The sequence below is a fragment of the Methanobrevibacter sp. genome (assembly GCF_017431965.1).
Classification (GTDB): Archaea; Methanobacteriota; Methanobacteria; order Methanobacteriales; family Methanobacteriaceae; genus Methanocatella.
Genome location: NZ_JAFRKB010000003.1, coordinates 1 through 57,671 on the forward strand (window position 1 = coordinate 1; position 57,671 = coordinate 57,671).

The 57,671-nt window shown below is 31.6% G+C and carries 57 protein-coding genes (1 of these 57 running past the window's edge); 21 read left to right on the forward strand and 36 right to left on the reverse strand.

The window, feature by feature from the left end:
* Nucleotides 1–240: 240 nt before the first annotated feature.
* Both IJI93_RS00180 and IJI93_RS00185 read left to right on the forward strand, forming a co-directional pair.
* Nucleotides 241–1,263 carry an NOG1 family protein gene (locus IJI93_RS00180; RefSeq protein WP_292818135.1) on the forward strand — a complete coding sequence of 341 codons (1,023 nt, stop codon included), beginning with the start codon at nucleotides 241–243 and terminating at the stop codon, nucleotides 1,261–1,263.
* 343 nt (nucleotides 1,264–1,606) lie between these two features.
* Nucleotides 1,607–2,830, forward strand: a complete 1,224-nt coding sequence (locus IJI93_RS00185) for a nucleotide sugar dehydrogenase (RefSeq protein ID WP_292818139.1) — start codon at nucleotides 1,607–1,609, stop codon at nucleotides 2,828–2,830.
* Between the two features lie 99 nt (nucleotides 2,831–2,929).
* Here IJI93_RS00185 and IJI93_RS00190 read toward each other — a convergent pair whose 3' ends face one another.
* Nucleotides 2,930–3,415, reverse strand: coding sequence for a hypothetical protein (locus IJI93_RS00190; protein ID WP_292818143.1), 486 nt, complete (start codon nucleotides 3,413–3,415; stop codon nucleotides 2,930–2,932).
* 452 nt (nucleotides 3,416–3,867) lie between these two features.
* Nucleotides 3,868–5,247, reverse strand: coding sequence for an MFS transporter (locus IJI93_RS00195; protein WP_292818145.1), 1,380 nt, complete (start codon nucleotides 5,245–5,247; stop codon nucleotides 3,868–3,870).
* Between the two features lie 516 nt (nucleotides 5,248–5,763).
* Between IJI93_RS00195 and IJI93_RS00200 the strand changes: the two genes are divergently transcribed.
* On the forward strand, nucleotides 5,764–6,783 hold the full coding sequence (locus IJI93_RS00200) for a hypothetical protein (protein ID WP_292818148.1): 1,020 nt from the start codon (nucleotides 5,764–5,766) through the stop codon (nucleotides 6,781–6,783).
* 91 nt (nucleotides 6,784–6,874) lie between these two features.
* Here IJI93_RS00200 and IJI93_RS00205 read toward each other — a convergent pair whose 3' ends face one another.
* The 4 genes from IJI93_RS00205 to IJI93_RS00220 all read right to left on the reverse strand — a co-directional run bounded on the left by IJI93_RS00205 (nucleotide 6,875) and on the right by IJI93_RS00220 (nucleotide 8,629).
* Nucleotides 6,875–7,309 (reverse strand): PIN domain-containing protein, encoded by a 435-nt coding sequence (locus IJI93_RS00205; protein ID WP_292818150.1) that lies wholly within the window; start codon nucleotides 7,307–7,309, stop codon nucleotides 6,875–6,877.
* Complete coding sequence (locus IJI93_RS00210) at nucleotides 7,287–7,520, reverse strand: hypothetical protein (RefSeq protein ID WP_292818152.1); 234 nt, start codon at nucleotides 7,518–7,520, stop codon at nucleotides 7,287–7,289. The genes IJI93_RS00205 and IJI93_RS00210 overlap by 23 nt, the downstream gene beginning before the upstream one ends.
* 163 nt (nucleotides 7,521–7,683) lie before the next feature.
* On the reverse strand, nucleotides 7,684–8,124 hold the full coding sequence (locus IJI93_RS00215) for a hypothetical protein (protein WP_292818155.1): 441 nt from the start codon (nucleotides 8,122–8,124) through the stop codon (nucleotides 7,684–7,686).
* Nucleotides 8,117–8,629, reverse strand: a complete 513-nt coding sequence (locus IJI93_RS00220; protein ID WP_292818158.1) for a Panacea domain-containing protein — start codon at nucleotides 8,627–8,629, stop codon at nucleotides 8,117–8,119. Before IJI93_RS00220 ends, IJI93_RS00215 begins: the two co-directional genes overlap by 8 nt.
* 586 nt (nucleotides 8,630–9,215) lie before the next feature.
* On the opposite strand from IJI93_RS00220, the gene IJI93_RS00225 reads away from it, so the two are divergent.
* Nucleotides 9,216–9,809 carry an Hsp20/alpha crystallin family protein gene (locus IJI93_RS00225; protein ID WP_292818161.1) on the forward strand — a complete coding sequence of 198 codons (594 nt, stop codon included), beginning with the start codon at nucleotides 9,216–9,218 and terminating at the stop codon, nucleotides 9,807–9,809.
* A gap of 43 nt (nucleotides 9,810–9,852) precedes the next feature.
* On the opposite strand, the gene IJI93_RS00230 is transcribed toward IJI93_RS00225, so the two are convergent.
* Nucleotides 9,853–10,863, reverse strand: a complete 1,011-nt coding sequence (locus IJI93_RS00230) for an SIS domain-containing protein (RefSeq protein WP_292818164.1) — start codon at nucleotides 10,861–10,863, stop codon at nucleotides 9,853–9,855.
* A gap of 84 nt (nucleotides 10,864–10,947) precedes the next feature.
* Between IJI93_RS00230 and IJI93_RS00235 the strand changes: the two genes are divergently transcribed.
* Complete coding sequence (locus IJI93_RS00235) at nucleotides 10,948–11,583, forward strand: DUF447 domain-containing protein (RefSeq protein WP_292818167.1); 636 nt, start codon at nucleotides 10,948–10,950, stop codon at nucleotides 11,581–11,583.
* On the opposite strand, the gene ade is transcribed toward IJI93_RS00235, so the two are convergent.
* The 7 genes from ade to IJI93_RS00270 all read right to left on the reverse strand — a co-directional run bounded on the left by ade (nucleotide 11,580) and on the right by IJI93_RS00270 (nucleotide 17,783).
* Nucleotides 11,580–13,295: an adenine deaminase gene (ade, locus tag IJI93_RS00240; RefSeq protein WP_292818170.1), complete on the reverse strand. Its 1,716-nt coding sequence runs from the start codon at nucleotides 13,293–13,295 to the stop codon at nucleotides 11,580–11,582. The two genes, IJI93_RS00235 and ade, sit on opposite strands and share 4 nt — an antisense overlap.
* Before the next feature lie 2 nt (nucleotides 13,296–13,297).
* Nucleotides 13,298–14,518, reverse strand: a complete 1,221-nt coding sequence (locus IJI93_RS00245; protein WP_292818173.1) for a TIGR00300 family protein — start codon at nucleotides 14,516–14,518, stop codon at nucleotides 13,298–13,300.
* 215 nt (nucleotides 14,519–14,733) lie between these two features.
* Nucleotides 14,734–15,558: a zinc ribbon domain-containing protein gene (locus IJI93_RS00250; protein ID WP_292818176.1), complete on the reverse strand. Its 825-nt coding sequence runs from the start codon at nucleotides 15,556–15,558 to the stop codon at nucleotides 14,734–14,736.
* Between the two features lie 12 nt (nucleotides 15,559–15,570).
* On the reverse strand, nucleotides 15,571–16,500 hold the full coding sequence (locus tag IJI93_RS00255; protein WP_292818179.1) for a zinc-ribbon domain-containing protein: 930 nt from the start codon (nucleotides 16,498–16,500) through the stop codon (nucleotides 15,571–15,573).
* A gap of 9 nt (nucleotides 16,501–16,509) precedes the next feature.
* Nucleotides 16,510–17,055 carry a hypothetical protein gene (locus tag IJI93_RS00260; RefSeq protein WP_292818182.1) on the reverse strand — a complete coding sequence of 182 codons (546 nt, stop codon included), beginning with the start codon at nucleotides 17,053–17,055 and terminating at the stop codon, nucleotides 16,510–16,512.
* A 12-nt stretch (nucleotides 17,056–17,067) separates the two neighbouring features.
* Complete coding sequence (locus IJI93_RS00265) at nucleotides 17,068–17,280, reverse strand: hypothetical protein (RefSeq protein WP_292818185.1); 213 nt, start codon at nucleotides 17,278–17,280, stop codon at nucleotides 17,068–17,070.
* An 8-nt stretch (nucleotides 17,281–17,288) separates the two neighbouring features.
* Complete coding sequence (locus IJI93_RS00270; protein WP_292818187.1) at nucleotides 17,289–17,783, reverse strand: hypothetical protein; 495 nt, start codon at nucleotides 17,781–17,783, stop codon at nucleotides 17,289–17,291.
* A 115-nt stretch (nucleotides 17,784–17,898) separates the two neighbouring features.
* Between IJI93_RS00270 and IJI93_RS00275 the strand changes: the two genes are divergently transcribed.
* On the forward strand, nucleotides 17,899–18,177 hold the full coding sequence (locus tag IJI93_RS00275; RefSeq protein WP_292818190.1) for a winged helix DNA-binding protein: 279 nt from the start codon (nucleotides 17,899–17,901) through the stop codon (nucleotides 18,175–18,177).
* Nucleotides 18,178–18,216: 39 nt separating this feature from the next.
* Here the strand turns inward: IJI93_RS00275 and IJI93_RS00280 are convergent, their stop codons facing one another.
* From IJI93_RS00280 to IJI93_RS00300, 5 genes are all read right to left on the reverse strand, one after another.
* Nucleotides 18,217–19,554 carry an NCS2 family permease gene (locus tag IJI93_RS00280; RefSeq protein WP_292818193.1) on the reverse strand — a complete coding sequence of 446 codons (1,338 nt, stop codon included), beginning with the start codon at nucleotides 19,552–19,554 and terminating at the stop codon, nucleotides 18,217–18,219.
* Nucleotides 19,555–19,677: 123 nt separating this feature from the next.
* Nucleotides 19,678–20,499, reverse strand: a complete 822-nt coding sequence (locus tag IJI93_RS00285) for a 4Fe-4S binding protein (protein ID WP_292818196.1) — start codon at nucleotides 20,497–20,499, stop codon at nucleotides 19,678–19,680.
* 14 nt (nucleotides 20,500–20,513) lie between these two features.
* The gene (speB, locus tag IJI93_RS00290; RefSeq protein WP_292818199.1) at nucleotides 20,514–21,380 is read right to left on the reverse strand and encodes an agmatinase; all 867 of its coding nucleotides are present in this window, start codon (nucleotides 21,378–21,380) and stop codon (nucleotides 20,514–20,516) included.
* Between the two features lie 31 nt (nucleotides 21,381–21,411).
* The gene (locus IJI93_RS00295) at nucleotides 21,412–21,810 is read right to left on the reverse strand and encodes a translation initiation factor IF-5A (RefSeq protein WP_292818201.1); all 399 of its coding nucleotides are present in this window, start codon (nucleotides 21,808–21,810) and stop codon (nucleotides 21,412–21,414) included.
* 126 nt (nucleotides 21,811–21,936) lie between these two features.
* The gene (locus tag IJI93_RS00300) at nucleotides 21,937–22,290 is read right to left on the reverse strand and encodes a hypothetical protein (RefSeq protein ID WP_292818204.1); all 354 of its coding nucleotides are present in this window, start codon (nucleotides 22,288–22,290) and stop codon (nucleotides 21,937–21,939) included.
* 84 nt (nucleotides 22,291–22,374) lie between these two features.
* Between IJI93_RS00300 and IJI93_RS00305 the strand changes: the two genes are divergently transcribed.
* From IJI93_RS00305 to IJI93_RS00350, 10 genes are all read left to right on the forward strand, one after another.
* Nucleotides 22,375–22,836 (forward strand): pyruvoyl-dependent arginine decarboxylase, encoded by a 462-nt coding sequence (locus IJI93_RS00305; RefSeq protein ID WP_292818295.1) that lies wholly within the window; start codon nucleotides 22,375–22,377, stop codon nucleotides 22,834–22,836.
* A 1-nt stretch (nucleotide 22,837) separates the two neighbouring features.
* Nucleotides 22,838–24,682 (forward strand): bifunctional NADP phosphatase/NAD kinase, encoded by a 1,845-nt coding sequence (locus IJI93_RS00310; protein WP_292818207.1) that lies wholly within the window; start codon nucleotides 22,838–22,840, stop codon nucleotides 24,680–24,682.
* A 1-nt stretch (nucleotide 24,683) separates the two neighbouring features.
* On the forward strand, nucleotides 24,684–26,102 hold the full coding sequence (gene cfbE, locus IJI93_RS00315) for a coenzyme F430 synthase (protein ID WP_292818210.1): 1,419 nt from the start codon (nucleotides 24,684–24,686) through the stop codon (nucleotides 26,100–26,102).
* A gap of 124 nt (nucleotides 26,103–26,226) precedes the next feature.
* Complete coding sequence (gene hemC / locus IJI93_RS00320; RefSeq protein ID WP_292818213.1) at nucleotides 26,227–27,096, forward strand: hydroxymethylbilane synthase; 870 nt, start codon at nucleotides 26,227–26,229, stop codon at nucleotides 27,094–27,096.
* A 14-nt stretch (nucleotides 27,097–27,110) separates the two neighbouring features.
* Complete coding sequence (locus tag IJI93_RS00325) at nucleotides 27,111–28,067, forward strand: Gfo/Idh/MocA family protein (RefSeq protein ID WP_292818215.1); 957 nt, start codon at nucleotides 27,111–27,113, stop codon at nucleotides 28,065–28,067.
* 9 nt (nucleotides 28,068–28,076) lie between these two features.
* On the forward strand, nucleotides 28,077–28,688 hold the full coding sequence (locus IJI93_RS00330; protein ID WP_292818217.1) for an orotate phosphoribosyltransferase-like protein: 612 nt from the start codon (nucleotides 28,077–28,079) through the stop codon (nucleotides 28,686–28,688).
* A 223-nt stretch (nucleotides 28,689–28,911) separates the two neighbouring features.
* Nucleotides 28,912–29,220, forward strand: a complete 309-nt coding sequence (locus tag IJI93_RS00335; protein ID WP_292818220.1) for a nucleotidyltransferase family protein — start codon at nucleotides 28,912–28,914, stop codon at nucleotides 29,218–29,220.
* On the forward strand, nucleotides 29,192–29,530 hold the full coding sequence (locus IJI93_RS00340) for a DUF86 domain-containing protein (protein ID WP_292818223.1): 339 nt from the start codon (nucleotides 29,192–29,194) through the stop codon (nucleotides 29,528–29,530). The genes IJI93_RS00335 and IJI93_RS00340 overlap by 29 nt, the downstream gene beginning before the upstream one ends.
* A gap of 123 nt (nucleotides 29,531–29,653) precedes the next feature.
* Entirely contained in the window at nucleotides 29,654–30,028 is a 375-nt protein-coding gene (locus tag IJI93_RS00345; protein WP_292818226.1) for a hypothetical protein, read from the forward strand.
* Nucleotide 30,029: 1 nt separating this feature from the next.
* Nucleotides 30,030–30,974: an ARPP-1 family domain-containing protein gene (locus tag IJI93_RS00350; RefSeq protein WP_292818229.1), complete on the forward strand. Its 945-nt coding sequence runs from the start codon at nucleotides 30,030–30,032 to the stop codon at nucleotides 30,972–30,974.
* Here the strand turns inward: IJI93_RS00350 and IJI93_RS00355 are convergent.
* The 9 genes from IJI93_RS00355 to mtrA form a co-directional block, all read right to left on the reverse strand.
* The gene (locus IJI93_RS00355) at nucleotides 30,969–32,630 is read right to left on the reverse strand and encodes an N-6 DNA methylase (protein WP_292818232.1); all 1,662 of its coding nucleotides are present in this window, start codon (nucleotides 32,628–32,630) and stop codon (nucleotides 30,969–30,971) included. The genes IJI93_RS00350 and IJI93_RS00355 overlap by 6 nt on opposite strands.
* On the reverse strand, nucleotides 32,627–33,187 hold the full coding sequence (locus IJI93_RS00360; RefSeq protein WP_292818235.1) for a restriction endonuclease subunit S: 561 nt from the start codon (nucleotides 33,185–33,187) through the stop codon (nucleotides 32,627–32,629). The genes IJI93_RS00355 and IJI93_RS00360 overlap by 4 nt, the downstream gene beginning before the upstream one ends.
* Before the next feature lie 44 nt (nucleotides 33,188–33,231).
* Nucleotides 33,232–33,480, reverse strand: a complete 249-nt coding sequence (locus IJI93_RS00365) for a hypothetical protein (RefSeq protein WP_292818238.1) — start codon at nucleotides 33,478–33,480, stop codon at nucleotides 33,232–33,234.
* A 159-nt stretch (nucleotides 33,481–33,639) separates the two neighbouring features.
* A complete protein-coding gene (locus IJI93_RS00370) occupies nucleotides 33,640–34,002 on the reverse strand; it encodes a hypothetical protein (RefSeq protein WP_292818241.1) in 363 nt (120 codons plus the stop codon).
* Between the two features lie 551 nt (nucleotides 34,003–34,553).
* Nucleotides 34,554–35,462 carry an ROK family protein gene (locus IJI93_RS00375; protein ID WP_292818243.1) on the reverse strand — a complete coding sequence of 303 codons (909 nt, stop codon included), beginning with the start codon at nucleotides 35,460–35,462 and terminating at the stop codon, nucleotides 34,554–34,556.
* Between the two features lie 183 nt (nucleotides 35,463–35,645).
* Nucleotides 35,646–36,488 (reverse strand): UTP--glucose-1-phosphate uridylyltransferase GalU, encoded by an 843-nt coding sequence (gene galU / locus IJI93_RS00380; RefSeq protein ID WP_292818246.1) that lies wholly within the window; start codon nucleotides 36,486–36,488, stop codon nucleotides 35,646–35,648.
* A gap of 118 nt (nucleotides 36,489–36,606) precedes the next feature.
* The gene (locus IJI93_RS00385) at nucleotides 36,607–36,795 is read right to left on the reverse strand and encodes a hypothetical protein (RefSeq protein ID WP_292818249.1); all 189 of its coding nucleotides are present in this window, start codon (nucleotides 36,793–36,795) and stop codon (nucleotides 36,607–36,609) included.
* A gap of 371 nt (nucleotides 36,796–37,166) precedes the next feature.
* Nucleotides 37,167–38,156 carry a glycosyltransferase family 2 protein gene (locus IJI93_RS00390; protein WP_292818252.1) on the reverse strand — a complete coding sequence of 330 codons (990 nt, stop codon included), beginning with the start codon at nucleotides 38,154–38,156 and terminating at the stop codon, nucleotides 37,167–37,169.
* 285 nt (nucleotides 38,157–38,441) lie between these two features.
* Nucleotides 38,442–38,996 carry a tetrahydromethanopterin S-methyltransferase subunit A gene (gene mtrA / locus IJI93_RS00395; protein ID WP_292818254.1) on the reverse strand — a complete coding sequence of 185 codons (555 nt, stop codon included), beginning with the start codon at nucleotides 38,994–38,996 and terminating at the stop codon, nucleotides 38,442–38,444.
* Nucleotides 38,997–39,460: 464 nt separating this feature from the next.
* Here mtrA and IJI93_RS00400 point away from each other — a divergent pair, with 464 nt between their 5' ends.
* The 4 genes from IJI93_RS00400 to IJI93_RS00415 all read left to right on the forward strand — a co-directional run bounded on the left by IJI93_RS00400 (nucleotide 39,461) and on the right by IJI93_RS00415 (nucleotide 44,824).
* Nucleotides 39,461–41,422: a glycosyltransferase gene (locus IJI93_RS00400; protein WP_292818256.1), complete on the forward strand. Its 1,962-nt coding sequence runs from the start codon at nucleotides 39,461–39,463 to the stop codon at nucleotides 41,420–41,422.
* Between the two features lie 93 nt (nucleotides 41,423–41,515).
* Nucleotides 41,516–43,243 (forward strand): glycosyltransferase family 2 protein, encoded by a 1,728-nt coding sequence (locus IJI93_RS00405; RefSeq protein WP_292818258.1) that lies wholly within the window; start codon nucleotides 41,516–41,518, stop codon nucleotides 43,241–43,243.
* Between the two features lie 266 nt (nucleotides 43,244–43,509).
* Nucleotides 43,510–44,082, forward strand: a complete 573-nt coding sequence (locus IJI93_RS00410) for a hypothetical protein (RefSeq protein WP_292818260.1) — start codon at nucleotides 43,510–43,512, stop codon at nucleotides 44,080–44,082.
* A 265-nt stretch (nucleotides 44,083–44,347) separates the two neighbouring features.
* Nucleotides 44,348–44,824 (forward strand): phosphatase PAP2 family protein, encoded by a 477-nt coding sequence (locus IJI93_RS00415; protein ID WP_292818262.1) that lies wholly within the window; start codon nucleotides 44,348–44,350, stop codon nucleotides 44,822–44,824.
* Here the strand turns inward: IJI93_RS00415 and IJI93_RS00420 are convergent.
* From IJI93_RS00420 to IJI93_RS00455, 8 genes are all read right to left on the reverse strand, one after another.
* A complete protein-coding gene (locus tag IJI93_RS00420; protein WP_292818265.1) occupies nucleotides 44,813–45,103 on the reverse strand; it encodes a hypothetical protein in 291 nt (96 codons plus the stop codon). The two genes, IJI93_RS00415 and IJI93_RS00420, sit on opposite strands and share 12 nt — an antisense overlap.
* Nucleotides 45,104–45,350: 247 nt before the next feature.
* Nucleotides 45,351–48,038, reverse strand: coding sequence for a CDP-glycerol glycerophosphotransferase family protein (locus tag IJI93_RS00425; RefSeq protein ID WP_292818268.1), 2,688 nt, complete (start codon nucleotides 48,036–48,038; stop codon nucleotides 45,351–45,353).
* A 68-nt stretch (nucleotides 48,039–48,106) separates the two neighbouring features.
* Nucleotides 48,107–48,922 carry an acetyltransferase gene (locus tag IJI93_RS00430; protein WP_292818271.1) on the reverse strand — a complete coding sequence of 272 codons (816 nt, stop codon included), beginning with the start codon at nucleotides 48,920–48,922 and terminating at the stop codon, nucleotides 48,107–48,109.
* Nucleotides 48,923–48,930: 8 nt separating this feature from the next.
* Nucleotides 48,931–49,551: a methyltransferase domain-containing protein gene (locus IJI93_RS00435; protein ID WP_292818274.1), complete on the reverse strand. Its 621-nt coding sequence runs from the start codon at nucleotides 49,549–49,551 to the stop codon at nucleotides 48,931–48,933.
* A 222-nt stretch (nucleotides 49,552–49,773) separates the two neighbouring features.
* Nucleotides 49,774–50,055, reverse strand: coding sequence for a hypothetical protein (locus tag IJI93_RS00440; protein WP_292818277.1), 282 nt, complete (start codon nucleotides 50,053–50,055; stop codon nucleotides 49,774–49,776).
* Nucleotides 50,056–50,074: 19 nt separating this feature from the next.
* Nucleotides 50,075–52,372 (reverse strand): glycosyltransferase family A protein, encoded by a 2,298-nt coding sequence (locus IJI93_RS00445; RefSeq protein ID WP_292818280.1) that lies wholly within the window; start codon nucleotides 52,370–52,372, stop codon nucleotides 50,075–50,077.
* A gap of 153 nt (nucleotides 52,373–52,525) precedes the next feature.
* Complete coding sequence (locus IJI93_RS00450; RefSeq protein WP_292818283.1) at nucleotides 52,526–54,067, reverse strand: DUF6270 domain-containing protein; 1,542 nt, start codon at nucleotides 54,065–54,067, stop codon at nucleotides 52,526–52,528.
* Nucleotides 54,068–54,111: 44 nt separating this feature from the next.
* Nucleotides 54,112–56,664, reverse strand: a complete 2,553-nt coding sequence (locus tag IJI93_RS00455) for a glycosyltransferase (RefSeq protein WP_292818286.1) — start codon at nucleotides 56,662–56,664, stop codon at nucleotides 54,112–54,114.
* A 481-nt stretch (nucleotides 56,665–57,145) separates the two neighbouring features.
* Here IJI93_RS00455 and IJI93_RS00460 point away from each other — a divergent pair, with 481 nt between their 5' ends.
* Nucleotides 57,146–57,671: the 5' portion of an ABC transporter permease gene (locus IJI93_RS00460; protein WP_292818289.1), read on the forward strand. 245 nt of this gene lie beyond the right edge of the window; only the first 526 of its 771 coding nucleotides appear in the window; it begins with the start codon at nucleotides 57,146–57,148; its stop codon lies off the right edge, out of view.

Sequence of the window (57,671 nt, forward strand, 5' to 3'; positions counted from 1 at the left end):
TCTAGAAAAGTAGTGTAGAGAGAAAAGTGATACAACTATCTCATAAGTATTCATATAACAATCTAGTTTTAATATAATCAGTAATTCCCATAGTAAACATTTCATATTTTTTATTATATAAAATAAAAACTAACTGAAATACCCCAACATTATCCACAAATTTAATTAACCCGCCAAATCTAAACTATAGTATAGAAAGATTGAGAAAAAAATAATTAATTGATATTTAACGTGATTACAATGATGATACCAACAATACCTACTCCCGAAGAATTATTGGACAAGGGATTCAGCAGAGGTAAAAAACAGGCCGATTTGATCAGGTCTCAAAAAATTCCTAAGCATTTAAAAGGAAAAAGAATAGAGGAAAGAAGAGTCATTACTTCCTGTCAGGTAATTAAAGATAAATTAAAATCAATTATCGACGCAGTTCCTGAAATTGAAGAGCTCCATCCATTCTATCAAGATTATATCGACATCACTGTTGGTGTGGATGACATGAAACAATCATTAGGCGCACTGAACTGGGCATATGGAATAATTACTCAGCTTGAAAAGGAGTACGGTGCCAAAATTAGGAAAAACCCTTCTGAAAGGGCAACTGAAATACAAAAACAAGCTTACGGAAGGATATCTTCAGTCGTATATAAGATTAAAAAGGATTTGGATTTCCTGGACTTTGCAAAACAAAACCTGAGGAATATGCCAACAATTGATTTTGATGCAACCACAATAGTCATTGCCGGTTTTCCGAATGTGGGAAAATCCACACTTTTAAGACAAATTACCGGCGCTGACCCTCAAGTTGCAAATTACCCATTTACAACAAAAGGTATTCAGATAGGCCACACAGAAATACACTGGAGAAGCATCCAAATTATCGATACTCCAGGATTGCTCGACAGACCCGTTTTGGAGATGAACGATATTGAAATGAATGCTATCGTTGCACTTGAACATTTGGCTGATGCAATCCTGTTTATCTTTGATGCATCCGAAACCTGCGGATTCCATCTGGAAAACCAATATAACCTATTAAAGCAGATTGAAAAAATATTTGCAGATATTCCTGTCTATTACTTATTTAATAAAATGGACTTAATTGAAGATAGGGAATATCTTAATGAGTATATTGATGATGAAGACAAATCCATATTCATTTCAGCTATTGATGGTGAAGGCGTTGATGAAATAAATAAGGTTATCCGCTCCATTAAAAAGATAGACCGAACACCTGAAGAAGACGATGATGAGTATTATTAAATACATTAAATTATATTTGGAGAAAATCTATCTAATTAAAAACAATTACCCCTAAAGTTTTTTAAAGAAGAGATATAAACTATTAATAGCTATTTTAATGAAAATTAAGTAGTATTTGATGTGAAAATTTTCAGCTGAAATATTTTAAACTTCAAGAAATGAATATAAATAGTAAAAAAAAGAGTTGAATTTTCCGGAAAAGAAACTGTGCATATCTCAAAGAAGACACTGACAATGTTTAATGAGTCTCATGAAATATAAATGAGATATCCAACCGGAAATCTTATGATACATTTTTAAAAAGGCATAATCTATTACAAAAAAGATATAGGAGAAAATTTAAATGAAAATTACAGTCGCTGGTGTAGGATATGTAGGGCTTTCACTTGCTGTCCTGCTAGCTCAAAAGCATGATGTTACAGCCATTACAACAACAGAATCAAAAGCAGAAATGTTAAATCAATTTATCAGTCCTATCCAAGATGACGAGATAGAACGATTTTTTAAAGAGACACGTGAAGGACAAAGGAAACTGAATCTTCACACAACAACAGATAAGGAAGCAGCTTATAAGAATGCTGAGCTTGTCATTATAGCCACACCAACAAATTATGATGATGTAAATAATTTCTTTGACACATCAGCTGTTGAGGATGCAATAGAATGGACCCTTAAAGTTAATCCGGATGTTCTTATGGTTATCAAATCAACAATTCCAGTAGGATATACAAAATCCGTGCGTGAAAAGTATGGAATTAATAACATTATATTCAGCCCAGAATTCCTTCGTGAATCAAAAGCTCTTTATGATAACCTCCATCCGAGCCGCATAGTCGTTGGATGCGATGATGACCAAAAAGAAGAAGGACAGATGTTTGCAGACCTTCTTCTAGATGGTGCAAGAGAAGAGGAAAAGAGAGCCGGCTGTCCGCAACAGGACATTCCAATATTGTTGGCGCATTTGACAGAAGCCGAAGCCATCAAACTATTTGCCAACACTTACCTTGCCGTAAGGGTAAGTTACTTTAACGAACTTGACACATATGCTCAGACCAAAGGCCTTGATACACAGATGATTATAGACGGCGTATGTATGGACCCTCGTATCGGCGGACATTATAACAACCCATCATTCGGATACGGAGGATACTGTTTGCCTAAAGATACAAAACAGCTGCTAGCAAATTATAAAGATGTACCTCAGACCATGATTGAGGCAGTTGTCCATTCAAATGTAGTACGTAAGGAATTTATAGCAGATGAAATCATTTCAAGGAATCCCGAAACAGTTGGAGTCTATCGACTTACCATGAAGAGTAACAGTGACAATTTCCGTGCATCAGCTATACAAGACGTAATGAAACGCATAAAAGCCGAAGGAATTCCAATTATTATCTATGAACCAACATTGGATGATGGAAGCGAATTCTTTAGGTCTGAAGTGGTAAATGATATTGACCGTTTCAAGAGCGAAAGTGACGTGATTCTTGCAAACCGCTTTGATTCCAATGTTCTTGGCGATGTTGCAGACAAGGTATATACAAGAGATCTCTTTAGAAGAGATTAAAAACTGTCAAAAAAAGTTCTAAAAGAGTGTTTAAAAAACTAAATTAACACTCCTTTTTTTATTTATAATTACTTAAAACCATTTCCAAAAATTCTAATTTTAGAATGCAATTGCTTTAACATTGTTGTTTTTATTGAAATCGTTCAATGTTGAAAGTAATTTAGCAAAATCCATGTTACTTGAATCTTTCGCCCAAACCACTACAATGTATTGGTCTCCGTTAACATCAACTACTTCTGAAACACCATGAGTTGCATGTTCATAGTCCGTGAAGTTTGCGATGTGGTCTGAACCTACATCAAGTTTTAAATCATCATCAGCCACTATGTATTCTCTTCCGTCATGATGGATTACATTATCTAAAATGTCATCGTTTTCAATATTATCGTAAACATCGTCATCTACATTTTTGTAAATTGAAATTCCACTGTCTTGGTTAGTGTTTGCATATACTGAGTAGTATTCGCCGTTGTAGATACCTTTGTATGTATCATCTATTTTAAAATCGTTTACACTTGCTGCACAAACGCCGCCGATTAAAAGTGCAGAAACGACCAATGCGAAAAATATTTTTTTCATATCCATGTTATCACCTAATTTTTGTTTAACTGTAAGAGAAGTGTTGGGAATACAAGTCCCTTCAAAGTACAATTAAATATATGAAAACACCCTTATATAATGTTTTTCGAATGTAAGTGCTCACTTACATCATTATTTAGTAAATAAAAGACTTGAAATTAATTATTATTCCAACAAAGTGTTTTAACACCCTATTTCAAATAAACTAAACTAAAATGGTCTTTTTCAAGCATAGAAATATTTTTACCAAAAATTAACTAAAGTTGCTTGAAGTGAATAATTTTCATTGCAAAATATTCAAATCGTAATATAAACATTAGAAAAGCTAAAATAATTCAAAATCAGATAGCAGACCAAACATTACTCTCATAATTACTGTTCCGTCTGTTTTCATATCCTTTGATATCCATAATACTATGTTGCTATTTTTTAAAAATTTAATAATGATGAAGTTGTTTTTAGATTAAATCATGAACTTCATCTTTAATATAAAGAACTACAATTATTAAGGATACTACAGCTAAAACAGACATCATAATTGCGGTTTGGGAAAATGCTTCTTGTGAAATTAAACTGTGGCTGATTCTTCCCCCTGCAAATAATGTCATTAAAACTACTGCAACCGCCGAACCTATTGCACCGATAATTTGTCTTACAGTATTGTTAATTGCTGTTGCATCTTCTACGTCTCCAGATACAATTGCAATTGTCCATGTTACCGCAGGCATTAAACCTAAACCTGCCCCAATGGATCTGATAATCTGAGTTATGGCCATATATTCCATTGAGGTACTCATTGTGTAGGTTGTCATTGCCAAATAGCCTACAATTGAAAATATGCAAGACAGAATCAGAACTTTCCTAACTCCGATTTTATTGGCTATTATTGCACCTACGAAATTGAATACAATCATCACAAGGGTTGCCGGAAGCAATATCAAACCGGATTCTGTCGCAGTATAATGCGCTACGCTTTGAACAAACAATGGCATTATTACATTCAAACCGCACATTGTAAAGTAAAGTAAAGATGAAAATAATGTTCCCGCAAAGAAAAACTTATTTTTTAAAGGAACCAGACTTACTAATGGAGTTTTAATACTGAATTGCCTTTTGACAAAGATAACCAATGAAATCACACCAATTATAAGGGGTATAATTACAACCGGACTTAAATTTTTTGTAATGTTGTTGAACCCAAACATTATTCCGGAACAGCCCACGATACAAAGCATTAATGATAATATATCTAACGGATAATCGCCAGTTTCAAATTCCAATTTAACTGCAGCTAAAGAAATTAATATTAAAATTGCAACAATTATTGCAAATATCAGAAATATTGGTCTCCATCCAACATAATCAATAATGACACCTCCTAATGTCGGAGCCAATGCAGGAACTATTCCAATAATAAGGCCAAATAAACCCATATAAACTTGCCATTTATCTTCAGGAACTACTTTAAATAACACAATTTGTGTAATCGGGAGTAAAATTCCCGCTCCAATACCCTGTATCACTCTTGAAATAATTAAGATTTCTATATTCGGTGAAATAAAAGAAATTATTGTCCCAATTAAAAATATAATTAAAGAAGATATTAAAATTGTTTTCACTTTAAAACGTCGGGCAATGAATGCGGATAATGGTATCATCACTCCCAAAACAAGCAAAAATGAAGAATATACCAATTGAGCCATGTTCGTAGTTGTGTGAAAATCAAGGGTGATGAATGAAATTCCAGTTGTCACTACAGTCTGAGCAGCACTCAATATCGCGGCCGCTATAATAAATATAATCAGTGTTGTCCTTCCGGTTTTAACTTCACTATTCATTGGTTTCACAGTCTTTTTTTGTTAATTGAATTGTCTATATAATATTTCTTTTTATACTTTTATTTAAATATATCAAATTTATTTTCCACTAATGGCATGATTTGAGTTGCTCCATCAATGAAGATGTATGAGTTATCCTCTGCAGCCACATATCCCATCAGATAACTGCAATATGAATTTTAATTGCAAAAAATTTGAACTACCTGAGCGCTACTTTACCCTTAAAAATATATATTTAGCCTTTTATCTGGATTTATGTAATCGAATAGATTAGTTTGGAAGTAACTATATTTTTAAAATTTTATTTACAAACTGTTACTGGTCAAATTTTTGAATAGTTACTCAAATCCAATAATGATTATTTAAAACACTTATTTTTTTAAAATTAGATTAATTAGTTATTTTTAAATTATTTTAAGATGTAAGTGGGCACTTACACTCGAAAAACTTTATATATTATCTTGAATAAAGTAACAGCAGAAAATACAAGTTTCAAAAAATAAGAAAGGTGTTAATATGAAAAAATTTGCATTAATCACATTCTCATTATTGATCTTAATTATCGGTGTTGGAATTGCTTCAGCAACCGATATTAATGGTACCATTGATGATGCACCCATTCATGCAATTGATCATCAATGTAGTGTAGATGAAATAGATAATACTGTTCAAAATGACACCAATGATAACAGCATTATTTCTGTTGGAAATGATGCAGATGTTAATGACACTATTGTCAATAGCAACAGTTCCACCGCTGCAATTGGGAATTCAACTCAAAATCCTTTAGACCAAAAAGTAGTTCCAACCGTTGGTGTAAAAAATCCAAAACATATTGATTTAAGTCCTGAAAATCAAGATTCTCTTAAAAAAGACATTGCAAAATATAACAAATACTTCCAAGATAATCATTTAAAAACAATGTCAAACGGTAAAAAATTCTCTAAAATGGACTTGATTTTAGAGATTTATAAACACTACTCATTTGAAGACACTGTAATAATCGCAACCCATGTATTAAGGGATGGAGGATTAAAAATATCCTTCAGTGAAGTGGAAGCCATGATGTACCAAATGATTGACGGATCAGTATATACAGGTTCCAAAGAAATGAACGGTTCCTATTATAAGGATGAAATGCACAAAGCAGATGAATTACACAAGTCAATCAACAGCGAATCCAAAAAATACATAGACCTCTTCAATAAAAAGAATGGAAAGGCTTTTATAGAGCGTCCTGATCTGCATTACTCCTATCTTGATTTGATTTTAGATGTTTACAGGAATCATTCCAGCATTGAAGAAACAATATTGATTGCTACCCATACTTTGCAGAATTGCGGTTACAATGTCACCGCTGCATCCATAGAAGATACCGTTAATCAAATGATGCATGCATCAATCAAAACAAATAACAGCCAGTTTACTCCACTGCAGTATTTCCTTTTCTTTACTGAATTAAGAGTTATGCATGAACAGGGCCTTGCCCCTGAAGCTTTTGGTTCCACAGGTACCGGATTTCCTGTACAGTTATAATATAACAAGAAATTATTATGCTTAATTAACTAGGATTTTTTCCTAGTCCTTTTCTTTTTTTATTTTTACATTTTAAAAATAAGAATGGAATTTAATTTAATTCCAACAGAGATATTTCCTCAAATTTTTCAAAAAATTTATCTAAGGATACAACATGATCTAAATTAAACTGTTTAGCAATAACAACACTAGAACAATCAATATAACTGGCTTTATAAGTATTAACATTATATTTTTTAAAGATTGAAAATACCCTATCATTATATTTTTCAATGCTTTGTTCGTTAAGTATTGTAAAGTTATCCACTAAGAAGTAATATGCTTTTTTTGTTAGTTCTATATTTTTGGTTTTCTTCATTATGACTGTTATTACTTCCTGCAAGACCCCATTACTAATAAAACATTCATTTTCCAATAGGAGATTTTTATTTTTTTGGATTATTTCGCGATTGGTGTCGTTTCTTTTGAATATTGGAATAATGAATGAAGTGTCAATGAACAGTTTAGCCATCGTAAACCAACTCATCTACATTCCAGTCTTCACCATCGTCATCTATCATTCCAAAAACATCATCCAGTGTTACTTTTTGCCTAGGTGTTAAAATGATTTCATCATCCTTTATATCCCATTCAAAGATTGTGTTTTCATCTATAGGGAATTGTTTAAATTCTTCTTTTATTATTTTCGGCAAGTGCAATTCATCATTACCGTATAATTTACTGCTTGCTAAACTCATAAAAAATCACATCGATTATGATTAATCTGAATATTAATATATATTCCGAATAATATAAATTTATCGGAAAAATTAAATTTCAAAAATTCTTAAACTTACAAAGAATAATTTATGAAAATAATCTTAGATTAATTAATAATACCAATAAAATAATTCCCTGATTTTATAAATTTAAATATTCTTCTTCATGTTCATATAACTCATCATTGATTTCAATTTCTTTTACAAATAATTCATTTATCCTATTCTTATCAGGAATTTTCTTTTTATTTTTATGAAACATTTCAACAAAAATAAATTTACTTTCTTCTTTATCAAAGAGGAATGTTATTCTAAAACCGGAATTAACGCCTTTATTTATTCCTTCACAACGGAACTTCTTGATAATGAATGCAGGCACGTTCACATAATTTTCTAATCCTGCAATACGCATACAAACATGTGATTCAAATTTATTGGATTCCAAAAGATGTTGGATTAAAATATCATACAAAAGTTTGAAGTCGCTTTTAATTGTAGGGCATTGGTGGCGGGTGAAAGTCTTTTGAAACTCTTTTTTGAATTTATGATGGTATTCAAATGTATAGCCCTTGTACTCAGTCATCATACTCCCTCACAGAATATTCCGGATCTCTATAAAAAACGGCTTCATAGTTTAATATTTCACCATCTTTTGCTAATCTCCAAGGAATATCTCCGTGAGAATATTGGCTTATCTCTTCAGAGTAGAAATGAGAAAGTTTATTGATTGTATCATCAATTACCTGAATCTCATCTGAGGATAACAAACTGATATCTGGGTCTGTTAATGAGGAATATTTATATTTTGAATAATTTATAACACGTTCGGAACGCTCATCTATTTTTCCTTCATCAATTAATTCGCCAATAGCTTCAAAAAAGTGTGAAGGAACTGGTCCCATTTGTTTTCTAATATAAGTTTCACCGCTAATCGGTTTTTCATATTTCTCATAATTGTCAAAATCAGAAAAATATAATAATTTATATAATACCACCCTGGCAAAATTATCCTTTGTGTGACATCTGCTGATTATGTAGTGAATCATTGATTTGAATTTTTCAGAGTCGTAAATTATATTCTCATTCATTTCAAAACCTCATTACAGTTTTAAACTTTGAAAAAAAAAACTAATTTTACAATATATGATATGAAAACCAACATATAAATAATATCATGTAATCAGTTTTAATATCCTGTTCGATACCTTGAAGTTAATATTATTGAAAATTTAATAATAGTTAGTTTTAAATTATTTAAATAGATTTCCTTTGCTTTTATGACAATTTTACGAATATAAAGCAATTTTAGTAAGTAAAAACAATCTTAAAACCTAAAATAATTTTTAGGAAGGATTAAATGCATAAAAGAAATACATCTTTTAACGGCAATATTCAAAACTGAAAAAATACATATTTACCATCCTATTAAAAACATTTTAAACCAAATGGAAATTTGATTTTATTTAATTATAACCATTAAATAACAGTTATTACTAATATTAACAAAATAATTCATGAATTTAATAAAATAAATAATTATACTATAAAAAAATAAAAAATTAATCAAATTAAGTTTTAATAACTTTCAGTTAATTTAATCGAAACCTTTATATAGTAACAAAAAGTAAATAAAATACATTCATGCAATTCATCAAAATAAGGAGCGTGAAAACTATGGTAGATAGCGAAACTATTGAAACCAAAATTTCAGATGAAAAAGAAGAAACTGAAGAAAACTTTGATGAAACTACAGACAAATTTGAAGATAAAAAAGATGAATTTGGTGAAAAATTCGAAGAAACCAAAGAAAAAGGAAAAAATATTGCAGACAATGTAATCAGTGATTTGTACAAAAGCATTGATGAATTTAAAGACAGTCTTAAAAATATGCAAAAAACTGCAGATCAAAAATACAACGATTATAAAAAAGCAACCGTTCAAAGTTTAGATGTTGACTTAATCGAAACTGAAGACGTGTACTACATCAAAGCTGCTGTTCCAGGTATTGATAAAGATGACATTTTAATTGAAGCTGGAGACAACGACATTACTATCGAAGCAACCTTTAAAGCATACATTGAAGAATTTGAAGAAGATGAAACCGCTGAAGTAATTGCATCCTCTTTAAAATCAGGCAAATGCATAAAAACAATCAGATTTGAAAACAGCCTCGATATCGAAAATATCTCCGCTAAATTCAATAACGGAACCGTTACTATAAGCATTCCAAAATTAGTAATTCCAAAACATAAAGTAAATGTAGAATAAGTTTTCTACATTTTTTATCTCTTTTTTTAAAAATAATTAATTTTTAGTATCTGACTTTTCCGATGTGTCTTGTTGCACCAGGATCCTCACCATTAAAGTGAGCCAAATAATATACAAACCATTCTAAAGGAATAACTAGAATAAATGGTGATAATAATTTATCAACATCCGCATAATCCTTCAAGTCATATATTATTGATTTTAACTCCAAGTTTTCAGAAAATTCAATTGCTTTTTGAGTTATTTCATCAGATTCCAAATCAGATTTTAAAAATACGATTGGAACATCCTTTTCTGCCCTTTCAATTAAACCGTGCCTAAATTCAGCAGAATATTCCGGGCAGGCATGTTTGACAGCTCCCTCCATAAACATTGTCATGGCCAATTTATAAGCCAGACCGAAATTAGGACCGCTGCCTAAACAGTAGAAGATATCCTCGCCTTTAAACTCTTCAGCCAATGCCTTGTTTTCATCTTCAGTTAAAAGCAATAGCTTTTCCAACATTTTAGGCATTTCACCAAGTTGAGCCAGCAACTCAGTTTTATTTTCATAATCAGATGCCTTAAATAATATCTGATAAAGACAAGCAAGTTGGGTAATATAAGTTTTTGTACCTAAAATGGCAGTTTCTGTTCCACATCTAGTTGTAATCGGAGTTTTAGCTTCTTTAATCATGGAACTGTCCGGTTCATTTGAAATGGAAACCGTATGAATACCATATTCGTTTGCTTTTCTAAGTGCTGCTAAAGTATCTGCAGTTTCACCGGATTGGGAAGTGAAGATAGCAAGTGTATTTTCATCCTTTTGTAATTTCTTATTGTAGTAAAATTCATAGCCTGCGTAAACTTCAATGTCAATGTTTGTAGAAGACATTCTGATAGCATCCCTAACGCTGTAACAGGTTGAAATAGAACTTCCACAGCCAATTAAATAAACCTTGTCCACATCAGCAATTAAGTTTGAAACCTCTTCCATTGTGGATAATTCACATTGAAAGGTTTTAGTGAGGGACTCAGGTTGTTCCATCATTTCATCATACATTTTATAGTTCATAGCCCAAACTCCCAAAAAGTTAATAAACAATATTAATATGTAGTAATTCAATATATAAAAATGTTTTTTTAAAAAAAATAAAAAATGATTGATATGGAAATCGATTTATCTTTAATAGGAATGGAAAAGGGAAAACAGTATGAAACAATAATCACTACAAACGATTGTGAAAATCATCAAAATGCGGCGCCAATTGGAGTATTGTGTGCCGGAAAGGACATTATTTTAAATCGCATTTTCAAGGGAAGCCACACGCTGGAAAACATCATCTCTCAAAAAAAGTTTGTAGTCAATATTACACATGACCCTGAATTGTTTACTGCATCCACTTTAGGAAATTTGCCTGAAGGCCATTTCAATGAAGACAACACCTTAAAATGTGCAGATGCCTACTTCAAATGTGAGGTAATCAGCTTAAAGGAAGCGGTCAAACAAAGCGATCCCATAAAAAAGAAAGGTGAAGCCATAGTCATAAAATCAAAAGTGACTGAATTAGTCATTAACAAGCCCACTAAAGCATTTAACAGAAGTTTCGGATGCGTTATAGAAACACTATCCAACTATTCACGTTTTGATTTGGTGGATGATACTCAAAAAGAATATTATTTAACAAGATTTAGGGAATGCAACCGCATCGTAAATAAAGTCGGCTATAAACAGGATAAGCGTGCAATGGCTGAAATAAAAAAAGAATTAATGAAAAAAGGGTATGAACCCTAATTTATTATAACATCCATAAACTCAAATGCATCACCATCAAACAGTCCCTTATCTGAAATTTTAATTGATGGAATAACCAACAAAGCCATAAAAGCCATTGTCATGAATGGGGATTTAAGTTCACAACCCAAAGCCGAAACCATATTATGTAAAATGCCCAATTTATGAGCCACATCATATGCGTCCTTATTGCTCATAAGCCCCGCAATTGGAAGAGGCAGCGAATCTGAAAAGTCTTCACTTACAACAGCAATGCCCCCCATATCATCAATAACCATGTTAACAGCCTGTGCCATCATATCTGAATTATAACCAACGACTATGATATTATGAGAATCATGGGCAACGGATGAAGCAATAGCTCCTTTTTTAAGACCAAATCCTTTAATGAATGCATTGGAAACGACATTACCTCCATAACGTTCCACAACAGCTATTTTTAAAACATCCTGGAAAATGTCCGGTTGAATGATACCATCCTTGACATACAAATTTGCAGTTGTCTTTTTGGTTAACAAATCACCGTCAAAACACTCGATTACATTAACTTCACATTCATCTCCATCATAATGTAGGTCAAAATCATCAGCAGTCTTTTTAGATGCGTTGATTGAATTGTGAGCTTCAATTTCAGGAACATCAAATAAAACATTTTCCCCATCGAAGACACATTCACCCGCAATATATGTCCTTAGGATATTGCAATCAAATATGCTATCAATGACGATGAAATCTGCCTTTGCGCCTTCCTGAATGACGCCACAATTCAGATTATAATGATAAGCAGGATTGATTGTTACCATATCAAGAGCCTTCAGGATATCAATTCCCAAATCAACCGCTTTTTTAATTGATAAATTCAAATGACCTTTAATCAAATCATTGGGATGCTTGTCATCACTAACGATAAAGTCAAATAGTGGAGAGTATATTTTTCTCTCAAACATGTCCCTGTAAATAGAGCCCAAATTACCAGGATGTTTGATGCTTGATTTACCTTCATCTATATTGAAAAGAGCTTCCATATCCATGGCAGATGAACCGTCTCTCACCATAATTTTCATACCTTTAAGCTTTTTCTCGAGAGCTTCCAAAACATTGCTGCATTCATGGTCAGTACTTATACCCTGATTAAGGTATTTGTCCAAATCTTGACGAGAAAGTAATGGTGCATGACCATCAATCGGCTTGCCACATTCTCTTGCGAATGCCAATTTTCTTAAAACTTCATCATCACCATTTATAACTCCCGGGAAATTCATCATTTCTCCTAAAGCGACTATTTCATCTTTTTTAAGCAATAATTCAATATCAGATGAATCCAAAATCGCCCCTGAAGTTTCAAATGGAGTTGCAGGCACACATGAAGGCGCTGTAAAGTAAAAATTAAAAGGAACTTTCTTCGCATTTTCAATCATCAGCTCAATACCTTCAATACCTAAAACGTTAGCAATTTCATGAGGATCGCAGACGACAGAAGTAGTACCATGACGCACTGCAATTTTAGCAAATTGCGCCGGAGTAATCATACTGCTTTCAATATGAATATGTGAATCAATGAAACCTGGAAGAACCAATCCCTTAACATCAACAAAGGTCTTTTCATCTACTGTGATTGGGGCGACTTCTGTAAATATTCCATTTTCGATTGTGATTCTTACAGGACGGATTGTCTTAGAGATTACATCATAGATATAAGCTGTGAATTCCATTTTTACTCCTCCTGCAATGCATTATAAAGAAGAGGCAGGAATGTTCCAATATCCGTTACGATACCGACTACCTGTGCGCTTCCCCTATCTGACAATTTTGTAACTGTAGATGGGTTAATGTCTACACAAATACTTTTAACCCTAGAAGGAAGCAGGTTTCCTGTTGCAATTGAATGCAGCATTGTTGCAATCATAATAACCATATCAACTTCCTGAGCGTACTTTCTCATTAGCTTTTGAGCTTCAACCACATCAGTTATAACATCCGGAAGCGGTCCGTCATCACGAATGGAACCCGCAAGGACAAATGGAACATCATTTTTAATACATTCATACATTATTCCACCGGTCAATGTTCCGTCCTCAACAGCTTCCCTAATGGAACCTGAACGGTTGATTCTGTTGATTGCCCTCATGTGGTGAGTATGACCATGGGCAACGATTTTACCTGTTTCCACTTCAATGCCCAAAGATGTGCCGAAGAGATTTGACTCAATATCGTGAGTAGCTAAAGCATTACCTGCCATAATAACATCAATATAACCGTCTTTAACTAAAGAAGCCAAGTATTTTCCGGAACCGGTATGGACAATAGCCGGACCTCCAACTATACCAATTTTTCCCCCTTTAGCTTTGATTTCTTTCATTTCTTTTGCAATACCGTTGATAAGATTCATTAATGGCTTTTCAGAGGACACTTCACTGTTCATGAATTCAAAAACTTGCTGTTCATCCCTTGATCTGTGAGGAGGCGTTACCCTAACACCATCCAGGCCAACAACTATCTTATCGCCCACTCTAACATCGGCAATCGGCTTTACAAAAGCTCTTTTTTCATCTTCATCAACGACAACCAAACAGTCCATTTCAATTTCTTCGACAGGAATCCAGTTGCCTTCATAAAATATATGAGTGGTATGATTGGATGATGAATAAAAACCTTCAGGAGCAACTTTATCTTTAGATGCCGCTACAAGATTAACTTCATTAATCTCATCGATTGATGCACCTAGAACAGACAGTTCATCTAAAATGGAATCTAACAATTCGGGAGAATCAGCTTGAACTTCAATCTTTGCATGACTTACATCTGATTTTTTACGTCCAACATCGATTTCCAATATGTCAAATTCTCCACCTTTGTCCATAATTATGCCCATTGTTTTGGTTAATGTCAATGAGTCGATAATATGGCCTGAAAGTTCAATTGTTCTTTTATTCATAATATTAGCTCCAATAGTTAATATTATAAATTTATGTTTTGGTGATATTTAATGATTGTTATGATTGATAAAAGAAAAAAATAAGTCGGAGTTATTTATTTTTTGAGGAGTGAATTCCATTTCTACCTTTACCCCGCAATTAGCAAGACATAAGCGCTTCTGGAAATTCACCACCACAATTTTTGCATTTCACAATGCCTTAAATCCAAATCAGATTATAACAGAGATGTGAAATTGCCTGCAATTTCCTCAATATTCTTTTTTAGATAGACATTTGAAACATAAGCACATATTATTCCTAAAATAATCAATAAAAGAATTTGGCCACCGTAAAACCATTCATAAAGCCCTGCCACAAATGAACCGTACCAAAATTCCACTAATGGATTTTCCAATAATCCCAATATTAATCCCACAATTGCGCCCAATACTATTGCATTGGCTTCATTATCGACAAGACCTGCGAAAAATCCTACGCTGATAATGATTGCTATGATAAATGAAACCCATGAAAATCCAATCAGCAATCCTAATGATGACAATATCACAGAAACTATTAAATTAACTATTGTCGGCTTTAAAATTGAATTCAAATTGATTTTATCCGCAAAGCCTTTATTGGAATCAGTAGGCTGAACAACTTCATTTGTTTTTTCACCTGTGAATACATTAGAACCGCATTCCGGACAGAAAGTAGTGCCAGCATCTAAAATAAATCCGCAATTAGGGCATGATTTATTTGTTTCAGGCAGTTTTTGTTCTACTTTAGCCCCGCAAGTAGGGCAAAATAAAACATTTTCAGGGATTTCAGACCCGCAACCTTCACATTTTGGAACTTCAATAATCTCATCGATTTTATTTCCGCATTTATCACAAAATGTGGCATCTTCTTTTAAGGCTGCTCCACAGTTACTGCAAGTAACATCATCACTGGATTGCGGTTCCTGTGATTCGCCAGCGCCGGTTAAATCATTTCCACAGTTTGGGCAGATATTCCAATCTCCAGTTATATCAATTCCACAACGATTACATTTAGCCATATCATACACCAGTTAACCAAATAATAACTCTTTCTTGAGTTGATCGAACTCTTCCTGTGTTATTGCACCGCTTTCAAGTAATTCTTGGAATTCTTTTAACTGTTGAGTTTTAGTAGGTTCACTGGATTGGTTTTCAATAACTACAGTTTGAGGTTTATCTCTTAAAGCCTCATATAAATCCACCAAATTCTGACCGAATTCATAACTTGGAAGTCTAATTTCATAAGAGGTATTATCAACCAATTTTATTAATAGCCTATCAAACATGTCTGCACTATCATTGTTGGCAACCATATCCTTAAATCTAGTTGCTTTTAGAGAAGCGATTTTATTTTGGATATCCCTTCTGATATCATGTGGAGATGTCCAAGCCCTTTTTGTAATATCCTCATATCTGCTTTCATCACCTAATCTTTTAGTGACCCTCATTGAAACAATTTTATCAAAATAAAAATTATTAATGCCGGCATTGACTTTTTTAAAGTCCCTGTTATCAATTTCCATGAAAACAAATTTATTTTCCTTAATTAAGAAAAATCCATCAATTTGAGTCTCATTACCTATGAAATTACCTGGATTATAACCAGAAACCCATTTATTAATCGTTTTGTGTTTTGATGTTGATTTTTCCAACATGTTGAAACGTTCAACACTAGTCAAGAAATAATCTTCATCCTTAATTCCGAACTCCTCGGCAAGTTTATCATATCTGGCAAGGACTTCATCACGCCTTGCATTCCATTCTTGTTGTTTAAATGAAATAGATGCTCCATTATCTAATTTATGACCGCATTCAACACAGAAGTTAGTATTTTTGCTGTTTTTAGTCCCGCATTTTGGGCAGACATCAGAATTGCTTTCATATTTTTCTACTTTTTCACCACAGTTAAAGCAAAAATCGGATCCGACAACTTCCGCTCCACAGTTACTACATTTAACCATTTTAATCACCTATTGTTGATTAATTGTTTTTCTAATCCTATTTCCCCAATCCTTTTCTTCAATGTTATTTACAGTGCTTTGTAAATTATTGGAAACATCGGATATGGATGAATTCAAAGCATTGATTTTATTTTCCATGATATCAATTTCCAATTTCATGAAACCCTTTTCAATGTCTGTATAGGTTTTAGAAGTTTCCTCTGAAATCATTTCAACACCATTTCCTTCATTCAACATGTCCATCAATCTTAAAAACACATGTTCCTGGTGTTGCTTTTCATATTCCTTAATATCTGAAACGCTGTAAACCTTATCCAACAGCATTTTAATTACATTAATGAAATCTTCCCTGTCAGAATGGGAGTTAACATTATTTGGAAGGATATCAGTTTTTAGCAGGAATACTGAATCGATTTCTTCACCTTCTTTTAAAACTAAGGAGTATCCTTTATTTTCAATGTAAACTAAAGCAATTGATTTTCCATCATAAATATCAACTTCAACTTTAGCGAACTCTTTTGGTATGGATAAAAAATCCAAATTACGAACTAACATTTTATCACCTTTTCATTTAATGAAACCTTTAGCAAATTTACCAATGAAATAAATTACAAGACCAATTGCAGCTATAATAAATATTATGGCAAAAATATAGCCAATTAATCCAATCAAGATAGGAAGAAGCCGCACAAGAACAGAAATTACAATAACCAGCATGATTATTGAAATGACAATTCCTAGGCCTAATCCAAAATTTTCAAAGATTTCACCAAGATCCATTTTATCACCTATTTAAATTCAACGGAATTTGCATATCTTTTCAAATCATCAAGATGGTATCCGCCAACAAAAACCACTTTACTTCCATCATCATTTTTAACACCTACAAGATATGGAGGCATCATCTTCATGCCTATATCATTAGTTAAAACCAATGAATTTCCATCATCTTGAGCTACTTGGTAAAAATAAGATGTTGTAAGGCCATTGACTGCATGCTGCCATGCACTTGACTCACCTTCCACAAGATACGAATCATTATAATAACAAATTATTATGTCATCCTGTTCCAGTTCACATCCTGTATTATCATCCAAATATTCCCTGGAACAACCTAATGCTCCATTTGGAAGACAATATGCCACATCTGTAAAATGCTGACCTGCTGGAATGTCCATTGTGAATAATCCATCAAAATCCTTATTGGATTTGATGGAAGTTACGGCCATTATGGAAATAAAAGCAAAGATAACCATTAATATTAAAATAATTTTTTTGTTCAAGGACTCCACCCCATGTGTATACCTTATTATGTTACACACATAATATAAACATTGCTATTAGCATGCTAATATCATATACATATCAATAAAATAGCTAAAATTTATAACTAAAATCATGAGTAAAAAGGATGACATGAGCATTATTTCATTACTTGCAAGATCCAAAAAAAGAATAAGCGTTTTGAAATCACTTGAAAAGGAGGATAAGATACCTTCAAAAATCAGCAAGGATATTCACGACAACAGCAATCATGTCTCCAAATATTTAAAGACATTAAAAGAAGCCGAACTTGTAGAATGTCTTAATGAAGATGATAAAAGATACAGGTTCTACAGCATCACCGATAAAGGCAAATACTATTTGGATAAAGTAGAAAAAGATTACAACGATTAATTTAAAAAAAAGAAAAAATGTAGACTCATAGTTATGAGTCTAAAGTCCAAAGAATAGGTATATTACAAATACAATAACCATTAACCAGATACCCCAACTTAACTCTTTTGTTTTTCCACTAGCTAAGCTTGCAATTGCGTATACAACGAATCCCCATGCAATACCTAATGAAATAGAGTATGTTAAAATCATCATAATAATGGTCATGAATACGGATGCTGCAACAACTAAACTGTCCCATTGAACTTCTTTCAATTGTACAATCATCAAAATACCGACAATAACCAATGCAGCACAAGTAACCGGAGAAGTGAATAACGCCAGTATCAATGGAGTAAAGAATATGGATAACAAGAATAAGATACCGGTGACAATAGCTGTTAAACCGGTTTTACCACCTAAACCTATACCGGTTGCACTTTCCACATATGCAGTAACTGTACTTGTACCGAATATTGCACCAATAATACCTGCAACAGCATCAGCTAAAAATGCATTTTCAATACCTACGGCCTGACCTTCTTCATCGATGAATCCGCATTGTCTACCTAATGCCATCAAGGTTCCTGTTGTATCGAAGAATGTAACAAATACGAGTGAGAACAGCATCATAATCAAGTTTGGAATATTAGTGAATAGCTGTCCAAATCCACGTGCAAATCCTCCGAATAAGGATAAATCAAAACTGGTAGTGATGAATTGCGCTGGAACAGCAGGCATCAACATGTCTCCTGCACCAAATCCAAGTGCGGTGAATATTACACCAATGATAGCGGTTACGACCAAACCGACAAATACTGCAGCAGGGAATTCCCTTACATATAAAATCAAGGTAATTACAATACCTATCAATGCAAGAAGTGCCGGAGCAGCCATAAGGTTACCCATGGTAACGAAAGTTGACGGATCAGCCACAATAATTCCTGCACCTTTCAATCCTAAGAATGCAAGGAAAAATCCGATAGCAGCACCGATACCGAGTTTTAAGTCAAGAGGGATGACATTTAAAATAGCTTCCCTTAAACCAGAAATAGTAATTATTAAAAATATTATGCTTGAAATGAATACTGCTGCAAGTGCAGTTTCCCAAGTGTTTCCCATTGTCAATATAATAGTATATGTAAACAATGCATTTAGTCCCATACCTGGAGCTAATCCGACTGGATATTTAGCAACTAGCCCCATAATTATACAAGCTATACCGGATGCAACTGCTGTTGCAAATAATACTCCGGCAGCAGGCATTCCACCATCAGCCAAGATAACTGGGTTTACCCCTAAAATGTAAGCCATAGCAAGGAATGTGGTGATACCTGCAATGATTTCAGTTTTGAAATCAGTTCCATTTTCCTTAAATTTGAAAAAATTGTCCAACATATAACACCTCATCAGAAAAACGTAAAATTCCGATATAAATATTTTTGTAAAATTAGTATTATAATATTATCGATAATTTTTCATGATTAATCATGAAATGAAAATATTATTATAACGAAAAAGTTAAAGTTTTAAAGCGTTGTTTGGACAGTCATGAATACATTTTAAACATAATATACATTCAGTTCCGTTTTCCCTTTTTCTGGAATTATTTAGCATATCAACATCCATCGGACAGTTTTTGATGCATTTTTTACATCCATTACAATTATCGTTATTAACCTTGACTCTTAAAAGTGAGAAGTAGCTTGTCAATTTAAAAAATACAGTTATTGGACAAACATATTTGCAGAATGCACGATTATCCTTTAAATGATATGCCAATGCAATCCCTACAATGTAATAGATGACATTTCCGATAAGGAACGTGTAAAATATTATTTCATCCAGATTATTCATTTTGAATATGAACAGTGAAACTACAAAACAAAAGATTGCTACAAACAGAATATATCTAAAGTAACCCCAGTTTTTTCTTTCATGGTTTGGAGTCTTGTAAGGCAGCAAATCCAATATCATTGCTGTCCAACATGCATATCCGCACCATCCCCTTCCAAAGATAAACGGTCCAGCAATTTTGGCAATCAAAAAGTGGATTACTGCAGCTTCAAAAACACCTAAAAAGAGATAATACCAAAAGCCCGAAAGTGACAGGCTTTCATGACCTAAAATGCTTACGTAAAACAGCAAATATGACCCGACAACAAGCATTATCAAATTACGACCATATTCATAACCATTACCTATCAAAAAAATGCCTATTGCAATTGCAGTCCCTATAAACAGAAAATTGAAAATGAAAAAGTCATTTCCGGTTATAAAATAAACCAGACCCGCAATCAAAATGAAAACTGATTCCATTATCAACGGCGCTTTGATGTTCATAATATCCTATTAAATTATTCTACCAAAGTCAAAAAGTCATAAATTATTTTTGCCGCAACGACAGCAGTAGGGTCCCCCAATTCATTGCTGGCAGTTTCCACAACATCAAGTCCAACAACATCCTTTCGGCATAGAGTTTCAAGGATTGTTTCAATATCATGTACAAATAATCCCCCAGGAGTTGGATTTCCAACATTCGGAGCGATAGCCGGATTGAAAACATCCATATCTATTGAAATATAAACAGGCCCCTCAATATTTGACAGATAATACTCGATTGCATCCATATGCCTGTGAACATCCCTATTTTTGAATGTTTGAATATTGTATGTTGATTTTATGAACTCCTCTTCATCAAGGGAAGATGACCTGATACCTATCTGTACAAGGTCCACACCCACTTCATGAGCCCTTCTCATTACGGTTGCATGTGAGTATTTCTCCCCAATGAATTCGAATGCAAGGTCACGGTGGGCATCCAAGTGAATTACGGTTAACTTTTCATATTTTTCACTTAATGCCTTAATGACACCTATTGAAGCTGAATGTTCGCCTCCAATTATAATCGGCTTTAGATTTAAAGTCAAAAGTTCATTAACTGTGTCTTCAACAATTCGGCATGTTTTCTGACAGTTTCCTGGAACTACATTAACATCGCCAAAATCATAAAAAGTAGCAGTTAAATCTTTATTAAAAACAGTATTGTATTTTTCAAAACCAAATGATGCTTCACGAACAACAACTGGTCCTAAACGTGATCCGGAATGATAAGAAGTAGTGCTGTCAAATGGAACTCCGATTATTCCATATGAATTTCCCTCAATGTTTTCACTTTCTTGTGAAAATGCAAATTTCCACGGTTCGTATGTATTTAAAAGCATAATTCTTAAAAAAGGAAAATAAGTAGAGAACTTAAGCAGATCCTCTAGTTCTCATTATTTTCATGTTTCCTAAAGCAACAATGTATTCTACTTCAATACCTTCAACGATGTCATCTTTCAAGTCATCAGGCATTGGTAAGTCAATGGTATCGTAGTTTTCCATATCCATTATTTGAACATTGCTACCTTGGATAGATATAACTTGTCCTAATCTTTTGTCGATGATTGGAATATCTACTTTGTTATCTACTGGTTTGACAAGGCTTCTTTTTTGGTTGTCGAATACTCCGACTGCTTCGATTCTTGCTTTTGCAGCTCCGTGTTTACCAGGAGATGAAGTAGTATAACTGATAATCTTACAAGCTTCTCCGCCTAAAACAATATATTTTCCTACTTTTAAAGTTTTAATCTCTACAACTTTTGTTGACATTAATTTTCCTCCATAAATTAAAAACCGGTTTTTATAATCTTATAATAAGGAATATTATTAGATTAATATAAATTATATTTTCTATTTTATATAAAGTATTCGTTTATTTTACAAAATTTAGAAAAATCAAACCAAACCGTTATTAATTGAATATAACCAAAGAGAAATTGCGGCAAGAAGCAGAATGACCAAAACCCAAGCAACTATAAAAACTTTCTTTGAATCGCTTTGGCCTTTAGTAATGTAATTTTCATTCTGCCTATCGCTGGATGCTTTTCTGTTGTTTTTATACTCCCCATCATTTCTCAAATAATTGTAGAATGCCTTGGCTATAAAATAATAAACTACAACAAACGCAATACCGATGAACGGGATTGATCCACCATTAAAAAAGACCACTACAATCGATGAGGTCAAAAGCATCAACAACATGAAAAGACATGCCGACAAGACTAGTGATAAATATTTATTGAAAATCATTAGGTACACCTAAATTAATTTTTGAATCTTATAATTAAAATATTTTATTAGATAGAAATGCCAAAATTAACAGTAAGTGATACAATGAAAATAGCTATTGTTAGTGGAAAAGATGAAGGTCCGACAAAATTAAATGCATTTGACAATGCCCTAAGCGATGCCGGGATTGGTGATGTCAATCTGATAAAGGTATCCAGCATGCTTGCAGGCGATGCAGAGGTTAATGAATTGCCTAAACTTAAAGCAGGCTCCATGGTTAACTGTGTTTTATCCGAAATCACATCCGATAACCCCGGAGATGTAATAACCGCAGTAATAGCAGTAGCTATTGGAAATGAGTTAGGTTGTGTAGTAGAGACAACCGGAATAAATAAAGAAGAATCGCAATTAATAAACGAAGCTCAAGATATGGTTAAATACATGATGGACAAACGCAATGTTGACATTGAAGATTTGATTATAGAATCATCTACAACAACAGTCAAAAATATCGCATCTGTTGTTGCATCAGTGGTTTATCTAAAAGACGAAATAGTAGAGGGATAAGATGGATGCTCAAGATAAAAAAATTGCAACTGATCTTTCTTATGAAATCATAAAGGAAGTAAGCCGCGCGATAAGACCCTATGTTGGAAAACCGGAATCCGGTGAAAAAGTAAAAATGGGGGCTGACGGAACTCCAACATCATTTATCGATGTTATTGCAGAAGAAAAAGTCATTAATATCTTAAAAAATGCGCCAGTTCTTTCATATATTGTAAGTGAAGAAATTGGAGAGTTAAAGCTTGGAAAAGGAACTAAAAAAAGCATTACATTAACACATGAACTAAGGCGCGACGATATAGAAGATGAGGACAGGCCAAGATTCATATTTTTAGTTGACCCTATTGACGGAACAAGCAATGCAGTTAAGGAAATCCCTGCATTCGGCATTTCAATAGCTGTTGCAAACGTTCCTGAAGGAAGGCTCGCTACACTGAACGATGTTGAATTAGGTTTTATCAGCAACTTTGCAAACGGTAACTTCTTTGAAGCTGAAAAGGGAAAAGGCTGTTGGCTAAACAATGAGGAAGTTTCCCCAAGCACAAACGTCAACATCAGCAACATGACACTTGGAGGATTTACAAAAAGCGGAACTTCAGCAGCTTCCCAATTGGTTGATAATGCAAGGAGAATGAGAGTGCTTGGAAGCGTAGTTTTGGAAATCTCCTATGTTGCAAGTGGAAGATACGATGCATTCATCGATTTGAGAGGAAGCAGAATACTCGACATCGCGGCATCAAAATTAATCCTTGAAGAAGCTGGAGGAATCATTACCGACAAGTATGGTGAAAAGCTAAACAGCAAATTAAGCATCCATGAAAGAACCATAGTCGTTGCTGCAAACAACAAAATCCTTCACAAACAGATGATTGATATCCTAAACGACAATCAAACTGATTTTATTGGAAAAGTTGGAATTGCAAGCAGGATTGATCAGGACCGCCCAATACTATTTTCAGCAAAGATAATCGATTATCTGCTTACAAACGGCAGAGAAGTCGTGATTGAAAAAAGACTCGCTAAAAAGATTGAAGAGATAAAGGCGAACCCGAAACGTGATAAGATTATTGAAAAAACCAAAAAGCAATACCCTGACATTGCACACCTGCTGGATGACATTAACTTTGAAATCGACTACAAGCAGATAAGTTGCGGAATTCTTGATTTTGACTGCGATATGGCAATTGTCCTGGGAGGAGACGGAACCCTTTTAAGGGCTCAGTCAAAACTCAAAGCAGAAACACCAATCTTTGGAATAAACATGGGAACTGTCGGATTTTTAACCGAAATTGAAGCAAAAGACACATTCAATGCCCTTGATGAGGTCTTGAATGGCGATTACTACAAAGAAAAAAGAACAAAACTTGTCGTATCCCACGAAAACAACCATTACTCTGCAATGAATGAAGTAGTAATCATGACTGAAAAGCCTGCAAAAATGCTTCACTTCCAAATCAAAGTAGATGGAGAAATTATTGAGGAAGTAAGGGCTGACGGTTTGATTGTTTCAACACCAAGCGGTTCAACAGCTTACGCAATGTCTGCCGGAGGACCTATTGTTGATCCTAAAGTAGGAGGATTCATCATAATCCCAATTTGTCCTTATAAGCTTGGTGCAAGACCGTTTATCGTGTCCGACAACAGTGAAATTACCGTGAAATTACTTAAAAAAGGTAAGAGTGCAGTGTTTGTAATGGACGGTCAGAGAAACGAAGAAGCGGAATATGAGGAAGAAATCAAGTTTAAAAAATCCCATAAAAACGTTTATCTGATTAGAACATCAACCAAATACTTCTACAAAAAAGTAAAAGAAAAACTAAGCGAAGGCGGAATTAACAAACGGTGCTAAAATGCATTACCTTGTAATCGATTTAACTCACGGCGGCGTGAAAATAGCGGTCAGCCTCGCTAAAAAAGGAAAAACCGTATCGGCATATGACATTTACAATACCCTAAAGCCGGCTGACCGTGAGATGATGGGAATTCATGACATAGACATTATTGGTTTAGATGACTTGGCAAACCTCAAAGGAGACATTACTGTCATTTGTCCAATCCACTGCCCATTGGATGAAGATGAAATAGTTAAATTCAATCCTGATTTAAACTACACTTTCAAAACCCATCATGAAGCCATTTCTGATATTTTAAGTGACTGGGGTAAAGACATTTTAAAAATTGAGGTTACCGGAGTAAAAGGCAAGACCAGCTGCGTTTTTATGCTTAAGGAAATTTTAATTGATGAAAATCCGCTGATTTTGTCAAGCCTCGGCGCCCGTTTATATGAAAATGATAAGGAGTTCATATTGAAAAAAGACATTTCAATTACTCCCGCCAACATAAAAGAGACAATTGATCTGGCTTATAAGATTGCAAATCCCATTTGTGAAATTGCTGATGGAACAGTTGAAAGTCCAAATCACCGAAAATACTCATCAGCCATTTTCGAAAGTTCACTGGGATGCTGCGGAATTGGTGATGTTGGCCTTCTGACAAACATTGTTGAGAATTATCCGATAGCTAAAAATAAAAGCACCGCTGCTGAGGCAAAAAAGCAAGTATTCAGGTGCCCTGTTGTAGTTTGCAATAAGGAAAGCCTTGACGAGCACTACTGCGATGTGACCCATCCTAAAGTTAATTCATTTTCGCTAAACGACGATGCTTCCAACCTGCATGTCAGAAATGTTAACTATTCTATCGATTTGACTGAAATTGAGATTGAATACCATGACGTTAAGACAATTTCAGGTGAAATTTTAAATGGAGAAATTACCGTTAAAACATTTGCGCCAGGCCCGCACCATGTCTTAAACGTATTGGGAGTCATCCTGACAGCATTATCCTTAAATATAAATCATGAAAAAATCATTAATGGATTGGCTAACTTTAAGGGAATTACTGGAAGAACCAACAAAAGAAGTAATGGCGATTTGACCATAATTGAAGAGATCAATCCTGGAATTAACACCGAAGCCATTAAGCAATCCATTGAGATGATAGAAAATATTGATGATTATTATATTTCAATCGGCGGCGATTATGGAATTACCTGTGAAGAAATTGATGAGGACAAAGTTTCAAATTATCTGGATGAAATTGACTGCAATATTATTCTTACAGGAGATGTGGGATATTCTATTTTAAATAAAATGTCTAAAAAAGTTCCATACATCAAAAATTACAACCAAGTATATGATATGGCTTTAAAAGATAATAAAAACCTTCTTTTTATTTATAGGTCCAATTACAGCAAAGTTTCACAAAGATAACTTTTTGTCAAAAAATTGAAACATTTAATAATAAACAGATATAAAGATTAACAATGTAAAGCTAGAATGTAATTTCTAGTAAGAATTAATTTTTCTTAGAAAGAAAAATTTGGAGATTTAAATAATGATTGTTGGAACCCGTGGAAGTCAATTGGCACTCGTTCAGACAAAACAGGTTTGCAGAGACTTATCAAAACTGACTGGCGAGACAATTGAAACAGAAATTATTAAAACTAAAGGAGATAAGATAACCACTTCCCAGCTTTACAATATGGATTCAAAAGGTCTTTTTACAAAGGAATTGGATATTGCACTGCTTGAAGAAGAAGTTGATTTTACCGTGCACAGTTTTAAAGATTTACCCAGCGAACTTGATGAAGATTTAGAAATCGTTGCCGTTCCAAAACGTGAATCTCCTAATGAAGTCCTTATATCAAATAAAACTTGGCAAGATTTAGGGCAGGGTTCCCGACTTGGAACCAGCAGTCTTAGAAGAGAAGCTTTCTGTAATCTCTATGAAAAAGACTTTGATTTACAACCGATTCGAGGAAATATTGAAACCAGAATTGACAAAGCCCTAAATAGTGATTTGGATGCTACAATAATGGCCGAAGCAGGGCTTAAAAGATTAGGCCTAACTGAATACATCAAAACTGTATTCCCTCTAGATTATATCACACCCCCTGCAGGTCAAGGAGCATTAGCCATTATCACCCGTAAAGATTATGATAAAAAGGACAGAATTGCAAAATTAAACCATTATATATCAATGCAGGAAGTACTTGCAGAAAAAAAAGTGCTTGAAGAGTTAGGCGTTGGTTGTCAATGGCCAATCGGAGCCATAGCACGAATGAACGATAATGAATTTAGTATATATTCAATCTTACTTACTAAAGAAGGAGAAATCCTTAAGAAACAAACTGAAAAGGGTTCTATTAAAAATGCCGTAGAGCTTGGTAGGCAAATTGGAAAACTTTTTGGTGAGTATGTTTAAACGGAGGAATTTAATTGAGAACTGTAAACGTAGGAGTAATTGGTGTAGGGGCAATGGGTGAAAACCATGTTCGTGTATACCACAAAATGGAAGAAGCTAACTTAATTGCTGTTTCAGATGTTAGTGAAAGAGCACTTAAAAAAATTGAGAAAAAATATGGTGCCAAAGGTTTTACGGAATATGATGATTTACTCAATGACCCAGATATAGAAGCTGTGAGTGTATGTGTACCAACCACATTCCACCATGACGTTGTAATGGAAGCAATCAAACATAAAAAACATGTTTTGGTTGAAAAGCCAATCGCATTTACATTGAATGAAGCTGAAGAAATGATTGCGGCTGCAAAAGAAGCTGGAGTTATCCTTGCAACAGGCCATGTGGAAAGATTTAACCCTGCAGTCCAAAAAGCTAAAGAGCTTATTGATGATGGAGTTATTGGAGATATTGTATCTGCTTTTGCAAAAAGAGTAGGTCCGCTTCCACCAAGAATAAAGGATGTTGGCGTTTCAATCGACCTTGCAATTCACGATTTAGATATTATGAACTACTTATTTGAAGAGGACATTACTCAAGTTTACGGTACAATGAACAGCAGTTTTGATGACAGCGAATTTGAAGATCATGCAGAAATAATGGTAAGCTTTGACAATGAATCAACCGGAATCATTGAAGTGAACTGGTTAACTCCATATAAGAGGAGAGAACTGGAACTTACCGGAACTGCTGGAATCATTTCAGTGGATTACATTCAGCAAAGCATTGAAGTCTACGGTAAATTCGCTCAAGATATCCAAATTAAACATGACGAACCATTAAAAGGAGAGTTAAAATCATTCCTTACTTCAGTTGTTGAAGAAAAAGAACCTGAAATAACTGGTGAAGATGGACTTAAAGCTCTTAAAATGGTTATTGCAGCTAATAAATCCTCTAAAGAACATAGACCAATTAGTTTAAATGAACTTGAATAGGTGAGATAAGTGAAAGAAAAATTAATCCAAAAGGCTCAAGAACTTAGACAACACGGTTTTACTACTGGTGAAATTGCAGATGAACTTAATGTAAGTATGGACACTGCAAGATGGTTGACCCTGCAAAAGGCAACTGAAGAAAAAACCGATGCTCCAACCGACTTTGCAATTAACTGGAAAAGCATTGGAGGAAATTCAGCACGTTTAAGATATGTTTCAAGTGCATTAAGCGACATGACATTGGCATATGGTGAAGCAGATGTCATTTGTGGAATTGCAGTCAGCGGCGTGCCGTTTGCAACCATGATGGCCGATGTACTAGAAGACATGACAGGTCTTGAAACTTCACTTGCCATTTTCCACCCAAACAAGCACAGAAAAGATAATGATGAAAGCGATGACGAAGGTACAATAAGTACCAATTTCGGAAGTGTTGAAGGCAAAAAAGTCGTTATTGTAGATGATGTCATTACCAGTGGAAAAACAGCTCGCGAAGTCATTCACACCGTTAAGGACTTAGGCGGAGAACCTCTCTGTGTTACCGTGCTAATCGATAAGGCAGGCCTTTCCGAAATTGAAGACATTCCTGTTGAATCTTTAATTAAAGTTAGTAGATTATAATCTACTAAAATTTTCTTATTTTATTTAAACCTTTTTAAAATGCACAAATATGTTTTTGCACACTTTAACCACTTTTATCAATTAAATAACCCATATTAATAGATATATTTAATGAAATGGGAAATTTAATAATAATTTTACTTCATTGAAAAAATTTATTAAATAATATAATCAAAGAAAAATATGTGAAGTAATAATTAAAAATTACTAAAAGGTGTAACTGATGTATACAATTGAAGAGATTAAAGAAAAAATCACCCCAATTGTCCGTGACTATGGCATTAATAGCATTAGCTTATTTGGATCTTATGCAAAAGGAACAGCTAATGAGAATAGTGATATTGATTTAGTTATGGATAAAGGTAAATTAACTGGTCTAATCGAATATGTTTCATTAGTTAATGCATTAGAAAAAGAATTTGATTGTCATGTTGATTTAATCTCAAAGGGAAGTTCAAATAAAAAATTTCTCATTTCAATAAGAAATGATGAGGTTTTATTATATGAACGAGAAAGACAAACAAATTATTGAAAACATCATTGATTTTTGCAATAGAATAAATGAATATGTATCATATTATGGAAATCTAAAAGAAGAATACCTTCAAAATCAATTATTGCAAGATGCATGTTCATTAATAATAATACAACTTGGAGAACAGGTTAATAAATTATCCAATGAATTTAAGGAAGACCATAAAGATATCCCTTGGAATGAAATTATTGGAATGAGAATTGTACACACCCACCACTATGAAAAGGTAATTGATGAAATCGTATGGGAAACAATACAAAATGATGTCCCGCACCTAAAAAGGTATTTAGAAAAAATATTAAAATAAAGCTAAATCAACCATCTGATTAATGTCTATTCCAAACTTATAAATTAATTTTTTAATTATGATTTGGGCATCTAGTGAAAAACTTAAATACTTTCGAACATAAAATATACACAAGGTGATAACATGGAAATTATAGACTGGAGCGAAAAAGACATTTTCATTACAATAAATGCATTTTCAATGTTTCATGGCGCAAAACCATTTAAAGCCGACACAATAATGAAATTGATTCATGACACAGGCAATACATATGATGATGAGGCAATAGCCTGTGAGATGAGATATTTCGGCCGAGTAGGGTTCGTTGCAAACAGTGTTCAAACCGTTGTTAAAGGATGCATGAGTGCGGGAAGAGTTTATGACAAAATCGAAGACGGATACTTTGCACAGGTCAAATTCATAACAAAAACCGAAGCGATTGCAAAAATATTAACAAAAGACGAGTATTTAAAAGAACTGGAAAATCCCGAAAGTGATGTCCATTATTTAAGTGATTAAAATGATTCTTGAAGATAATGAGATTGGCTTTGACATTGAAGTCCTGAAACCCCAAGTTCATGAAAATATGGCTGCAGTCCCATTAAAAAGTAAAATTTCATACAAACTGGATATATTAACATTGAAAAAAGGTCTGGAACTGGGGCTTGTTGAAGTTAAGGAATGTGAAAAGAGCACCGTCAACACAATCATGGTTACAAACAATGCCATTACACCGCTGATTTTAATCGATGGTGAGGAAATCCTTGGAGCCAAACAAAACCGTATTGTGAACAATACACTATTGATTGCCCCAAAGACAACCCAGGCAATTTCAGTTAGCTGCACGGAGCATGGCAGGTGGAAACATAAAAGTGAATTCAGACAATCCGAATATATTGCAAACTTCAAGACCCGCCGCGTGAAAGAATATGCCTCAAGAGGTCACGGCAATGCGCAAAAAGCAATATGGAATTCAATAAGCTGTCTTGAAGAGGAAAATTCGTTTAAATCACCGACAAGTGCAATGTCTGAAAGCTATGAAAACTTAAAAGTTGACCATAACAAATTTCTAAAGGCATTTGAAATAGTTGACGGGCAATGTGGTGTTTTAATAATTCAAAATGGCGAGATAAAAGGTTTTGAGATATTTTACAATCCACAAATCTATAAGGAATACCATGAAAAAGTCTTAAGAAGCTATCTGATTGACAACAAAATAAAAAACACAACATTTTCCATTAATGTTGATGAGATTGAAAGTTTTATGGATGATGCAAATTATTTGGCATTTGACAGGAAAGACAGTGAAGGCATGGAAGTCAAATTCGAATTTGAAAACGACAACGGTCTTGGAAGCCTTTATACATATGATGAGGAAATACTTCACTTTTCATACTTCAACAAAGCGGATGATGCCGCTCAAGATGACATAAATGAACAAATGCCTGTTGGATATGCGCTATAGACCAATATCCAACTCATCCATCATCATAGCTATTTTTTTATTCAAATAATCCATTTTTTGGTCAATATCTTTCTTATTTCCTTTTAAATCCCTGATTCGAATGAACTCGCCGTCATAGGTATCCACATATCTTGAAACTGACAGGTTAAAATCGTTTTTGGATAATTCATCTAAGCAAATAAGCTGTGAGAACTTATCGATTGTTTTTCTTTTTGTTAAAACATCAGTGACCTTATCCAAAGTCCTGTCGTCCAAAATCAGATTGCGCCTGAACAATCCTGGCACGATATTTTTAGGTCTTGTAAGTTTATAATCCTTTGAAAAGTCAATGAACAATACATCTTCACGATTTTTATTTTTTCTAAATACAATGATTACTTCAGGCCTGATTGCTCTGCTTAAATCTTCCGGAAGAGAAATGATCGTATCGATGTAGTTGTTTTCATGTGTTAAAAATTTCCTCAAGGTGGTCAGTGATTTCTTAAAGAGGAAATTCTGTGAAACTGAGATTGCCATAATTCCATCTTCCTTAAGCGAATTGATCATATTGATGACAAATAAGAATTCACTGTCAATTAATGATTCATATTCACCTTCAAATTGAATGACATTACTTTTCCCAGCGGCTTCAACCCTTTTTTCCAAAATGCTTAAGGCATTAAGCAGCTCTTCATCTTCACCAAATTCAGACAAATCAAAATCTGAAATCAACTGCTCTTTTATATCCTTCTTATTGGGATTCGGGGCTTCGAGGTTTTGTTTTGTATAAACATCTCTGGAGTATCTGTTTGGAATTTTTGATACTATTACATCAAATAGCCTGTCATCAAATGACATTGAATTGATTGCACTTTCATGTCTTAAAAATACCTCATTAAAGTCATATTCATAGATGAACGCCTTAATCAATGTGTAGAAATAATGCAGCTCATCTGATTCCTTACCGTATATTGGTGATGAAAATGCTTTTGAAACTCTTATCAGATTGGACCCGTCCCCCATAAATGGATCATATACACTTGTTGCAGAATCCCTCTCTGTAGTAATTATTCTTTCAAGAATCTGTGTGATGTATTCTGGAGTTTGCATCAGTCTAATTTGTCTTGAAGATGCGATTAGATCATAACATCTTTGAAACGTGAATTCTTTTTCTTCAATGTTTAGCTTGGAGACGTTTGATATAAAATTGCTGATAATCAATTCCTGTTCAGCATCGAAGCTCACATGATAAAACTTGGTTTGATTTTCAACAATCTCTATGATTTTATTGAAATATTCCTCACAGGGATTGTCTTTGCTGAATACAATCTTTTCTTTTAAATCAAGTAGAAATCCCGGATCAACCAAATCATCACTGAAAGCGTTTTTGATGAACTGGTCCATGTAGACATCATAGCTTTCAATGAAATAACCCAAATCATTTAAAGCCAATTCTCTAATGTATGATTTATCTTCCTCACTCCCGTAAATCATTTTTAAATCATCACCATTGGCACTTAATTGCTTTAGGAGATGATTTTTGAGTTTGTCAGATAGATATTTGTATAAGAATGCATACAGCATGAGATAATTAGTGTTAATTAAAGAATTTGAACGTCTACCCCTTCTAATTAGATAGTTAAGGATTTTTTCATTGTGGGATTTTGTTTTTATCATTTCGCATCCTCCCAAATCTTATTCAGTATGCCCTCTTTCAGGTTTCTGTCATAATCAACCAGTCTCAGGTCCTCGGCAATCTTTTCATTGATTGTGTCAAGCAGTTTTCCATATTTTACCTGGGCTTCATAATCGGGCACTATGAGTTCAAGCTCCTTGATTTCCTTTATGGAAGTGTGTGGTATTTTTTCTGTACTTCCAAGTTCATACAACTGTTTTTTGACATGGGCGTTTGTAAGCAAATGCGCGATAAATTCCGGATTGTGGCCTTTCTTTAGACGGATTATTGCAATCCTGTCGCTTACAACCAGATTCTCCTGGCTAACACAGACAACATCATAAGGATATGGCATTTTCATTAAAATGTCTCCTGTTCTGGTGAAATAATGCGGTTTTGGTTGTTTTAATCGGATATCTTCGAAATCATCCAATATCCCATCTTTCTTAATGGATCTTTGAACTATGACCTTATATGATTGTGATTCATCATCAACATATCTTCTGTATGAAAGACCTGACGATACATCAGCAATGTCCTTAAGCTTTACCTTGTCCATATTTTAGCCTCTGCTTTAATGTTTATATTTTAAAATATAAAAAATTAGGTTCCAAAAACCCTGTTTGGAACCATGTTTGCACCAACAGTTTTGGCCCAAAGGGCTATGTGGTGCGGCACCTGGTGGTATTCCTCAATGTAGGTGAAAAAGGTCAGCCTTTTCCACATCATATACATTGACTTGAATAATGATAATTGGTCGAAATAAGCATGTTTGCGGTTGTATGACTTTTGCCAGACTTGGTATTCCTGGCATCTCAAAAGATACTTGATTTGTCTTCTAAGCGAATCCATCTCACGATATTCCTCAGCAAGAGGAGGATCTGACAGATTGTAATAGTCATTTTGAAACTGCCGTATTTTCCTGTTCAGGAGCTGCTCCCTTGCATAGTAATCATTATCCCTGTGTTTTCTTGTTGAATTTCTTCTTCTCATGGCCTTGGTCCTGAAGGTTTATTGATATAAACCTCCAAAGTCATCCTCGAAATTGGTGTCCTGCGGGATTTCCTTTTTATCGATCTTTTCAGCAGCCACCCCGCCGATTACCCCAACGCTTTGAATGTTGGACTTCAAGACGGCAGTGGAAGTGATTCCAGGGCCTTGCGGCGAGAGCACGAAAAGGTCAAGGAAAGTGTCGTCTTCTGCAACAATGAATGCAGGTTCAATGCATTCTGCCGCCTTTGTCTGCACTTTGATTAGGATGTGCTTTGCATCGCACTCCCCTTCGATTCCAATTTCCCTTCTGATATTTTCATCCAAATCTTTGACTTTTTCAGACCAGTTTATTATCCCATCTCTGTTTTTTGCATCGTTCATATTTTATACCTCTATTGATTTATTGACGTTCACCTTAAAAGATAATACATGTGAACAATGGTGATATCTTTTTTAGAAATATACTTGATATTTCTATGTACCTTTTTGGTAAAAGTACACTTCCGTAGTTATACTATTATTGCAATAGTATATAAATGTATTGGTTTTTTGCATTATATTTTTTTCAAAAATGCAAATTATACCAATGTAATTAATAATTTAGTTTAGGTTATATATAAATGTTTGTATTTTTTAAAAAAGTGCAAGTATGAATTTGTGGAAAAACGGTTGTGTTGAAAATATGGAAAAATTATCATTTCAAATCCTTCAAAGACATTAAACAAATCCAGAATCCCCGATACTTTGCAATGTCGAATAAACAAAGACAGCAGTTAATATTTAGCTAGTTTTTAACTTAACCTCAAATATAATTTATCCTCTACTCCATTTAAACAAATCACAAAATAAAAACCTTATTTTCCAACAGCCAAGCATATGGTTTTAACCATCCCTAACGATTTAGACGATGTATGCAACAGGTGCGCCGATTTTCAATCATCACCGACAATCCTTTCCATACTCAAAAAATTATACAATGCCCCAACACAGCCTGCGGCATTTCTAAAAAAGCATCCCTCAATTATAGGCTCTTTAATGGACCTTAATTGATTATTTATAAAATAGTCATGCACTTCTTGGCTAATCTCATCTATTAATGCATCTTGAGATGATATGCCTCCTCCGATGCAAAATTTCTCAAGATCCAATATCGCCTGGATAGTGATAATTGCGCCGGATACCGCTTTTGCATAATCTTTCAATACACAAATGGCCATTTCATCACCGTTATGGTAATTTTCAAAGAACTCATGTGCATCATTAAGCATGAAATTTGCACCTTCTGATTTGGTATAACGGCTTAAAAGACTCTTATAACCAGCAATCTCAGATAACTTCCGGGAATTTTTCGGGTTTTCGAGATTGTCTATCATGCTTGAAAATTCCCCTGCACAGCCATTTATTCCGCGATACAGTTCCCCATTAATGATTATGCCTCCGGCTATTCCAGTACCCAATCCCATGACCGCCCCATTTTTTACATCCGATAGATTTCCTCCCCAAGATTCGGCCAAAGCACAGCACTTTCCATCGTTTTCAATCCACACTCTTTTAGAATATCTCTCTTCCAATATTGACTTTAAGGGCAAATCTTCTATCCAACCGAAGTTTTCTGCAATATGAACTATGCCTTTTTTGACATCAATGCTTCCAGGAAACGATAATGCAATACCATCTATTTGATTTAAGTTAGGTGAGATAATCTTATCAAGAGAATCAAAGAGTCCATATTGTGATTTGGTTTGGGATTTTATTTCTTTAATTTCGATTGTTTTAGCGCTTTCATCTGTCAATAAATATTTAATGGCGGTGCCGCCAACATCAATGGCCAAATATTTCATGTTTTTCACCATAATATTACTTATTGTTTGATGATGCTTATTTACGTTTTCAAATATCTCTTTATTAAAAATTGACAAGCAAAGCTTTCCATAAAACCAAAAATCAAAAAAATAGCTAGAAATCAGCAGATTTGCATAAAAAATGGTAAAAATGATTGGGGTTGGATAGCCAATCCCCATTTTTTAATCAATGAATGTTTTTAAATATTGGCGAAGCTCATCACCGTCTTCACTGGCCATTGCAAATTCGATAGATGTCTTAAGCCATTCTAAGCGATTTCCGATATCATAGGTTTTGCCTTCAAATGCCACCCCATAGATTGCATCCAGTTTCTGAAGTGCATCGGTAAGCTGGATTTCACCGCCGACACCCGCCTCAGTTTCTCTAATCTTGTCAAAAATATCTGGAGTCAGGACATAACGACCCATTATAGCCAGATTTGATGGTGCCTTATCTGCAGGAGGCTTTTCAACGAGTTTATCTATTTTATAGATATTATTTTCAACACTGCTTCCTTTAATAATACCATAACGTTCAATTTTATCTTGAGGAACAGCTTCCAGTGAAATTGCTGATTTCTGATACTTGTTGTAAACATCAATCAGTTGTTTTGTACATGGTGTTGGTCCTTTGGTAATTGAGTCTCCCAAAAGAACTGCGAATGGTTCACTTCCTATATGCTTTTCAGCACAGGCAATTGCATCGCCCAAACCATTCTGTTCCCTTTGTCTGACATAACAGATATCTGCAAGGCCAGTAATGTCCTGGACTATCTTTAAACGGTCACATTTATCTGCATTTTTTAAGGTTGCTTCCAGTTCCATTGAACGGTCGAAGTGATCTTCAATTGACCTTTTTCCTCTTCCGGTTACAATTAAAATATCATCAATTCCTGATGCTACCGCCTCTTCAACAACATATTGGATTGTAGGCTTGTCAAAAACGGGTAGCATTTCCTTTGGTTGTGATTTGGTTGCAGGCAAAAATCTTGTTCCGAAACCTGCTGCGGGTATTACTGCCTTCATAATATATCTCCATATAAAAATATGATATTAATACATTTTAAATATTGGTATAGGTGAAATTATTAATAGGATATCATCATTTTTATAATAAAAACTGAATAATGCAATACTTAATAAATCACTCTTTTAAAAGCCATTTGTCAAAATACTGCTCTTTTACATATGCAAAATTATATATGATTTCAAAATAAACCCTTTTAATTAATTTGAAGCCTAACTTTTCTAATTTTTCACCAAAATCTTCATCGCAGAACTTATGTCCTTCACCTAAAATCAAATCAACATCATTAATAATTCCCGATTCCATTAAATCACTGATAATCTTGTATTCAGAACCCTCCGTGTCGATTTTTAATACGATTTTGGAAGTGATATTATCCTCTTCAATGATTTCACATAATTGCGAACAGAATATGAATCAAAGGCAAAAACTTCCAATATATTATAATATCTATTTGTAGTTGCCAAATTGTTCCATTTTTATTTTTAAGCAATAGTTAATTTCATTTGGAGGATATGATAAAAATTCAATGCCATTCAAATAACATAATTGAAATAGATCTGTTTTATTTATCCTGTGAAATTTTCATTTGACTACATTCAAATACACAGTAAACTAAAACAACACAAAAAACATTGCAAAAAATAAAGAAAACTAATCAACTAACTTTTTACTACTTACTTTTTAGCATTTGAAGATAATATCTCATTTACAATATCATCAAATTTAAAAAATTCCCGAATTGTCTCACTCACATTTTCTTTAATATCTTCATATAAACCATATTTTTCAATATAAACTTTAAATGCTTCTTGAACCCTTCTGAAAAATTTTTCTTTAAGTTCATCATCAATTTGATTATACTTCATTTTAAATCTTGATACAAAAATAGCTTTTAAAACTTCTTTTTTATAATAATCATATAACTCTTTATCTTCAAAGAATATATCGAAAATTTTATAGGATATATCGATTACATCAAATAATCGATTATCATTTAAAGTCATTATTGAATCAGACCTTCTTCGGCGATTGTGCAGGTATTTATCAACTATAGATACTTTTTTTGCGGATGTTATTACTTTATAAAAAAAAGGATTATCCTCATGGATTAAATTTTCATTTGGAAATCTAATATTATTATCATCTAAAAATGATTTTAAGTAAATTTTATTCCATGGAGCATTAGAAATTTTAAATAAGTTAGTTTTATCCAAATCCCAATGATTAAATACTTGATTTGTAAATTTATCCATATATTTCATATCATAATATTTCTCAAACCCAAATTCTTGAGGTTCATTATAATAAACAATATTCTTAAATATCAACACATCCAGATTATCTTGTTCAATTTTTTTTATTAAAATCTCAAATGCATTGAAACTGAACCAATCATCGCCATCTAAAAAAGAAATATATTTGCCTTGAGCTACTTCCAACCCTCTGTTCCTTGAATAACCCGGCCCCTTGTTTGTATCATTTTTAAGTATTTTAATTCTTGAATCTTTTTGGGTAAAATATTCTAAAATTTCTAAAGAAGAATCGGTTGAATCATCATCTATGCAAATGATTTCAAAATCTTGATATGTTTGTTTTAACACACTATTAATGCAAACATGAAGATAATCCTCAACATTATATACCGGAATAATTACTGAAATCATAATTTCCCCTAATTTAGATAGTAATAGACTATAAAAAGTTAATTGCAAGTAAAATTTTATATAATATACTATTAATAGGTTTTGATTTGTATTTCAATAGAAATTTTTTTATTTATTCTTTAGAAATGATTTTCACAGTCAAAACAGATGTTATTAAACAGATTATAAATTCCACTCAATTTTTTTAATGTGGCAAAATATCACTACAAGAAATTTTACCTCATTAAAATGTGTGGACAATTTGAATTTCCAGCTTGAGATAAAAAACAGTACATAAGAAGAAGATTATTCATCTTCTTTCTTATCCTTTTTTACGATTTTCATTTTTTGTTCTTCTTCATCAACTTCCATAACAATTGGATCTTCTTCAATTGCACCAGGGTCTTTTTCAACACATTCATTGATTTTAGCTTGAATTGCCCCAATATCTTCAGTATCAATTAAATCAACTATTTCTAATTGATTTTGGAATCTTTCAATACCATCAAGTGGAACATTTTCAACGAATGGAATAGCACCTGTTGCACCTACAATTTTCTTTTTATCCGGATCTGCTCCATTTTCATATAATGCTTTAATGCTTTGACCGGTAATGTGTCCTTGTACTTCAGCACCAGTTACAATCAAAAAACGAATGTTTGGATTTGATATGATGTTTGCAACTACTTTTTCTATTCCTAAGTTTTCTGTTTTGCATGGTCCAGCAATTGCAGCCCCACTCAGCTCTGCTTCGATGTGAGAAGCAAGAGTTGTTACAGCTACTGGACTTTCAGGATCTCCTACAACATAGTCCCCACTAATTACCGGCCAACCATCTGCAGGAGCTTTCTTATCAGCCATCTTGATACCCTCCATTAAATCTATATAAATGGATATATGTTAAAATATATTTAAATATTTTGTAACTTATTAAGTGAAATTAAAAGTCAAATATTTTTTTCTTTTTCAATAAAAACAATAAAATATTAATCAATTGCATCATAAAATATGATAATCAATTAACTTTAATTATAACCTTTATCCTATTTTCTAAAACATATTTACTAAATTATGACCCTCACTTCTAAAAAAACAAAAAAAATAAGTTTAAAATATTAAAAAAACATTATTTAAATTTTTTTAAATAAAAACATAACTCTTAACAAAATATATTCACAACAACTAACAATTAAACAATATAAGCACTTTCAATAAGTTTATATATAATATAACATATATTATACAATGGTTAAATAATCTATTGCTTAAATTATTGTTAAAACAAGTTTTTGGATATTATGAAGTCTTAAATATGAAGTGGTTAGATGGTTAAAGTATCCGTAATAATGCCCGTTTATAATGCAGAAAAGTTTTTGAAAGATTCGGTTGATTCAATTTTAAATCAGACATTAACTGATTTGGAATTTATATGTGCTGATGACGGGTCTTCTGATAATTCATTGAACATATTGAATGAGTATGCAAAAAAAGACAGCCGTGTGAAAGTGTTTTCCCTAGATCATCAGGGAGGAGGAAATGCACGTAACTATGCCCTAACCAAAGTAACCGGAGAATACCTATACATTATGGATGCCGATGATATTTTAGACTTGAATGCTTTTCAAGAGTTTTATTCCATTTCCAAGTCAAATAATCTCGATTTTTTAATATTCAAAGCTATTAATTATAATGTTGATGAAGATAACTATTATGAAACAAACTATTACAGCATGCCGGTGCTTTCAAATGCAATGAAGGGAAAGGTGTTTGGTTTTAAAGATTTAGGTGAGTTGCTATTCCATATCAGCGTAACTCCCTGGAGTAAATTTTATAATACCCAATTCATTAAAAAATCCGGAGCAAAATTTAGGGAAAATTCCAAATTTCATGACAATCAATTCTTTTGGGACATAATCTTTCAGGCCGAAAGAATTTACTTTTTGGATGAATTTTATTACACAAGAACCAGACATTCAGAATCACTGACCGCATCAGGTGATGAACACCATATTGACATTATTGGTGTTGTAAATGATATAATTGCATTGTTCATTAAGCATGGCCAATTGGATAAATATAAGAATAGATTATTCAATATGAAAATTCTGTGGATTATTCAAAGATACAATCAAATTCAAGAAAAATTTATGGGATTATTTTATAAAGAAATGAAAAAGGATTTTGAATTAAATGAAAACGCCAGTTTTGCCGATAACTTATGGAGCAAAAATAAGTATATTTATGATTCCATTTTAATTTCAAAAGATTATAAAGATTTTAATTTATTATATGAATATTATAAAATATTAATCAATAATAAATTAACAGCAGATGAAAAAATTTTAGATACTGAAATCTGGTTTAATTCAATAAATGAAACCTACCAAGCTCATTTTTTTGAAAGGATTAAAAGCGATTTAAAAAATTATAAAAATAACGAAATAAGCTCTGAAAACAAGTTATTTTATAATACTATCATTAATTCCGATAATTTTGATGAATATATGGCTAATCATAAGTATCAAATGAAAATAAAATTAGATTCAATTATTGCTCAAGAAGAAAAATTAAGCCAATATATTAAAGAAAATGAAAGTGAAAACCATGAATTGTTAACAAAATTAGAGGAATTAAACTTATTTACAAATAAAATCTATAAAGAAATGGCTTTGGAATTATCACATATTTCTAAAAATTCTGATTCTAATTATCCTTATTTAAAGAAGTTTAAATCAAATATGAAAAAACAAGATTTTCCTATTTCTGATTTGAATAATGATTTTAATAAATTCAAATCATTGAATATTTTAAAAGATGCTTTGATTTCCGATTTAAATAATGAAATAAAAAATTGCCATAACACTATTGAAAATAAAAATACTTTAATTTCTGATTTAAATAATGAAATAAAAAATTGCCATAACACTATTGAAGATAAAAATACTTCGATTTCCGATTTAAATAATGAAATAAAAAATTGCCATAACACTATTGAAGATAAAAATACTTCGATTTCCGATTTAAATAAGCAAGTTAAAAATCTTCAAAACAAAATCAACGAGGAAAATAAATCAATTAATAATCTTGAACATGAAAATGTAAAAGAAGATTTATCAAAACTTCAAGCAGAACTTAAGGAATATCAAATTACTGCTTCAAAAAATGAATTTATGTTATTAAAATTAACTTCTGAAAATAAGTATTTAATTAAAAAGAATGCAGAGTTGAATAAAGTTAATTTAGAATTAACTAAAAAAAATAAAAAAGATTCCATATTTAAAAGGTAATCTGATGAAGTTTATTTAACATGCAATATGAAATTAATAATTTGAAAAACTTTTATTTAAAAATGTAAAAAATATGTTTTTGATGGTGATTCTTTGTATAAAATTTCAATAATTATTCCAGTATTTAATGTTGAGGAATACATAAGCTTTGCTTTTGAATCAATTAAGAACCAAACTATTGGGTTTGATAATCTAGAAGTTATTTTTGTTGATGATGCTTCAACAGATGGAAGTTCCGTAATTATCGACAAATATGCGGAAAGTTATAATAATGTTATTTCAATCCATTTAGAGACAAATAGCGGTGATGCGGGAAGACCCCGTAATGTAGCAATGGAATATGCCTCCGCAGATTACATAATGTTTTTAGATCCTGATGACGTGTATGTGGAAGATGCCTGTGAAGTATTATACAATGAAATAACAAATGAGGATATAGATATTGTGGGTGGCGTTTACTCTAATGGAGAAGAAGTGCCGCAATTTATTTGGTTAAACACATTGACTGACCCTAATAAAAAATGGGGTGAAAGAACTAAAAAAGTTAATTCAATGGTTAAAGATGAGAATTTCTCCCTGAAAGTTAACTCCATTGATGAATATCCCTCAATCATTGCAAATTCAAACATTTGGAATAAAATTTTTAAAAAATCATTCATTATAGCTAATGACATCAAATCCCCTGAAGGCATGCCCGCACAGGATTCCGTTTTTCTACTGGAATCCTTCTTAAATGCTAATGGAATTAAATTCATAAATAAAATTATTGTCATCTATAATAAGAATCGTGATGACTCAATGGGCCACCAAATATCCAAACAGAAGATTTTAAAACGTTTGAATGCTTATTACAAAATGTATTATTTATGTTCTTCAAAACATAAAAATGAAATATTTAAGCATTATTTACTTTATGATAAATTGTTATATGTCACTAAAAATCATTTAATGCATTGTGATTTACCTACAAGGGACATTATTGAAATATTAAATTATTCTATGCCCCTGTTTAAATTGTATTATGAATATAATAGAAATTTTTCAGGAAATTACGCCAAATTATTCAAATACATTGCACAAAAAGATTATGAAAATGCAATGAAATTTATTTATGGCGACAAAATTATACATCAAAAAGATATTAAAGTTGCAGCAATTCTGAATTCATTCTGGCATGAATCTCTATTGCATGAATGTGACTATATTAAGTTAGATTTGAATGATTGGTTTAACCAATTAAATCAGAACCTCCCTAATTTATTTATATTTGAATATCCTGATGAAATATCTGATGCAGACAAGTTAAATGAAATTTTAAAATATTGCAATAACAACCAAATAACCACCATATTCTTATCAACCAAATCCCCTAAAAATAATTTTGTTGAAATTTTTATGGATTTTGATTATATATTCACACCTTTTGAAGAGGATATTCACTTTTACAGAAATAATGGCAAAGAAGATGTGTTATGTCTAGATATGCATGATTCCATTTTAAAACATGAAACAAAGTTAATACAAGATGAAAACTTCTTCAATAGTGTAGTTAACCAGTACAGGTTTAGACAAATCCTGGATAAAATTAATTATAAATATATTATTAATTTAAAGCATGCAATTTTATTATATAAATTAAATGATTTAAATGATTTAGTTGACATCTATAACCATTTTAATTCAATTGAATACCCTTATAAACATATTAAATTAATTACAGATAAATATCCATTTTTATCAGATTCTATTTCAGAAGATGATCTTGAAAAGATTAAAACAAATGAAGATTGTTGTTTAATAATGAATAATAAATTTCACTGAACTACCTTAAACTCTATAACTCAAAGCATTCCAAGTAAAAAAGAACATGAAATAATCTTTTCCATTGCTTTTTAAAAAAATTCCCATAATCTATGCAATGAAGATGAATATTGGAAAAATTTTGATATGGGTATGTTAAACATTAAATATAAATATTTATACCAATATAGTAACTAACGAATAAAAAAAATACTTACAAAAGAAACTATTGATTTGATGCTGAAACAAGCATAATCACTCTCTTAAAACCTGTCTAATGTGATAATATGAGTAATTTTACACAAACCAACAAACCTATCGAAGATAGGGTGCTTACAAAAGATAAATTTAAAGAAGTTTTAAAAATAGACGAATACTACAAAGGAAGATGGGATTATCACTCTGAAGTTATTAATGAAATTGTCAAATTAGATGACGTCAATACAATCCTGGAGCTAGGTCCGCGAAGATGTCCTTTAGTAGAACATGAAGACATTATTGACATATCAGACAGATATGTGGTTGATTATCCAATTGAGATAAATGATTTTTTTACACATAACTGTCAAAAAGTACCATATCCCGTTGATAAAAAATATGATTTGGTAATTGCATGCCAAGTATTAGAACATTTAGGAATTCGTGGGGAACAAAGAGATATATTTGATGAACTCGAACGAATTTGTAAAAAAGCAATTATAACACTACCATATAAATGGCATAAACCTTATAATCGTGACCACCACATGATTGATAAAGAAGTTATCGAATGGTGGGCAAATGGTAGAGAACCTGTTTATGAAAAAATTAGTGAACAGAAAAATCATGACAGGATTTTACAAATATATGAATTTGAATGAATGCAATTAAAAGGAAGCCTGAATGAATTTTAAACCTTTTAATAGCAAAATTCAATATTTCAAATAGGGTTAGCTCCAAATTAATAATTCTAGTAAATCACCTCAAATAAAGAATTATTGCCTGCATGGGACTCAATAATTAAAAAAATTATTGGAACCTGCAGAAGCGATAAAATTTATAATTTAGCAGGATAATATGGATTTAAATACACAATTATTTTATTTTATAAATAATGGATTGAGCAACCCCTATTTTGATTTTCTAATGCCTCATTTAACAGATATTGGGGGAATCATTTTTTATGCCTGCTTATTTATCGTGCTGCTATTAATTACACGAAAAGATATGTTTGGCTTGAAAAAATATTATCCGTTAGTTAAATTGTGTATTTGCTCATTACTTTTATGTGTTTTGATTACTGCATGTTTAAAATTGTTTTTCTCATCTCCTCGGCCATCCTTAGTTTTAGAGCATGCGAATGTTTTAACATCATCTTATGATCCTAATTCATTTCCTTCAGGACATACTGCAACCACATTAAGCATAATGACTGTGCTGTTTTTGAAGGCTAAAGAATATTTTAATAATGGAAATTTAATCATGGGTTTAGCTGTAGCTTATGCTATCATGATTGCTTTTTCAAGAATCTACATAGGAATGCATTTTCCATTTGACGTTTTAATTGGTGGTGTTATAGGGATGGTAAGTGGTGTAGTGGTCGTGAGATGTTTAAAAGTATAATTCAGAAGGTTTTCCAATATACTCAAAATCATCCTTGTTTTCAAGATATTTGACTCCAATGACTTTTTCATCACTGAATATGGTAACAACACTCATTCCATCATCCGGATCGATTACAATAACTTTTTTGTTATCCTCACCTTCAGCGGAAATTTTAATAATTTCATCATTTTGGATTAAATTTGGCTCTTCAAATTCATTTCCAACATCAGTAGAATACCAGTGCTGAGGTAACTTTATTCTAATTCCTAAATCATCCAATACATCTTTAACATGCATAATTACACCATTTTTAGAGTAGTTAATATTAGTTTATTTGTCGCGTATTTAAATATTTTGTAACTATGCAAGGGTGAGAAGTAGTTTTTTTGAAAAATGAATAATAATACTTAGTAAGGTATAGATACGTTGATGCACTAATCAGATTATATAGTTTTAATTTGAATATTTGAAAAAAAAGAGTTAATTAAATGGAATATTCTTATTCTTACTACCAATTTAAATAAAATGAGTTTTAATTATTTTGTTAGTGTGAAAAGTCCATTTCTTTGATTGCTTCGAAAACTCTTTTCGAATTTTCATTGTCGCGGAATTTGAAAAATTCATTCACACGTTTTTTGTAAATATCATCCATTTCACAATCATTTAAAACCAATGCTATGATTTCATTTTTAATTTCTTCATGAGTTTCTGCAATCGGACCGAACCCCATATTATCATATTTAAAGTAAGCGGAATCAACATCAAAATGATAATCCTTACTGTATTGGTAATATATGACCGGTTTTTCAAGATATGCAAAGTCGAATGCAACCGAAGAATAATCTGTAATAAGTATTGATGAATGATTGAATATTTCAGAATAGCTATCATCAATAAATAAAACTTCATCGTTTCTATCAAACAGATGGATAAATTTATTTAAATTAGGATGAGGTTTAAATACTAATGAATACCCTTCAGAACCTAAAAATTCTATTAATTCTTTGTCATTTAAAAGACTGTTAAATGCATTGAAAAATTTTGTTTTAGCAAAAACCGCATCTTCCAAGTTATCAAAATGTCTTCTCCAGGTTGGCATTATGACAATTTCATTGTTCTCTTCTAATTTTTCTAACTTATCGAATCTTGGAAAACCTAAAACATGAATTGAATCTTCTGAGTATCCATAATTATTCTCAATAAAAGACTCCTTTTCAAAATCCGAAACAGTTAAAATAAAATCAATATTTTTATCATATTTATTTAACCAAGAGGAAGTGTCATCTTTTGTAACACCATGTTGCAGGAATATTGTTTTTGACTTAATCAAACCTGCCAAATATGGAAAATTACCCCAAAACGGATATATGACATTATTATCAGGATGTGAAGAAATAATGGCTTCCGCGAATAATGAAAGAAGCCTATGTCTCATTGACCTGAATGGAATGTCAAAGCCAATGTCTGAAACTTTTTGGTATTCGCTGCTTGGAGTGCCCAAACCTAATAATCGTCTGATTTTAAACAAACGAGAACTGGAACGATATTTATTCGCCATAATCTCTACATCATTAACATCATAATCATGTTTGGAAATAGCAAAATACTTATTGATTTCACCGTCATTTAATTCGACAAGATACTTGAATAATTGGAAAGCATTATCATCTGCACTGTATGGCAAATCCATAAATATCCAAATTTTTTTATCAATATAATACGGATAATAAATGAAATACAATAATCTAAGCAGTACACCTGTTCTCCAACCTTCTTCCCTTTTTAATAACATATTTTTTAATGTTTTAACTTCATTTTTAAGAGTATTTGTAAAAGTCCTGTTTAATACAGAAATATGATCTCCCCTGTCAATGACGAGATGCTTGTCAGACAGCATATATCCTGAGATTTCAGAAAGTCGTGAAGTATGGCTGTATACTGGTATTAAATTTTTGTCATTAACTTTAAAACTAATTTTCATTCCATCATCAATTGGAATAGAAGCCTCAAAGTGATGATTGAAACCATAGTTGAAGTTTAAAGAGTAATTATCTCTTTGCGGGAATTCCATTTTATTAACTGGAATTACATTATCATCATTAATAACAATTTCAATTTTAGAATCAGCCGTAAAATTTGTAAGATAACCTAAAACATAAATTTCATCGTTTTGAATTTGACAAATGTCAATGTTGATTTTATCAAAATCCAGTTCTTCAATATGAGTACATTCATCTTTAGAACTGTCTTTTTTTTCAGTTAAATATTCAACACCATATTTTTTTAAAAGCAAAATATGGGCCTTTAAATGACCTGGAATTGATTTTTGGAAAATAACAACATCAGAATCAATGAATGACAAAATTTCGATTAATTTAGCATAAAGCTCAAATACCTCTTCACTGTCTAACAAATGAGTTATGCTTCTAATTTCAAAAATCCATTGCAAATCATACATTAGTACATGCTGAATGAATTTTGGAACTTTATCATATTTTTTTAAAGAATATTCTATAAGTTTTAAAAAGTAATTGTCGACTCTGGTCGTATAATAAGATTTACGATTAGAAGATGCACCAATCAATGACTTTTCATGGTCATGTTTTCTATAATAATAAGCACATCCATCTAAAAATCCAATATTTGGATTGTCCAAAAGCAGCTGGTTGATTAAAAGAGGGTCTTCTGAAACTTTTAAAGATTCTTCAAATTTATATTTATTTAATTTAGAAACCCTGAAAAAGGATGACGCTCCTGAAAGTTGGATATACTCTGGTTTTTCTTCAAGATTGACAACCTGGGTTTTATCATATTTATAGTTAAGAGTATGTTCCCCTTTTCTTGCACCAAAATAATAAATTGGCATGGAAACAATATCAATTTCATCATGCTTTTTAAATAAATCCAAAGCTTGGCTAAATGCATATTCAGTAATATAATCATCGCTGTCTAAAAAATTAACAAATTCGCTATTAATATGGCCCAAACCTCTATTTCTGCAATAAGCAGGACCATAATTTTTATCATTTCGTAAAAAAAGAATATTGTCGGGGTATTTTTCTTGATAATGCTTAGCGATTAATGAAGTATTGTCCAAACTAGCATCATCAATTATTACAATTTGAATATTCCGTTTAAAATCAAGGCTTTGATTGATTATTGATTCAATTGCACTGGAAATATAATCTTCACTATTATATGCAGCCATTACAACTGAAATTTTAAAAACCAAATTGCAACCTCCTTAACCTGATATAAACATAGTCTTGACTTCAACTATAAGAGCAATATTTAAAGAAATCACCTTTTTATGGCAAATCTATTTTTACGCTTATTTCTGACAAATAACTTCTGAATAAACTCCAATCTATTATCAACTGTTAATCCTTTTAAGATCTGATCAATTTTATCCAAATCAAGAGTTTCTTCACCATCAACCTCATAAATAAAAACATCACTTTTATATTCATTAGTATTTAGCGAATCTTCTGGCTTATGGTATCCTAGAAACTCTTTAGTATAGAAAACATTATCCCTTTCTATTCTTGCAGGATTTCCAACAACTAAATTATTTGAAAAAACTTTAGCATTATGAGGGATAAACGAATAATTCTCAATTATTGAACCTGACCCTATTTTGGCCCCTCTGGAAATGTAAGCAAGATGACCAATCCAAACATGATCGCCGATGAAAACACTCCTAGCAGGGTTAATCCTCTGTTTAGATTCATTATCATAAATAGGGTGGATATCAGCAGTCCTTATATTAACACCACTTGAGATACTGCACTCCGCACCGATTATGACATTTTGATTTTCCTGAATGTTAATATTAATCGGATAACTCATATTGTTTTCTCGTCCAATGAAAAATGTTGAATTATTATAGATAATCAAATTAAAAGAATATTGTGAATCTTTACTTGATGATAAATAGACAATTGAATTATTCCCTTCGAAAGAGAAATTAGCATTGATAATTTTTACATTGCCTTCACAGTACAATACATTATTAAACCCTTTAAACGAAATGTTAGAATTGGTAATTACAGGATTTCCAAAAACCTTGTTATCTTTTAGATTTTCAATATCATTAACTGATTTAACTGATTCCATAAAATCATCTATTTATTTTGAATTGCTTCTAAAATAGTATCTAATTTACTTTCTAAATTATTTACTCTTGATTCAAGTTCTTTTGTATCTTCAACTGCTGCCACTAAAGAACCTTCTTTTTTAGCAACTAAACAAGCATCATACCAAGGTTTAGCCTCTTCTTTAGTGTCAACAGAGGCATGAACAACTTCCAAATCGACATATTTCGCTAAAGCTCTTAAACCATCTTCGAAAAATTTATAACAGTTAGTCAAATTCCCACCATGTTTAGGTCCGCCAGAAGGTACAATAATACAAACAAAACCTCCCGGTTTTAGGACTCTTTCAATTTGAGACATGGTAAGCCAGAAAAATTCCAGATGTTCGAAAAATTGTCCTGAAATGATAACATCATAAGAATTATCTTCAATTTCAAACCAATTGTATATATCTGTAATGACAATATCCACATTGTGGCCCGCTTGAATGTCCAAACCAGTATAATTCCAATTTTTTTCATCAAAAATATCAGAGTAATTGTAATTTCCACTAGTATCTAAAGATCCAACATCTAAAATTTCCAGATTATTTGAACTGGATAAATATGTATTTTTAAACCATTCCATTTTTGAATGTGAATTCTTATGCATAAAAAATCACCTTTATTAATAATTTGGAGTTGAAAATATTTAAAAGTTTACAATAATTATATAGATTTCAGATTAAACAAAGATAAACATATTAACAACAATATGGTTAATAATCTAAAAAAATATGAATGAAAAAATTTATTTTAGAATATTTCCATCCTATCCTAACCCTTTTTCATGATTGTTTTGATGATTTTTAAAAAATTGAATAAACTTGAATCTTCACCTAGATTGCAATTTATCCAACTCATTTTTTAGATTTTCATTTTCATTTTTAAGGCGTTCTAATCTTTCTTCTAAAAAACTAAGTTTCTCATTTAATAAATGATTTTCCTTATTCAATTTCTGATTTTCAAGAGATAGTTTAGACGATTCCGGGTCGGATTTGAGTAAATCATCAGCAATTTTCATAAGATTTACAGATTTATTAGCCAATTTATTTACTTCATCACGATAAATTCGTTCATAATTATAACTATCAGAGCCCGTTTTAATATTTTCCATATTACCACCCAATTACCTGTTAAGCATCTTTTATAATATTTTCTATAATTGGAAATTCAGTTAAAACATTTTCAATATGTTTATCATTTTCAAATTGATTATCTGAGAATAAAATCTTTTGATTTAAAATATATAACTCTCTAGCAAGATTAACATAAGTTAACTTTACATAATTATTTTTAACCCCTTTTATTTTTGTATTATTCAAAGTTGCCATTGCCCAAAACCAAACATCATCAGAAGTAGGGCATAACCTACTAAATAAATCTTCGTCAAAAACAAGTTCATGCAAGGAATTTGGTGGAAACAAAGTTCCTGCACCATTTGTTGAAAAATTTAAAAAAGAAGGAGCTTCTTCATGGAAAGCCAATTCCCAGTCATTATATTTTGATATTGAATCATTATCAAAGGAAATTTTCCTTATCCTATGCGCTATAATAAGGTCAGGATATTTTTTATGTTCTTCATATAACGTTTTTAACCAATCCTCAGGATAGAACAGGTCATCATCAGCAGTTACAATAATATGCTCGGGATACTTTTTTAATGCCGGAATTAACTTTTTATATGAAAATAAATTATCGCACCATTCTATTGATAGACCATTTTCTTTAAGATTTAAAACCCTCTCGGGAATATCTTCTTCACCATTAGGAAATTGGTCTTTAGCCAACCACAATATTACCTCATCAGGTCTTAAACTTTGATTCAATAGTGAATATAATGTAAAATGCAGTTCATAGATACGTTCCGGAAAAGAGGTTAATGAAACAATTAATTTCCTATTACGCTTAACCACAGTAACGCCAACATCACTGAAATTTCTTATTTTACCATCAAGAAGTGTTTTATCGATGGAATTCCTAGATTCAGGATACATATTTTCATGTATCTTAATTTCACATTTATCCACTCCATGGAGGACAAAATAAACTAATGGATTTAAACGAGATTTGAAGATGTTATCATAATAATTTCTGTAAAAAATCCCATCAAAATTCTCATTAGGGTTTCTGCCTTCCTTATAACCCCAACAAACATAATGCAAAAGAGGATCCAAATCCAAATCATATCGCTGGTCAGAAATATAAAACTCTGTATCAAAAAGGCCCCACTCATTTATCAGTTTCATAGCCCTGAATATCTCTTCATCATTATAAATATTAATAATTTTATCTAATATTCTCAATTCGATATTATAATTTGCCAAATCATTAATAAATCTATAAGTTTCCACATCTATTTTAGAATGATCATTTAAAGATTCTTTAAATATTTCAATCTCATGAACTATCTTTTGATAATCATGTATAGTATTAGGGTTTCTAAAAATTAGGCGTTTATTTAATAAATTAGAAAAAACACTGGCTTCATAAAATCTTTTCTCACAAACCAAATCAATGATTAACTTAAAATCAGAGTTTAACACAGAATCTTTAAATTCACTTAAGAGAAATTCGGAAAATTTTAAAATTTCAAATCTTTCAAAAATTGTTAATTCAGATTTAATAAATAACTCAAACCACTGATTTAGATAATGAATGAATTTCCTTGAAAGATTATTATCAACTTTAAAGAGATAGGATATTTCAACACATGTTTCCATGAGTCCCAATAAATAATCTTTCGAGTCACTTCCAATAGCATTTTCCCATAAATCATATTCTTCAAAATATTCTAAAATACAATCTTCTACGAAACTAACATTGCGGGATTTCAAAAGATAATCGCATAAAAATACTAAATTTTCACAAGGGACATTTTCAGGAAACTCAATATTATTTTCAGCAATTATTGATTTTTTAAAAATTTTAGATGAAATGGCTGGTGGGAACGTGAAAATCTCATTATGTTCTATAATATCCCTAATAACTAACTCTTCATTATTAAAATTAAGTTTTTTCCATGTATTTTTAGTTTTTTTACCATCAACTGACAAAAACCAATTTCCAAAAACTATATCATAGTTGCATTCGATTCTTTTATATAATAGCTCAAAAGCCGTATCGTATAGATTATCCACATTTTCAAAAAAGATAAGATAATCTGCAGAGGAATTCCAGATTCCAATATTTTTAAGTTCTCCAAAATAATTACACTTTTTATTTAAGAAAATAGCTTTAACATTATTATATGAATCTGAGTAATCGCGTAAAACTTTATTAAACTCATTAACAGATGAATCAACGACAAAAATTAACTCCAAATTATCAAATCCGATAGTTTGGCGATTTATTGAATTGAATATATCCTGTGGAGAATTTTTATTATCAAAAATCGGAACAATGACTGAAATCATGAAATTATTTTCATGCATATTTAAACCCCAAATTAAGCGAAAACATCCTACTTACTGTTAATTATATATAACTAATAATTACAATTATTTAAAATTATTGGCTTAAATTGTGAAAAAAAGAACTATTTAGGTTCTTATGAAAAAAAATTTCAAAATAAGCTTACGAAATAATCATTTAGTGCATATGAATACTGAACCGTTCTGATTTAATTTATATGAATTGAACTCAAAATCAGATTTTACAATGTCTGTATTTTTAAGTTCAACAACTTCAAAACCACAAGATTCCAATCTTTCTTTAAAATCCAGACCATATGTTCTTAAAGGAATCTTTCCACTATCTTTTAAATCAAATGATGAAATATCATTTTCAACAGTATTTGGCGCATTTAAGTATGGAACTACAGTTATGCAAACACCATCTGGCTTAAGGACTCTATATAACTCTTCTATGACATTAATATCATTAAGAACATAATGCAAAACATTGCTATTATAAATTATATCAAAAGTATTGTCATCCCAAGACAAATAGTCAAAATTCACTTTTTCAGTTAAATCCATTCCCTTTGACTCATACCCTTCAATATTTTCATCAACAGGAAAATAATCAATATTAGATAACCCGTTAAAATAATTATATAAAACAGCTTCAGGCATCAAATCCAATAATTTGATTTGTTTTTGTGTGATTAATTCACGATAATTATTTTGCAATAATAAATATGTTAACCTATGCCTTTCTAAAGATTCACAAATTGGACATTTAGCATTTTCACGAGGATTCTCCCCAAATGGTTCAAAAATACTGATTTTTCCACAAATAGGACAAAAGCTCAATTCATCAGCATTATTATAATCAGTTAACTCAAAATTTTGAAATTTGAGTATTTGATTATCTCTTCTTAATTTCCTTATTTCAACATTAATTTCATGGTCATATGAATTGAAATGTTCGTTTCTCTTAATAATTTCAATTAATTGATTGAGTTTTGTGGTATAATAGTCTGGAGCATAATGAACCGGGCCAATACCATATATATGATTAAAATCCAACATAGTATTCTTATCAAAGGATAAAACATCCACATCATAATTTTTAAGCAAATATGTCTCCAATAAATCCCGAAGATGATTATGCTCAATAGCTATCTTCCTAAAATTTTCATTTGTCGCAATCTCTCCGTTTGATTCCTCATATTTATAAGCCATACGTGAACAATTAAGAATTACTTTAGAATCAGAACAGTTCTTTTTAATAAAATCAAAAAATGAATCACAAGCATTTTTCCAAAGGCCAATAAATTCATCTAAATCATTAAAAACATCAATTCTTTTTTTAATCTTCAAAGTTTCATATAGCTCTGTTCTTTGCAATCTGGCAGTATCTGAAACATATGCCCCATTATCCAATAGCAATAAATTTGATATATCAAAATATGTATCCATAAGAATGTAATCAACATCAGTTGTCTTTAAAAAATCCAAATATTTTTTTGAAAAATCATTTTCAACACATTTATTGTCAAAAGGTTTTTCAGCAGTCAATAACTCTCTATCAAAATCCACAGGTTTTGACATTAAACTTACCAAAGATCCGCCTTCTACAGAAAAATTAATATGAATGAATTTTTTATATCCCGGTGCAAAATCTTCATTGAGAATCATCCTGGAACAACATGATCCCATTGTAGAAAATTCCTTTAAATTCATATTATAACTCCAATAAATACTTTAATTCTCTAACATTTTAAATATCACTTGTTTAATTTTTTAACCATTCTAAGAGGTTTAGTAACCTTCCAACTATTTGATGTTTCAAATTCCCGATTTTTTAATTTTAATTTATTATTTTCCTCTGATAAGTTATTTATAGTCGAATTTAACTCATTTTTTTCAGCCAATAATGTATTAATAATAGTTTGTTGTTCTATTGCGCAATTAGCTAAATCTTCTAAATTTTCCTGAAGATCTGTGAATTCATTATTGGTCCTAATTAATGATTCAATAGCTTTTTCATCATAATAACGTGCTTTTTTAGTTTTTTGTAGATCCTCTTTAAGCTGTTTATTATCATTTTGAAGTCTATCAATCAAGGATTCCATTGAAACAATATACTTTTTTAAGAACTCAAATTTTTCATCATTAATAGAATTCAATTGGCTTATTTGAGATTTATCTTTTAAATTTTGAATTTCTTCATTAGTGAGTCGGAAGTTTTTAGAGCCGTCCTTGATGTCAAAATATTCAGTATTGTTCTCTTGATAGTAATAATATTCATAATACATATCATAAGTTAATACATCTACAAAAAACCTATAATTTTCAAATGACAAATCTTTTATTTGTCCATCAGATATGTGCATATTCTGGAAATATGATTTTATTAACTTATAAAAATCATTTCTATAAGACGGTTTAAGTTTATTTAATCTTCCTCGAAGTTCAGTTAATTTAAATTTAATAAAATCTAATTCTAATTCCTCATAAAAACCATTATCAATTAAGTATTCTTCAATTTCATCCATAATATCCAACAAAACAAAACTCTTTTCAGACAACCCTATTTTACTTTGAATTGAATTCTGATTGGTCCTTAAATAATTGTATAAGATATGAGGGCAATATGAAATTTTTTTAGCCATTAACATGGACTTTATATGGAATAACACATCATTAAAAATCAAATGATTTGAAAATGTAATATTATTATTCTTTAAAAAAGAAGTTTTATAAAACTTAGACCAGATCACCAAATATCCATTCATAACAAAATTCCTTTTATACTGATAATTAAAAGTGAAATTATTATGATTTTTAATTGAATCCTTAGCCATATAACACCTTTCTTTTAATTTATTATCTTTATGGTGTTCAACTGAATCAAATAATACTAATTCCGCTCCGTTTGAAACTGCATTATCATATAATAGCTCTAAAGCATTTAATTCCAACCAATCATCAGAATCAACAAAAGCTACAAAATCCCCTCTTACCATTTTTAAACCATTATTCCTTGCAATAGCTGCTCCAGAATTCTTTTGAGATATGATTCTGAAACGTTCATCCATTAACTTGTAGCTATTTAAAATTTCAAGGGAATTATCTGAAGACCCATCATCAATACAAATTACTTCAATTTCAGCCAATGTTTGATTTGCAATGCTGTCCAAACATTTTTTTAAGAATTTTTCATTATTGTATACAGGGACAATTACAGAAACCTTAATTGGATTGTCGCTATTTGGAATAGATTGAGATTGTAATTTTGAGGTATGTTCTGCTGCGATATCAAAATTTTCAATATTAATTTCACTAAAAATATTTTTTAAATCGCCGGACATTTCAATTGCCCTATAGGAATTTCTAAATAAATGATAATACTTTTTAAAAATATTGCTAATTTCAAAAGTGGAAATATTGGCTGCCAATAAATAATTCGTAAACCAATATTCCAATTTTCCAGCCAATAGATATTTATAAAACAACTTTTCTTTAGAAAAACGTTTGCTGATGTGATACATCAAATCATATGCTTTAATCCTACCATATAAGTTTTCATTAGTTTTGACATGAGAAATTGACTGGCTATCCAAATCAGTCCTTTCATTATTGTAATTGACAATCACATCATTTATAAAAACTATTTTTTCTGCACAAAAAAATGATTCCAATAAAAATACGGAATCCTGTGCAACAATGTCTTCGGGAAATACAAGTCCATTATTTATGATAAAATCCCTTTTGAAAATTTTTGCCCATACATTAGCAGTTCCCAAAATTGTTGGATTTTTATCCAAATCCGTCACGACGAGTTTGAAATTAGAATCATCAACCATATCCCTTGTTTTCTGCCATCTGGACTCTTCATCAGGAGAAGTTAACGTTGCCACCCAATTAGCATGATTAATTTGTCTTGTTCCATCATCACTGATTTTAGTAAAAGCACCGCAAACGATGTCGGCATCCTCTTTAATAATTTCATCATACAATACTTCACAGGCATTTTCCTCCAACCAATCGTCAGAGTCCAAATACATTATATATTCTGCAGTTGCATATTTTAAACCAACATTTCTTGGCTTTCCAGGAAATCCACTACCTTTATCGAAATATATTCCTTTAAAATTAGAATATCTGTTAACATATTCCTTAATTATATCTGCACTGCCGTCAGAGGATTTATCATCTATCAAAATAACTTCCAGATTTTCCACACCTATAGACTGTGAAATAACCGAATTTAAAGTATTTCTGAGATAATTTTCAACATTATAAACTGGGATAATTATGCTAATTTTATAACTCATAACCATCAACTACTATAATACAAATCACATTTTTCATAATCTCAAAATGAACTTATATGTCTAATGAGATTTTTAAGTCAAGTACAAGCAATAATAAAATGTGTTTTGTGCAACCGTTCAATATTATTTAATATATTAAAGTTATTTTATATAATTGATTATAGATAAAACTTTCCTAACTGGACATATTAATTCGAAATTTAATCTTTGAGTTATAATTTAATATAAAAACAATTATAAACACAAAATAATATTCAAGATTATATTTAGAACATTAATTTAAAACAATATTACTAAAAACAACTTTTCAAATTTTGATAGATAAAAAAATAATGATTTTAAAAATAAATTAGTACCTAAATTTTAAATACGATGCATATACTAATATAACTATGAATATAAATATTAGTAAAGTTTTAATGTATATATTATTTGAAGTTGTTTTAAAACAATTATAATCTAAAATTTTAATAGGGATTTTATGAGTTTAATTAAAAAAAATGAATTGTTTTTACTGAGTGAGGTAGTAAAAAGAAATTTTTCTGCAAGATATAAGGAATCTACTTTGGGAATTCTATGGAGTGTATTGAATCCGTTGTTTACTATGATTATACTAACAATAGTATTCTCAACATTATTCTCCAGATCAATTGAAAATTATGCTGTTTATTTATTATGTGGGAGAAATATGTTTAATTTTTTTACAAGTGCATGTACAACTAGTTTACTTGCGATTAAAGCAAATCAGAACATTTTAGTTAAAACAGCCGCACCAAAACACATATTTATTATTGGCGGAATCATCTCTGAATTTATAAATTTTTTAATCTGCACAGTTCTTTTGCTGGCAGTGATGATTGCAACAAATGCACCATTTTATTGGAACACAATTCCTTTAACAATAATTCCAATAATTTTTGCAATTATTTTATCTACTGGAGTGGGGTTAATCTTATCAATATGTCAAGTTTATTATACAGATACTCAACATATATGGAGCGTCATGA

Coding starts and splice junctions, on each gene's coding strand:
- IJI93_RS00180 (WP_292818135.1), top strand. CDS start 241: ATGATGATACCAACAATACCTACTCCCGAAGAATTATTGGACAAGGGA.
- IJI93_RS00185 (WP_292818139.1), top strand. CDS start 1,607: ATGAAAATTACAGTCGCTGGTGTAGGATATGTAGGGCTTTCACTTGCT.
- IJI93_RS00190 (WP_292818143.1), bottom strand. CDS start 3,415: ATGGATATGAAAAAAATATTTTTCGCATTGGTCGTTTCTGCACTTTTA.
- IJI93_RS00195 (WP_292818145.1), bottom strand. CDS start 5,247: ATGAATAGTGAAGTTAAAACCGGAAGGACAACACTGATTATATTTATT.
- IJI93_RS00200 (WP_292818148.1), top strand. CDS start 5,764: ATGAAAAAATTTGCATTAATCACATTCTCATTATTGATCTTAATTATC.
- IJI93_RS00205 (WP_292818150.1), bottom strand. CDS start 7,309: ATGAGTTGGTTTACGATGGCTAAACTGTTCATTGACACTTCATTCATT.
- IJI93_RS00210 (WP_292818152.1), bottom strand. CDS start 7,520: ATGAGTTTAGCAAGCAGTAAATTATACGGTAATGATGAATTGCACTTG.
- IJI93_RS00215 (WP_292818155.1), bottom strand. CDS start 8,124: ATGACTGAGTACAAGGGCTATACATTTGAATACCATCATAAATTCAAA.
- IJI93_RS00220 (WP_292818158.1), bottom strand. CDS start 8,629: ATGAATGAGAATATAATTTACGACTCTGAAAAATTCAAATCAATGATT.
- IJI93_RS00225 (WP_292818161.1), top strand. CDS start 9,216: ATGGTAGATAGCGAAACTATTGAAACCAAAATTTCAGATGAAAAAGAA.
- IJI93_RS00230 (WP_292818164.1), bottom strand. CDS start 10,863: ATGAACTATAAAATGTATGATGAAATGATGGAACAACCTGAGTCCCTC.
- IJI93_RS00235 (WP_292818167.1), top strand. CDS start 10,948: ATGATTGATATGGAAATCGATTTATCTTTAATAGGAATGGAAAAGGGA.
- ade (WP_292818170.1), bottom strand. CDS start 13,295: ATGGAATTCACAGCTTATATCTATGATGTAATCTCTAAGACAATCCGT.
- IJI93_RS00245 (WP_292818173.1), bottom strand. CDS start 14,518: ATGAATAAAAGAACAATTGAACTTTCAGGCCATATTATCGACTCATTG.
- IJI93_RS00250 (WP_292818176.1), bottom strand. CDS start 15,558: ATGGCTAAATGTAATCGTTGTGGAATTGATATAACTGGAGATTGGAAT.
- IJI93_RS00255 (WP_292818179.1), bottom strand. CDS start 16,500: ATGGTTAAATGTAGTAACTGTGGAGCGGAAGTTGTCGGATCCGATTTT.
- IJI93_RS00260 (WP_292818182.1), bottom strand. CDS start 17,055: ATGTTAGTTCGTAATTTGGATTTTTTATCCATACCAAAAGAGTTCGCT.
- IJI93_RS00265 (WP_292818185.1), bottom strand. CDS start 17,280: ATGGATCTTGGTGAAATCTTTGAAAATTTTGGATTAGGCCTAGGAATT.
- IJI93_RS00275 (WP_292818190.1), top strand. CDS start 17,899: ATGAGTAAAAAGGATGACATGAGCATTATTTCATTACTTGCAAGATCC.
- IJI93_RS00280 (WP_292818193.1), bottom strand. CDS start 19,554: ATGTTGGACAATTTTTTCAAATTTAAGGAAAATGGAACTGATTTCAAA.
- IJI93_RS00285 (WP_292818196.1), bottom strand. CDS start 20,499: ATGAACATCAAAGCGCCGTTGATAATGGAATCAGTTTTCATTTTGATT.
- speB (WP_292818199.1), bottom strand. CDS start 21,380: ATGCTTTTAAATACATACGAACCGTGGAAATTTGCATTTTCACAAGAA.
- IJI93_RS00295 (WP_292818201.1), bottom strand. CDS start 21,810: ATGTCAACAAAAGTTGTAGAGATTAAAACTTTAAAAGTAGGAAAATAT.
- IJI93_RS00300 (WP_292818204.1), bottom strand. CDS start 22,290: ATGATTTTCAATAAATATTTATCACTAGTCTTGTCGGCATGTCTTTTC.
- IJI93_RS00305 (WP_292818295.1), top strand. CDS start 22,375: ATGAAAATAGCTATTGTTAGTGGAAAAGATGAAGGTCCGACAAAATTA.
- IJI93_RS00310 (WP_292818207.1), top strand. CDS start 22,838: ATGGATGCTCAAGATAAAAAAATTGCAACTGATCTTTCTTATGAAATC.
- cfbE (WP_292818210.1), top strand. CDS start 24,684: ATGCATTACCTTGTAATCGATTTAACTCACGGCGGCGTGAAAATAGCG.
- hemC (WP_292818213.1), top strand. CDS start 26,227: ATGATTGTTGGAACCCGTGGAAGTCAATTGGCACTCGTTCAGACAAAA.
- IJI93_RS00335 (WP_292818220.1), top strand. CDS start 28,912: ATGTATACAATTGAAGAGATTAAAGAAAAAATCACCCCAATTGTCCGT.
- IJI93_RS00340 (WP_292818223.1), top strand. CDS start 29,192: ATGAACGAGAAAGACAAACAAATTATTGAAAACATCATTGATTTTTGC.
- IJI93_RS00345 (WP_292818226.1), top strand. CDS start 29,654: ATGGAAATTATAGACTGGAGCGAAAAAGACATTTTCATTACAATAAAT.
- IJI93_RS00350 (WP_292818229.1), top strand. CDS start 30,030: ATGATTCTTGAAGATAATGAGATTGGCTTTGACATTGAAGTCCTGAAA.
- IJI93_RS00355 (WP_292818232.1), bottom strand. CDS start 32,630: ATGATAAAAACAAAATCCCACAATGAAAAAATCCTTAACTATCTAATT.
- IJI93_RS00360 (WP_292818235.1), bottom strand. CDS start 33,187: ATGGACAAGGTAAAGCTTAAGGACATTGCTGATGTATCGTCAGGTCTT.
- IJI93_RS00365 (WP_292818238.1), bottom strand. CDS start 33,480: ATGGATTCGCTTAGAAGACAAATCAAGTATCTTTTGAGATGCCAGGAA.
- IJI93_RS00370 (WP_292818241.1), bottom strand. CDS start 34,002: ATGAACGATGCAAAAAACAGAGATGGGATAATAAACTGGTCTGAAAAA.
- IJI93_RS00375 (WP_292818243.1), bottom strand. CDS start 35,462: ATGAAATATTTGGCCATTGATGTTGGCGGCACCGCCATTAAATATTTA.
- galU (WP_292818246.1), bottom strand. CDS start 36,488: ATGAAGGCAGTAATACCCGCAGCAGGTTTCGGAACAAGATTTTTGCCT.
- IJI93_RS00385 (WP_292818249.1), bottom strand. CDS start 36,795: ATGGAATCGGGAATTATTAATGATGTTGATTTGATTTTAGGTGAAGGA.
- IJI93_RS00390 (WP_292818252.1), bottom strand. CDS start 38,156: ATGATTTCAGTAATTATTCCGGTATATAATGTTGAGGATTATCTTCAT.
- mtrA (WP_292818254.1), bottom strand. CDS start 38,996: ATGGCTGATAAGAAAGCTCCTGCAGATGGTTGGCCGGTAATTAGTGGG.
- IJI93_RS00400 (WP_292818256.1), top strand. CDS start 39,461: ATGGTTAAAGTATCCGTAATAATGCCCGTTTATAATGCAGAAAAGTTT.
- IJI93_RS00410 (WP_292818260.1), top strand. CDS start 43,510: ATGAGTAATTTTACACAAACCAACAAACCTATCGAAGATAGGGTGCTT.
- IJI93_RS00415 (WP_292818262.1), top strand. CDS start 44,348: ATGCCTCATTTAACAGATATTGGGGGAATCATTTTTTATGCCTGCTTA.
- IJI93_RS00420 (WP_292818265.1), bottom strand. CDS start 45,103: ATGCATGTTAAAGATGTATTGGATGATTTAGGAATTAGAATAAAGTTA.
- IJI93_RS00430 (WP_292818271.1), bottom strand. CDS start 48,922: ATGGAATCAGTTAAATCAGTTAATGATATTGAAAATCTAAAAGATAAC.
- IJI93_RS00435 (WP_292818274.1), bottom strand. CDS start 49,551: ATGCATAAGAATTCACATTCAAAAATGGAATGGTTTAAAAATACATAT.
- IJI93_RS00440 (WP_292818277.1), bottom strand. CDS start 50,055: ATGGAAAATATTAAAACGGGCTCTGATAGTTATAATTATGAACGAATT.
- IJI93_RS00445 (WP_292818280.1), bottom strand. CDS start 52,372: ATGCATGAAAATAATTTCATGATTTCAGTCATTGTTCCGATTTTTGAT.
- IJI93_RS00450 (WP_292818283.1), bottom strand. CDS start 54,067: ATGAATTTAAAGGAATTTTCTACAATGGGATCATGTTGTTCCAGGATG.
- IJI93_RS00455 (WP_292818286.1), bottom strand. CDS start 56,664: ATGAGTTATAAAATTAGCATAATTATCCCAGTTTATAATGTTGAAAAT.